Source organism: Pseudomonas sp. DW-iso3 (genome assembly GCF_058725305.1).
In genome coordinates this window covers 338,578-394,864 of sequence record NZ_JBZXDZ010000007.1, presented here as the reverse complement: position 1 = coordinate 394,864, position 56,287 = coordinate 338,578, and the positions used below count along the sequence as shown (strand labels likewise).

Genomic DNA, 56,287 nt, shown 5'->3' with positions numbered 1-56,287 from the left:
GTTTACCAAGGAGTTTTCCGTTTCGACTGCGCCGGAAGTGGGGCGAATTATAGACAGATACAATTCGCCGTCAACACCTAATTCCAGTTTTATTCGGATTTGAGCGTAATACGCGCAAATGCCTTCTTACCAGCCTGGCAAACATGGGTGGCACCCAGCTCGTATATAAAGGTGCGATCCACGACCTCACCATCAATACGCACACCACCGGAACCCAGAAGGTCACGCGCAACCGCCGAATTCTTGACCAGACCCGCTTTATTAAGGACAGCAGCAATCGGCATCGCCTCAGCCGCAGACAGCTCAATCTCCGGCAGATCATCCGGCAGCTCGCCATCCTTCATGCGATTGCCCGCTGCACGGTGAGCACTGGCCGCAGCCTCTTCACCATGGAAGCGCGCAACAATCTCTTCGGCCAGCTTGATCTTCACATCTCGCGGATTGGCGCCTGCCTCAACATCAGCACGCAGCGCATTGATTTCATCCATCGAGCGGAAACTCAGCAACTCGAAGTAACGCCACATCAGCGCATCAGGAATCGAAACCAGCTTGCCGTACATCACGCCCGGCGCTTCTTGGATACCGACATAGTTGCCCAGAGACTTGGACATCTTCTTGACGCCATCCAAGCCCTCCAGCAAAGGCATGGTCAGAATGCACTGGGCCTCTTGCCCGTATGCGCGCTGCAACTCACGCCCCATCAACAGGTTGAACTTCTGGTCGGTACCGCCCAGCTCAACATCCGCGCGCAAGGCTACCGAGTCGTACCCCTGAACCAGCGGGTAGAGGAACTCATGAATGGCGATCGGCTGATTGGTGGAGTAGCGCTTGTCGAAGTCATCACGCTCAAGCATGCGCGCAACGGTGTACTGGGAAGTCAGGCGGATGAAATCCGCCGGCCCCATCTGATCCATCCAAGTGGAGTTGAATGCCACTTCGGTCTTGGCCGGATCGAGAATCTTGAACACCTGAGTTTTGTAGGTCTCGGCATTATCGAGAACCTGCTCACGCGTCAGTGGCGGGCGCGTGGCGCTCTTGCCGCTCGGATCACCGATCATCCCGGTGAAGTCACCTATAAGGAAGATGACCTGATGCCCCAATTCCTGGAACTGGCGCAGCTTATTAATAAGCACGGTATGACCCAGGTGCAGATCCGGCGCAGTCGGATCAAAGCCAGCCTTAATACGCAGGGGCTGACCACGCTTGAGCTTTTCGATCAGCTCAGCTTCGACCAACAGTTCTTCCGCACCACGTTTTATCAGCGCTAGCTGCTCTTCAACCGACTTCATAACAGACCCGCAAGGCTCAGATTCAAAAGGGAACCAACCATACAAGATCAGGGACTAATTACAAGTTTTGCCCTGCGAACGGACACCGTTCAGCAAGCCCAGCGTTCGCGAGCTTGCGCCACAGATGATTTGGTTATATTTTATACAGTTATTTCATCTTCATCATGTCATTCATCTTTTCCATTTCATCTTCAAAGTCAAAATTACCTATGACCACTGAACCGTCTAAAGCGCCGCCGCTTTACCCGAAGACCCACCTGCTCGCCGCAAGTGGTATCGCCGCCCTTCTCAGCCTGGCACTCCTGGTATTCCCTTCCAGTGACGTAGAAGCCAAACGAACATCCCTGAGCCTTGACCTGGAAAGTCCAGTTGAACAACTGACACAAGATCAAGACGCTTCCGACGCGCAACAAGCCACAAATGCACCCACCGAATCACCGTTCGCGCAGATAGAAAGCGGCCCTGAAGATACCCAGCAAGCCGCCCAAGAGCCGCCCGCGCCGGCCGCCGAAGCCGCCAAAAATCCACAACACCGAGAAGTGGTCGTGGCCAGGGGCGACACATTGTCGACCCTGTTCGAGAAAGTCGGTCTCCCTGCAGCCACCGTCAATGAAGTGCTGGCCAGCGACAAGCAGGCCAAGCAATTCACCCAGCTCAAACACGGCCAGAAACTTGAGTTCGAACTGACGCCCGACGGCCAGTTGCACAACCTGCACAGCAATGTCAGCGATCTCGAGAGCATCACCCTGACCAAAGGCGCCAAGGGTTTTGCCTTCAACCGCATCACCACCAAACCCGTGATGCGCTCCGCCTATGTCCACGGCGTCATCAATAGCTCTCTGTCGCAGTCGGCTGCCCGCGCCGGCCTGTCCCACAGCTTGACCATGGACATGGCCAGCGTGTTTGGCTACGACATCGACTTCGCCCAGGACATCCGCCAAGGCGACGAATTCGACGTGATCTACGAGCAGAAAGTCGCCAACGGCAAGGTCGTCGGCACCGGCAACATTCTCTCTGCGCGCTTTACCAACCGCGGCAAGACCTACACCGCCGTGCGTTACACCAACAAACAAGGCAACAGCAGCTACTACACCGCCGATGGCAATAGCATGCGCAAGGCCTTCATCCGCACCCCGGTGGACTTCGCTCGTATTAGCTCGCGTTTCTCCATGGGTCGCAAGCATCCAATTCTGAACAAAATCCGCGCCCACAAAGGCGTGGACTATGCGGCTCCACGTGGCACACCGATCAAAGCGGCAGGTGACGGCAAAGTCTTACTGGCCGGGCGTCGTGGTGGCTACGGCAACACCGTGATCATCCAGCACGGCAACACCTACCGTACGCTATACGGCCACATGCAAGGCTTCGCCAAGGGCGTGAAAACCGGCGGCACTGTGAAGCAAGGCCAGGTGATTGGCTATATCGGCACTACCGGCCTGTCCACTGGCCCGCATTTGCACTATGAGTTCCAGGTCAATGGCGTGCACGTTGACCCGCTGGGTCAAAAGCTGCCAATGGCCGACCCGATCGCCAAGGCTGAACGCGCCCGCTTCATGCAACAGAGCCAGCCATTGATGGCACGCATGGATCAGGAACGCTCCACCTTGCTGGCTTCGGCGAAGCGTTAAGGCATGCCTCTCTATGTAGGTGTGATGTCCGGGACCAGCCTCGATGGCCTGGATATCGCCGTGATCGAGCAAGGCCCGGCGATCAAGTTGATCGCCTCGCACTACATCCCCATGCCAGATACCTTACGTGCCGAACTGCTTGCCTTGTGCGCCAGCGGGCCGGATGAAATCGCCCGCTCTGCCATGGCCCAGCAGAACTGGGTGAAGCTGGCCGCACACGGTATTCACACGCTGCTCGATCAGCAAAACCTCAAGCCCCAGGACATTCGTGCGATCGGCAGCCATGGCCAGACCATCCGCCATGAGCCCGCCCGCGGCTTTACCGTGCAAATCGGTAACCCGGCCTTGCTCACCGAGCTGACAAATATCACCGTGGTCAGCGATTTCCGCAGCCGTGATGTGGCCGCCGGTGGCCAGGGCGCGCCGCTGGTGCCCGCCTTCCACGAAGCGCTGTTTGGCGAGCACACCGGTAACCGTGCGGTATTGAATGTAGGAGGTTTCAGTAACCTCAGCCTGATTGAAACCGGCAAGCCTGTAGCCGGCTTCGATTGCGGCCCAGGCAACGTCCTATTGGATGCATGGATTCATCAACTACACGGCGAACGTTTTGATCGCGATGGTCAGTGGGCCGCCAGCGGAAAGGTCGAGCCCCAGTTGCTCAACGCCCTGCTCAGCGACCCCTTCTTCGTGACCAAAGGCCCCAAGAGCACTGGGCGCGAAGTGTTCAACCTGGAATGGCTGCACCAACACCTTGGCCTCTTGCCTGCATTTGAGCCCCAGAATGTGCAGGCAACGCTGCTTGAGCTGACCGCCCTGACGATCGTTGAGTCCTTACAGTCAGCCCAACCCCAGACAGAAACATTGCTGGTCTGCGGCGGCGGCGCTCACAATTCCACGCTCATGAGTCGTCTGGCCGCTCTGCTACCGTCAACCCACGTCAGCAGCACCGCCACCTACGGCGTGCACCCCGACTGGGTCGAAGCCATGGCCTTCGCCTGGCTGGCCCACTGCTGCCTTGAGGGCATTGCCGCCAACCGGCCGAGCGTCACCGGCGCACGTGGGCTTCGGGTACTGGGCGCCATCTACCCCGCCTGATTCGCCCCGCAATCAGCAGACAGCAAAACGCCGCTTGGCCTATCACAGCCAAGCGGCGTTTTTGTATGCTCTGCAGATCAGATCGAGAACGAAGACCCGCAACCACAGGTAGTGGTGGCATTAGGGTTCTTGATCACGAAACGCGACCCTTCCAAACCTTCCTGATAATCCACCTCGGCACCTGCCAGGTATTGGAAGCTCATCGGGTCCACGACCAGGCTCACGCCTTCGCGCTCAACGATGGTGTCATCATCGGCCACATCTTCATCGAAGGTAAAACCGTACTGAAACCCTGAACAACCGCCGCCCGTAACGAATACGCGCAGCTTCAAGCGATCATTACCCTCTTCATCGACCAGGCTCTTCACCTTGTGCGCAGCACCGTGGGTGAATTGCAAAGCCGTGGGGGTGAAGGATTCAACGCTCATGCTGATAATCTCCCGGCGTAACGCCGCCATATGCGTAATGGCCGGTATTATCCGCTTCTCCTAGAAAAGCGGTCAACTATTGTTACGGTATATCAATCTCCATAGCAGCCATTAAAAACACAAAAGGCCCGTTCAACGGGCCTTTTGCGCAACCACCTGAGCGTCTTAAGGCAGCATGCCCGCGTGGGACAAGCCCAGCTTCTCATCCAGGCCAAACAGGATGTTCATGTTCTGTACCGCCTGGCCCGACGCGCCCTTGACCAGGTTATCGATCACCGACAACACCACGACGAGGTCGCCATCCTGAGGGCGGTGCACGGCAATCCGGCACACATTGGCGCCGCGCACGCTGCGGGTTTCTGGATGGCTGCCGGCTGGCATCACGTCGACGAACGGTTCGTTGGCATAACGCTTTTCGAACAGCGCCTGCAGGTCAACCGAACGGTCAACCACAGTGGCGTAGAGCGTGGAGTGAATGCCGCGAATCATCGGGGTCAGGTGTGGTACGAAGGTCAGGCCCACGTCTTTACCGGCTGCACGACGCAGGCCCTGGCGGATTTCCGGCAAGTGACGATGCCCTTTTACCGCGTAGGCCTTCATGCTTTCCGATGTCTCGGAGTACAGCGAACCCACCGCCGCACCACGACCGGCGCCACTCACACCCGACTTGCAGTCTGCGATCAGGCGCGACGCATCAGCCAACCCGGCTTCCAGCAATGGCAGGAAACCCAGTTGTGTTGCCGTTGGATAGCAACCTGGCACCGCGATCAGGCGCGCTTGCTTGATCTGCTCACGATTGACTTCCGGCAGGCCGTACACCGCCTCCTCCAGCAACTCTGGCGCACCGTGCGGCTGGCCGTACCACTTGGCCCACTCATCGGCGTCTTGCAGACGGAAGTCCGCGGACAAGTCGATCACCTTGGTGCCAGCGGCCAGCAGCTCACCAGCCAATGCGTGGGCAACACCGTGAGGCGTGGCGAAGAACACCACATCGCACGCGCCCAGGGTCTTGATGTCCGGAACGCTGAACGCCAGGCCGTCATAGTGGCCTCGCAGGTTCGGGTACATATCGGCCACGGCCAGCCCGGCCTCGGATCGGGAAGTGATGACCACCACCTCAGCTTGCGGATGCTGTGCCAACAGACGCAGCAATTCGACACCGGTGTAACCCGTGCCGCCGACGATACCGACCTTGACCATAAACCTGCCCTCAACGAACCCACTGGAAAGCCGTCGATAATAGGGGCCGTATCGTCCTGCGACAACCGTCAACGTGACGTACGGGCGCATGAGCCACTACTATCTTCAGTTACCGTGAACCTGGGAATAACTAGAAATGCTCTATCTATGGATCAAAGCCTTCCACATCGTCAGCATCGTCTGCTGGTTTGCCGGGCTGTTCTACCTGCCACGCCTGTTCGTCTACCACGCCCAAAGCGAGGATACCGTCAGCAAGGAGCGTTTCAGCGTCATGGAGCGCAAGTTGTACCGCGGCATCATGGGGCCGGCGATGGTTGCCACGCTGATTTTCGGCGGCTGGCTGATCTACCTGAACCCAAGCATCTTTCATGCGGGCGCCTGGATTCACGCCAAACTGACCCTCGTCGTACTGCTCATCGGTTACCACCATATGTGCGGCGCGCAGGTAAAACGCTTCGCCCGTGGCGAAAACACCCGCAGCCATGTCTTTTATCGCTGGTTCAACGAAGTACCCGTTCTGATATTGCTGGCTATCGTAATTTTGGTCGTGGTCAAACCGTTCTAACTTCAATTACTCGGGGTACCTCCAATGTCACTGCCCGCTCTGCTTGAACAACGTCTGCGCCTGCCCGTCGTGGCGGCACCGATGTTCCTGATTTCCAACCCGCAACTGGTCCTGGCGTGCTGCCGCAATGGGGTCGTCGGAAGCTTCCCGGCGCTCAACCAACGCGAAAGCAGCGGGTTCAAGGCTTGGCTGGAGGAAATCGAAGCGGGCCTGGCGCAGTTGGACAACCCCGCGCCTTACGCCGTCAATCTGATCGTGCACAACAGCAACCCGCGGCTGGAGGCGGACCTGGCGATTTGCGTCGAACACAAAGTGCCGATCGTCATTACCAGCCTGGGCGCTGTGAAGGAATTGGTAGACGCCGTACACAGCTACGGCGGCCTGGTGTTCCATGACGTCACCACCCGACGTCATGCCGAGAAGGCTGCCGAAGCCGGCGTGGATGGCTTGATCGCCGTGGCGGCCGGCGCTGGCGGCCACGCCGGCACCTGGAGCCCGTTCTCGCTGATTGCCGAAATCCGCCAGTTCTTCGACAAAACCCTGCTGCTGGCCGGCTGCCTCAACCACGGGCACGAGATTCTCGCCGCCCAGTTGCTGGGGGCCGACCTGGCCTATTTCGGCACACGCTTTATTGCCACCACCGAAAGCCATGCCCCGGATGCGTATAAAGAGATGCTGCTCACATCGCGCGCCGCCGACATCGTGCACACTCCCGCTGTCTCCGGCGTGCCCGCCAGTTTTATGCGCCAGAGCCTGGAAAACGCCGGTTTCGACCTGGCCGCCCTGCAAGGCAAAGGCGAAGTGAACTTCGGTTCCAAGCTCAAGCCGTTGAGCGACGAGGCCAAGGCGTGGAAAACTGTATGGTCGGCCGGCCAAGGTGTCGGTGAAATTGATGATTTGCCCAGCGTCGATGAACTGGTTGCCCGTCTGGATGCCGAATATCGCAAAGCCCGCGAACAGGCAGCTCAGTTGCGCTGGCCGCACTGACCCCACCGCAAGGCCTGCCACTTGAGCCGGCCTGCACTACCTCCCTGAATCAAGTGACAAGGAAGCCCGCATGAGCGACAACCGTTTCAAGATTGTGTTTGATGGAGCCTTGCTCCCGGGTGTCGAAAGCACCACGGCCAAGCTGAACCTGGCCGAGCTGTTCAAGAGCGACGTCGAAGCCATCGAGAAGCTCTTCACCGGTCGCCCGGTCGCGCTCAAGCGTGACCTGTCGCGCCCGGATGCAGAAACCTACCTCACCGCACTGAAAAACGCCGGGGTCGATGCACGCATCGAAGCTGAACAGCCTGTCGCCTTCAGCCTCGCCGAGACGCACGAAACGGATTCCGGCAGCTTCTCGCGCACTGCGGCCTCACCTTACGCACCACCGCGCTCCGCTGTGGGTGATGACCTGCCGGAATACGCCACCCTCAAGGTGTTCACCATCCACGGGCGCATCGGGCGCTTGCGGTACCTCGCCTGGACCCTGGTGTTGACTCTGGCGCTGTTGGTGGCGGGTGGCATCATCAGCACCGTTAGCTTTGCCGTAGCGACCGCTTCGCCAACCGCGGGCACTATCCTCGGCGTATTGCTGGGCCTCGCGTTGTTTGTCGCGCTGGTCTGGGTCAGTGTACAAATCGGTGTGCAGCGCCTGCACGACCTGGGTTGGTCGGGCTGGTTGTACTTTCTCAACCTGGTGCCGCTGGTGAACAGCGTCTTCCCGATCCTGCTGCTGGTATTGCCGGGTAATGCAGGCGCCAACCAGTACGGTGCGCCACCACCACGCAACTCCACGGCGGTAAAAGTCCTGGCCACCCTGTGGCTGGCGTTTATCCCGGTCATGCTTGCCATCGTGGTGACCTTGGGTATGAACGGTTACCTGAACCAGCTCGAAGCCAACATGGACAGCGGCTACGAAAGCAGCTCCATCACCTCCGATGAAGATGCCGACCAAGCCGCGACCGTCGAAGAAGACGAAGCGCAGAGTGCTGACGAAGCGGACGAACCTGTAGACTCTCCAGAACAGTGAAGAAACGCCCCCGGCCTGTGATGCCTTTGTCACAGGCGCGGTGGCGTTGCGATGGAGAAAGGCATGACCCGTTACGCTCTGATCACCGGCGCCTCCAGCGGCATCGGCCTGGCCTTGGCCGAAGCGCTGGCCCGTCGCGGCCGCAGCTTGATTCTGGTGGCCCGCCAGCGTGACCAGTTGGAAAACATTGCAATCGAATTGACCCAACGCTTTGGCGTCGAGGTGCTGTTCCGGGCCTGCGATCTGGGCGAGCCGCTGCGCTTGTCCGGGTTCCTGCTGGAGCTTGAAGAAGGCGAACGGCAGATCGACCTGCTGGTGAACTGCGCCGGCATCGGCACCAGCGGGCCATTCCTGGCCCAGGACTGGATGACCGAACAAGACCTCATGGAGGTCAACATCCTCGCCCTGACCCGCATGTGCCACGCCCTTGGCAACACCATGGCGCTGCACGGCGGCGGCCAGATTCTCAATGTGGCCTCCGTCGCGGCATTCCAGCCTGGCCCGTGGATGAGCACCTATTACGCCAGCAAGGCCTATGTGCTGCACTTCTCCGAAGGCCTGCGCGAAGAACTGAAAACCTGCGGCATCAAGGTCTCGGTGCTCTGCCCCGGCCCGACACGTACCGCATTCTTCGGCACGGCACAAATGGACACCGCCAAACTCGACCGCAGCCAACAACTGATGAGCCCCGAAGAGGTGGCGCTCTATACCGTGCGCGCCCTGGAAAAGAACAAGGCCATCATCATTCCCGGCCGACGTAACCGCTGGCTCGCCTTCAGCCCGCGTTTCAGCCCACGCTGGCTGACCCGCAAGATCGCCGGCGCCATCAACAAGGCCTATTGCCCGCGCTGACTGGCTGAGTACACTCACCCTGCACATTCATAATGGAGAAACAGCTGTGGATACTCTGTTCACCAAGATCATCAACAGAGAAATACCTGCGGATATCATCTACGAAGATGATCAAGTCCTGGCGTTCAAGGACATCCATCCAGCGGCGCCAGTGCACTTCCTGGTCATTCCCAAGAAACACATCCCCACCCTCAACGACCTGACCGAAGAAGATAAAGCCCTGGCCGGTCATATTCTGTTCACCGCCCAGCGTTTGGCCGTGGAACAGGGGTGTGAAGAGGGTTTCCGGGTGGTCATGAACTGCAACCCGAAAGGTGGGCAGACCGTTTATCACATCCATATGCATGTGCTGGGTCAGCGCCAGATGAACTGGCCACCGGGCTGATCAGCCCTTAGGCACAGGGCGCGGCCCAGGCTGCGACCCCATGCCCTTGACGCAGCGCAAACGCTTCCCCCTCTCTTGCGGTAAACTGGCCGCCGAGATTCTTCCCGGAGGTCAGCATGACTACCCAACGTCACTACTCGCCGATTGACCGTCTGTTGCTGCAAGCCGACATGGCCATGCGCACGCTGCTGCCGTTCAGCGGCCAGCCGTATCGCCCCTCGCCCGCCATCGTGCAGCCCGACGCCCAGATGAGCGAGACCGAGACCCGTCACGTCGCCGGCCTGATGCGCATCAACCATACCGGCGAAGTTTGTGCCCAGGCGCTGTACCAGGGCCAGGCCTTGACCGCCAAGCTGCCCCAGGTACGCGCGGCCATGGAACATGCCGCCGAAGAAGAAATCGATCACCTGGCCTGGTGCGAGCAACGCATTCGCCAATTGGGCAGTCACCCAAGCGTGCTGAACCCGCTGTTTTATGGTTTGTCGTTCGGGATTGGCGCCGCTGCCGGCCTGATCAGCGATAAAGTCAGCCTGGGGTTTGTCGCGGCGACCGAACATCAGGTGTGCAAACACCTGGATGAACATTTGGAGCAACTGCCGGCCGAAGACGAAAAATCCCGGGCCATTCTGGAGCAGATGCGTGTTGATGAAGAGCATCACGCGGAAAGCGCACTGGATGCTGGCGGCTTCCGCTTCCCTGCGCCGGTAAGGTTTGGCATGAGCCTGTTGGCCAAGGTCATGACCAAAAGCACCTACCGTATCTGAAGCGTCACCCCGCAGGAGCGAGCTCGCGGTGGCGAGCTCACTCATGGGGGCTGCGGTCGATCAACCCAACTCGATGATTTCGTAATCGTGGGTGATGGCCACACCGGCCGCGCCGAGCATGATCGACGCCGAGCAGTACTTCTCAGCCGACAACTCAATCGCACGCTTGACCTGGGCTTCTTTAAGCGCCCGCCCCTTCACCACGAAATGCATGTGGATCTTGGTGAATACCTTGGGGTCTTCAGTGGCTCGCTCAGCCTCCAGAAAAGCTTCACAGCTTTCCACTGCCTGGCGGGATTTCTTGAGGATGCTGACCACGTCGAAATTGCTGCAACCGCCCACGCCCAGCAGGAGCATTTCCATCGGGCGTACGCCCAGGTTACGGCCACCCGCTTCCGGCGGACCGTCCATGACCACCACATGGCCACTGCCCGACTCACCGAGGAACATGGCTTCGCCCGCCCATTGGATGCGTGCCTTCATCGCCCAGACTCCACTGCTAAAAAAGGGTCGCCAGCTTAGCACAGGGCCCGCCTGCGTCAGTGTTTCCAACAAAAGCGATCAATAGCAGGGTTTGCGCAGAAAATTGGCTAATCGAGTCAGAATGTGTCTGTTAAGCTGACGCCAAATCGATGGCGTAATGCCACCCTTTATGCAGTGCGTATCAGTGCCGATACCCGATGAATACAACAACTCAAACTATTTAGCGCAGTCTTTTCGGGATACAACCATGGTTGCCCTTACTCCCATACCCAAAATCAAGAATCTCGACAAACTGTTGATGCATTGCCAGCGCCGTCGTCACCCGGCCAAGCACAACATCATCTGCGCCGGCGAACGCTCCGAAACGCTGTTCTTCATCATCAAAGGCTCGGTCACCATCCTGATCGAGGATGACGACGGTCGCGAAATGATCATTGCTTACCTGAACACCGGGGATTTCTTTGGGGAGTTGGGGCTGTTCGAACAAGCCGGCAAGGAACAGGAACGCAGCGCCTGGGTGCGCACCAAGGTCGAATGCGAAGTGGCCGAGATCAGCTACGCCAAGTTCCGCGAACTGTCCCAGCACGATCCCGACATTCTCTACGCCCTGAGCGGCCAGATTGCCCAGCGCCTGCGGGACACCACCCGCAAGGTCGGCGACCTCGCGTTCTTTGACGTCACCGGCCGAGTCGCGCGTTGCCTGCTGGACCTGTGCAAGCAGCCCGACGCCATGACGCACCCCGACGGCATGCAGATCAAGGTCACGCGCCAGGAAATCGGGCGCATTGTCGGCTGTTCACGGGAGATGGTCGGTCGCGTGCTCAAGGATCTGGAAGAGCGCAACCTGGTGCATGTCAAAGGCAAGACGATGGTGGTGTTCGGTACCCGTTAAACCGGCAGGAAGCTGGCCAACATTTGACGGTACAAGGTATCCAGCCGGCTGATCGCATCCGGCGCGGGGAAAGCTTCGTGCAAGGCGATATGGCTGTCTGCACGAACCCGCTGGTCGAGACCACACGCTTCATTGAACCGATTGACCGCCGCGATCAACGCCTCGCGATCGTTCTCCAGCAACAAGGCACCGTGCACCAACCCTACCGGGCGGCCACCACTTTGGCGCCAGCGCTGGGCAGTGCCGACCATTTTTCGACCGTTGAGGTTGACGTTGTAACGGCCATCGCAAAACGCCCCATCGATTTCACCAACCGAGGCATCACCGCCCAACTCGATCAGCAAATCGCAGATCGGTTGGCATAAGCGCAGGTAACCGGTTTCGATACGATTCTGGTCACCTTCACTGCGCGGTGGGGCGTAGACCAGGGCGATGTTGACCGTGGCATTCGACTGCGGCACCGGTTCTCCGCCGGTTTCACGCAGCAATACCGGCCAACCGGCGTCAGCCGAGACTTGGCTGGCGGTTTCGAACGCCGGCAGCCGACTCAAACGGCGGGGCATCACCAAGGCTTGATCGTTGGGTTGCCAGAACAGCAGGCCAAACGCCTGATCACCCGCGCAGACGGCTGCCAGCAAGGCTTGCTCGGCGGCCAGCCCAGCTTCAACCGTCATCGACACCGGCTTAGCCATCAAACACCTACCTATCTGAATAGACACAAACCCAGATGTGGGAGCGGGCTTGCTCGCGAATGCGGTCTGTCAGTAAAAAGCGCAATGACTGATACACCGCATTCGCGAGCAAGCCCGCTCTTACATTTAGACTGTATTTTAAATGTTGACCGGGTTTTACGTCAGTCTAGTGTCGAACCGCTGACCGCCACGCCCCGCTCCGGGAAGAACAGGCGCTGCAGTTCAGCCCCTGGGTTCTCGGCCCGCATGAAGGTCTCGCCCACCAGGAACGAATACACCCCACTGATCTCCATCAGCTCCACATCGGCACGGTTGACGATGCCGCTCTCGGTGATCACCAGACGGTCACGCGGAATGCGCGGCAGCAGGTCGAGGGTGTTTTCCAGGCTGACCTCGAAGGTGTGCAGGTTACGGTTGTTGACCCCCACCAGCGGTGTGTCGAGGGTTTTCAGTGCGCGTTCCAGCTCATCGCCGTCGTGCACTTCCACCAGCACGTCCAGACCGACGCTTTTGGCCACGGCTGCCAGCTCGGCCATCTTCACGTCATCCAGCGCGGAAACGATCAACAGCACACAGTCGGCGCCCAGGGCACGGGCTTCGACGATCTGATACGGATCGACCATGAAATCCTTGCGGATCACCGGCAACTTGCACGCGGCGCGGGCTTGCTGCAGGAACAGGTCGGAACCCTGGAAATAGTCGATATCGGTCAGCACGGACAGGCACGTGGCCCCGCCCTTCTCATAACTGACGGCGATTTCCGACGGCACGAAGTTCTCGCGGATCACACCCTTGCTAGGCGAGGCCTTCTTGATTTCCGCAATGACGGCAGGCTGCTTTTCCTTGGCCTGCTTGATCAGCGCATTGGCAAAGCCACGCGGTGCATCGGCGGTTTTCGCCTGGGCTTCCAGCTCAGCGAGACTGACGCGGGCACGGCGCTCAGCCACTTCTTCAGCCTTGCGAGCCAGGATCTTTTCCAGAACGGTCGGCACACTCATCCTTCATTCTCCATCTTGAACACCGCAGTAAAGGCACCCAGTTCTTCAAGCTTCTCGCGCGCGAGCCCGGTGTGCAACGCATCATGAGCAAGGGCTACGCCCTCTTTAAGACTGTAGGCGTGATCGGCGGCATACAGCGCCGCACCGGCATTCAGAACAATCATTTCTGCCGCTTTTTGACCATTCTCGGTCTTGCGACGCCCCAAGGCATCGCGAATCAGTTCCAGGGACGCCGCCGGGCTTTCCACCGCCAGGCCGTGCAGGCTCTGGCTCTTCATGCCCAAATCTTCCGGCTCGACCCAATATTCGGTGACCTGGTCGTTCTTCAGTTCCGCCACGAAGGTCGGAGCCGCCAGGCTGAATTCGTCCAGGCCGTCCTTGGAATGCACCACCAGCACATGCTTGCTGCCCAGACGCTGCAGCACTTCGGCTAATGGCCGGCACAGTGCCTGGCTGAATACGCCCACCACCTGGTGTTTCACACCGGCCGGATTCGTAAGCGGGCCGAGCATGTTGAACAGGGTGCGCAGGCCGAGGTCCTTGCGCGGACCCGCGGCGTGCTTCATCGCGCCATGGTGGGATTGGGCAAACATGAAGCCGATGCCGACGTTGTCGATGCAGCGCGCCACTTGTACCGGCGTCAGGTTCAGGTAGATCCCGGCCGCTTCCAGCAAATCGGCGCTGCCGCTCTTGCCGGACACCGCACGGTTACCGTGCTTGGCCACGGTGCAACCTGCAGCCGCGACCACAAACGAAGAAGCCGTCGACACGTTGAAGATGTTCGCACCGTCACCGCCGGTGCCGACCACATCCACCACGCCATCGAGGGTCTTGAGCTCGACCTTGTCCGCCAGCTCGCGCATCACCGATACGGCGCCGACGATCTCGTCAATGCTTTCGCTCTTCATGCGCATGGCCATCATGAACGCGCCGATCTGCGCGTCCGTGCATTGGCCGGTCATGATTTCGCGCATCACATCGCTCATTTCAGCGGTGCTCAGGTCCAGGTGGCCGACGATACGGCTCAGGGCAGTCTTGATATCCATGGAAAGTCCTTAGCGCGTGCCGCCGCTCTGCTTGAGAAAGTTGGCGAACAGCTCGTAGCCCTGCTCGGTCAGGATCGACTCGGGGTGAAATTGCACCCCTTCGATATTCAGTGTCTTGTGGCGCAGGCCCATGATCTCGTCGACCGAGCCGTCTTCCAGTTGGGTCCAGGCGGTCAGCTCCAGGCATTCCGGCAGGGTTTCGCGCTTGACCACCAGCGAGTGGTAGCGGGTCACCGTCACCGGAAGGTTGAGGCCATGAAACACGCCTACATCTTTATGGAACACCGGGCTGGTCTTGCCGTGCATCACCTGGCGCGCGCGCACTACGTCGCCGCCAAAAGCCTGGCCAATGGATTGGTGGCCCAGGCACACGCCCAGGATCGGCAGCTTGCCGGCGAAATACTGGATCGCTTCCAGGGAAATACCCGCCTCGGTCGGCGTGCACGGGCCTGGCGAAACCACGATGCGCTCCGGGTTCAGGGCTGCGATCTCGGCCACGGTCAGTTCGTCGTTGCGCACCACCTTGACCTCGGCACCCAACTCGCCCAGGTACTGCACAACGTTGTAGGTAAAGGAGTCGTAGTTATCAATCATCAGCAACATGGGGGAAACCTCAAGAATTAGGGGTCTGTTCAGCCAGCGCAACGGCGCGGAACATCGCGCGGCGCTTGTTCAGGGTTTCTTCCCACTCGAGGGCCGGCACCGAGTCGGCGACAATCCCGCCACCGGCCTGCACGTGCAGCTCCCCGTCCTTGATCACGGCCGTACGAATCGCAATGGCCGTGTCCATGTTGCCGTTCCAGGCGAAATAACCCACGGCGCCGCCGTAGACACCACGTTTCACCGGTTCCAGCTCGTCGATGATTTCCATCGCGCGGATCTTCGGCGCACCCGACAAGGTGCCCGCCGGCAGAATCGCGCGCAGTGCGTCCATCGCAGTCAAGCCGGCTTTCAGCTCGCCGGTGACGTTGGACACAATGTGCATCACATTCGAATAACGCTCGATCACCATCTTCTCGGTGAGTTTCACCGAACCGATTTCCGAGACACGCCCGGTGTCATTGCGACCCAAGTCAATCAGCATCAGGTGTTCGGCGATTTCCTTGTCGTCGCTCAGCAGGTCTTCTTCCAGCGCCAGGTCGGCCTCTTCGGTCGCACCACGCGGGCGCGTACCGGCGATCGGGCGCACGGTGATCAAGTTGTCTTCGACACGCACAAGCACTTCCGGCGAACTGCCCACCACGTGGAAGTCACCAAAGTTGAAGAAGTACATGTACGGCGTCGGATTGAAGCAGCGCAATGCGCGATACAGATCGATCGGCGCGGCCTTGAAGTCGATGGACATGCGTTGCGATGGCACCACCTGCATGCAGTCACCGGCGAGGATATATTCCTTGATGGTGTCGACGGCACGCTCGTAGTCATCCTGGGTAAAGCTGGAGCGGAACACCGGGTCGGCGGCCGGTGGACGGCTGAGGTCCAGGCCGCGACGCGGGGTGATCGGCTGACGCAGTTTTTCCAGCAGGGCTTCGAGGCTGGCCTGGCCTTGTTCGAAGGCGTCGGCCTGGGACGGGTCGGCGAGCACGATCGCGTGCATCTTGCCGGCCAGGTTGTCGAATACGACGACCGCATCGGAAACCATCAGCAGAATGTCCGGCACACCCAGCGGGTCCGGGTTCGGGCATTTGCCCAAGCGTTTTTCCACATAACGCACGCAGTCATAACCGAAGTAACCCACCAGACCGCCGTTGAAACGCGGCAGGCCGGCAATGGTCGGCACGTTGTAGCGCGCCTTGAACGCTTCGACGAACGCCAGCGGGTCGTCGACATCGTGGCTTTCGATCTCGACGCCATCCTGGGTAATGCTCACGTGATGGTCGTGTACCCGCAGTACCGTGCGGCACGGCAAGCCGATGATCGAGTAACGCCCCCACTTCTCGCCGCCCTGTACGGACTCAAGCAGGTAGGAGTTAGGCTCGTCGGCCAGTTTCAGGTAGATCGACAGCGGCGTGTCGAAGTCGGCCAGGGTTTCGCAGGCCAGGGGGATGCGGTTATAGCCGGCAGCAGCCAAACGCAGGAATTCTTCGCGGGTCATGATATGCCTCGTGGCTTGAGGGTCTAACAGTCAGGTATGCAAACGTGCCGCAGAGCGCGGCCAGGAACAGTCAGGCGCGCCAACGCCAGCGGGCCAGGGCCTTGATGACTTTCATCCAGAGTTTGCGAGTGACCACCACGATGGAATTTCCAGAAGGGGACGGATCGGTATCGGGCAACGTTATCTCAGCGCCAGCTCCCAAGCAACCGGGGATTAACAGGCGCAGGTCATCAATCACCAGTGAAGGCGACTCTTCGGCGATCGGCCGACCATGGTTATAGCCGTAACTGAGAGCTACGCACTGCACACCCGCCGCCTTTGCCGCCTGCACATCACTGCGCGAATCGCCGACAAACAACGACTGCGAGGCCGGGATATTGGCCATTTTCATCACGAAAAACAGCGCCGCCGGGTCGGGTTTTTTCTGCGGCAGGGTATCGCCACCGATGATCCAGCGGAAATACCGGCCGATTTTCATCTGGTCCAACAGCGGCGCGACGAAGCGCTCCGGCTTGTTGGTGATCAGGGCCATTTCCACGCCCTGCTTGCTCAGCCACTTGAGGGTGTCGCGCACGCCGGGGTAAACCACGGTCAACTCGTGGCCGTCTTCATAGGCGGCGTTGAACAATTCCAGGGCGTGCTCGGCTTCGACTTCATCGACACCTTCAGCATCGATGTTGTTGGCCAAGGCCCGGCGCACCAGCATCTGCACGCCGTTGCCGACCCATTCGCGCACCGACTCGATCCCGGCCGGCTTACGCCCTAGCTTGAGCAGCATTTCGTCCACCGCCGCCGCCAGGTCGGGCACCGAGTCGATCAAGGTGCCGTCCAGATCGAACATCACCAGCCGTGGCAATTTGCCGGGGAACAGCTGCTCAAAGCCGCTCATGGACGCGCCAGCGCCAGCTCGGCACGCATCTTATCGATGACTTCCTGGTAGTCCGGCGCGTTGAAGATCGCCGAGCCGGCCACAAAGGTGTCGGCGCCAGCGGCGGCGATTTCGCGGATGTTGTTGACGTTGACCCCACCGTCGATTTCCAGGCGGATATCGCGGCCGGACGCATCGATCAACGCACGGGCTTCGCGCAGCTTGTTCAGCGTGCCAGGGATGAACTTCTGGCCGCCGAAACCGGGGTTGACGCTCATCAACAGGATCATGTCGACCTTGTCCATCACGTACTCAAGCACGCTCAACGGAGTGGCCGGGTTGAACACCAGGCCCGCCTTGCAGCCACCTTCGTGGATCAGCTGCAGCGTGCGGTCGACGTGCAGCGAGGCTTCCGGGTGGAAGGTGATGTAGGTTGCGCCAGCTTCCACGAAGTCGCCAATGATGCGATCCACGGGGCTGACCATCAGGTGTGCATCGATCGGCGCAGTGATGCCGTACTTACGCAGCGCGGCGCAGACCATCGGGCCGATGGTCAGATTGGGTACGTAGTGGTTGTCCATGACATCGAAGTGCACGAAGTCGGCACCGGCGGCCAACACTTTGTCCACTTCCTCACCCAGGCGGGCGAAGTCGGCAGAGAGAATCGATGGAGCAATGACGAAGGGCTGCATGACGCACCTTTTTTGAGCTAAATCACGATGGCGCGCATTGTATACCTCATGCTTTGCCGCGCGCACCGTGACCTAACTCAACGGTTAGTAAGCGGCCCGGTAGATTTTCTCGATATCGGCCGCGCTGAGCTTGCGCGGGTTGTTGCGCATCAGCCGCTCAATGCCCGCCGCCTCCACCGCCATCGCGGGGATCGCGTCCTCGGGCACCCCGAAACTGTGCAGCCCTGCCGGGATCTCCACCGCAGCGCACAGTCGCGTCATCGCTTCCACCGCCTGGTCGGCGGCATCGTTGACGCTCAGGCCGGTGACATTCACCCCCATGGCCTGCGCAATGTCCTGCATGCGCTCAACGCAGGCCAATTTGTTCCAGTGCATCACATAGGGCAGCAACAGCGCATTGCTCACGCCATGGGCGATATTGAAACGCCCCCCCAGTGGATACGCCAACGCGTGCACCGCGCCGACTCCCGCATTCCCGAACGCCATGCCGGCCATCAGGCTGGCGGTGGCCATGTCGTCACGGGCCTGCAGGTTGGCTGGGTTGGCGTAGGCCTTGGGCAATGCATGGGCGATCAGCTTGATCGCGCCAATCGCCAGGGCGTCGGTGATCGGCGAGGCGTTCAGCGACAGGTAGGATTCGATAGCATGCACCAACGCATCCACGCCACTGGCGGCGGTGACGCTGCGCGGGCAGGTCAGGGTCATTTGCGGGCTGATCAGTGCGACGTCCGGCAGCAGGTAGTCGCTGACGATGCCTTTTTTCAGCTGCGCGGCCTTATCGGAGAGGATTGCCACATTGGTCACCTCCGAACCAGTACCCGCCGTGGTGGGAATGGCGATCAGCGGCGGGCCCTTGCGCGGCACCTGGTCGACGCCGAACAAGTCCGCCAGGGCGCCGTGGTAACCGGCATAGGCGGCAACGCTTTTGGCAATGTCGATGGCGCTGCCGCCGCCCAGGCCGATCAAACCGTCATGCCCACCCTCGCGGTAGACGCGCATGCAGTCTTCGACAATGGCGATTTCGGGGTCAGGCAGTACGCGGTCGAAAATTTCGTAGCTGCGTTCGCCCAGGTGTTCGAGGGCCAGCGCCACGGTACCGGACTTGACCAGCGCGGCGTCGGTGACGATCAGCGGGTTATCCACATCCAGGCGCGTCAGCTCGGCGGCCAGTTGTTCGATGGCGCCCGCGCCGGTCAGCAGTTTATGGGCGATCTTGAATGAGGAAGTACTCATGTGCGCGGCCTCTTATTCGGAGATGGGCTGGCACAAGAATAGCTGGGGAATCTGGGTTGCCTAGCATTCAGCGGCTGAATGGCAATTTCTGGTTCAACACAGGCCCCATGTGGGAGCGGGCTTGCTCGCGAAGGCGGTGGGTCAGCCAGTGCACGTGTTACTGATAGACCGCATTCGCGAGCAAGCCCGCTCCCACATTGTGATCTTCATCTGATAGTTAAACCTGTGCGGTGCGCAGTTTCTCGCTACGCCCGCGCAACCACTCCAGGGTCAGCAACAACAACACCGAGAAGGCAATCAGCAAGGTCGCGGCGGCGGCAATCGTCGGGCTGAGGTTTTCGCGGATGCCGCTGAACATCTGACGCGGCAGGGTCGCTTGCTCGGGGCCGGCGAGAAACAGCGTTACCACCACCTCATCAAACGACGTGGAGAAGGCAAACAGCGCCCCGGAAATCACGCCTGGTGCAATCAACGGCAAGGTCACCCGGCGAAACGCAGTGAGTGGCGAAGCACCCAGGCTGGCCGCCGCCCGCACCAGGTTGTGGTTGAAACCCTGCAACGTCGCCGACACGGTGATGATCACAAACGGCACGCCCAGCACCGCATGCACCACGATCAGCGAGAAAAAACTGTTGCCCAGGCCCAGTGGCGCGAAGAACAGATAACTGGCCACGCCAATGATCACCACCGGCACCACCATCGGCGAAATCACCAGCGCCATGACCAGCGCCTTGCCAGGGAAGTTGCCGCGAGTCAGACCAATCGCCGCCAAGGTACCGAACACCATGGCCAGCACCGTGGCCGCCGGGGCGACAATGACGCTGTTCTTGAGAGCACGCATCCATTCGGCGGAGGCGAAGAAATCCTGGTACCAGTGCAGCGAGAAACCCTGCAACGGGTACACCAGAAAACTGCCACTGTTGAATGACAGCGGGATGATCACCAGCACCGGCAGAATCAAAAACAACAGGATCAAGCCGCAGAGGATCCGCAAGCTGTAGAACCACACCCGCTCGACGGGCGACATATAAGGGCTCAGCATCGAAAGGTCTCCTCAGCTCAGGCGCAGGCGGCTGGCGCCTACCAGCCGGTTATAGATCAAATACAGCACCACGGTGGCCAGCAGCAGCAAGCCACCCAACGCCGTTGCCATGCCCCAGTTGATGCTGGTGTTGGTGTAGAACGCCACGAAGTAACTGACCATCTGGTCGTTCGGGCTGCCCAGCAATGCCGGGGTGATGTAGTAACCAATCGCCAGAATGAACACCAACAGGCAACCGGCGCCGACACCGGCGTAGGTCTGCGGGAAGTACACACGCCAGAAGCTGGTGAACGGATGGCAGCCCAGGGAAATGGCCGCACGCATATAGGTGGGCGAAATGCCCTTCATCACGCTGTAGATCGGCAGGATCATGAACGGCAGCAAGATGTGCACCATGGAGATGTAGACGCCGGTACGGTTGAACACCAGCTCCAACGGCTTATCGATCAGCCCCATGCCCATCAGTGCGCTGTTGATCAGGCCGCCGGACTGCAGCAGTACGATCCAGGCCGCCACGCGCACCAGGATCGAGGTCCAGAATGGCAGCAACACCAGGATCATCAACAAGTTGCTTTGGCGTGCAGGCAGATTGGCCAGCAGGTACGCCAGGGGATAAGCCAACAGCAGGCAGACCGCCGTGATCACCAGGCCCATCCAGAAAGTACGGGCGAAGATGTCCAGGTAAATCGCCTGGTCCGGCGTGGCCGGTGCCACTTCACCGAGGTCGTCGATGCGGTGATCGACAGCCGCCAGCAGATAGAACGGCGTCAGGCTGCTGGTATTGCGCCGGATCGCTTGCCAGTACGCCGGGTCACCCCAGCGTTCATCGAGGCTTTCCAGCGCTTCTTTATAGGAGGCCGGCGCTTCACTGAACGGCAGCGCCCGCGCGGTTTTGGTCAGCAGGCTGCGGTAGCCGGCCAGTTCCATGTTCAAGCGCTTGGACAGATCGCCCAACGTCTGGTTTTGGCGGGCTTCGCTCAAGTCCTCACTGAGGGCCTGGTACACCGGCTCGCCCGGCAGGCCCCGGCCATCCCAGGCCGTCACCGCCACCACGGTACGCGGCAAACCGCCTACCACTTCCGGGTTGCCGACGCTTTTGAACAACAGCGCCACAATCGGCACCAGGAACACCAGCAGCAAGAACAGCACCAGCGGCGCAATCAAGGCCTGGGCCTTCCAGCGGTTGAGCCGCTCGGCACGCGCCAGGCGCTGCTTGAGGGTGGGGCTGCTGACCTCGTTCGAGGGAACGGCGATGGCCATGGCTGACTCCGAATCTTGAAAATGAATGCAACCTTTCACACACAAGAAATCCCTTGTGGGAAGGGGCTTGCCCCCGATGGCAGACTTTCAGTCAACACATATATCGACTGGACCGCCGTCATCGGGGGCAAGCCCCCTCCCACAGGGTTATGCAGTGTTACTTGGCAGCCCAGGAATTGAAGCGCTGCTCCAGCTGCTCGCCGTTATCCGCCCAGAAGCTCACATCGATCTGCACCTGGTTGGCGATGTTTTCCGGAGTGGTCGGCATGTCCTTCAGCACGTCCTTGGCCAGCAACGGTACGGCTTGGGTATTGGCCGGGCCGTAGGCGATGTTTTCCGAGTAGGTCTTCTGTTGCTGTGGCTGCACCGAGAAGGCGATGAATTTTTTCGCCGCTTCGGCACGATCCTTGGCCAGGCCTTTAGGGATGGCCCAGGCGTCGAAGTCGTAGATGCCGCCGTTCCACACCACTTTCAGGTTGCTTTCTTTCTGCACGGCGGCAATGCGGCCGTTGTACGCCGAGCTCATCACCACGTCACCCGAGGCCAGGTACTGCGGCGGTTGTGCGCCGGCTTCCCACCACTGGATCGACGGCTTGAGCTCGTCGAGCTTCTTGAACGCGCGGTCCTGGCCGTCTTTGCCGGCCAGCACTTTGTACACGTCTTTCGGTGCAACGCCGTCAGCCATCAAGGCGAATTCCAGGGTGTACTTGGCGCCTTTGCGCAGGCCACGCTTGCCAGGGAATTTCTTGGTGTCCCAGAAATCCGCCCAGCTGGTTGGCGCGGATGCCAGCTTGTCGGCGTTGTAGGCGAGCACCGTCGACCACACGAAGAAGCCCACGCCACACGGCTGGATCGCACCCTTCACGTAGTCAGCCGTGTTGCCGAACAGTTTCGGATCCAGGGGCTCGAACATGTCTTCATCGCAGCCGCGGGACAGTTCCGGCGACTCCACTTCCACCAGGTCCCAGGACACGCTCTTGGTGTCGACCATGGCTTTGACCTTGGCCATTTCACCGTTGTACTCGCCGGCGACGATCTTGCCGTTTCCCGCGCTTTCCCACGGTGCATAGAAGGCCTTGACCTGGGCCGCCTTGTTCGCGCCGCCAAAGGACACGACCGTCAGATCCGGGCCTGCCATGGCCTGTGTCGCACCCATCAAGCTCAATGCCAAAACGGAATACTTCAAGGAACTCAACATTGTTGTTCTCTCCACGTGCAGGGTTGGTGAAGCCAGGGGGCGATCAATTCGCCTCTAAAAGTGGGTCGAGTGCGCGAACGTGCTCGACTTGCCAGCCAATCGGTACCACGTCGCCGACCGCCAGGGCTGGATCCAGCTCGGCAATCGGTTGTTTCACAAAAAAATCGGCCTTGCCGCAGACTTCCAGGCGCACACGTACGTGGTCGCCCAGGTAGATGAATTCCGCCACCCGCCCGGAAAAGCGGTTGACGCAAGATTCGCTGGAGCCATTGAGGCTGACGCGTTCAGGGCGTACCGACAGCGTCACCGGGCCACCCACCTGGCCGACGTTGACCGCCAGCGCCTCGACCTTCTCGCCACGCGCCAGCTCCACCACGCAGCGCTCGCCGCTATGGCTGTGCAGGCGGCCATTGAGGCGGTTGTTCTCGCCGATAAAGTTGGCGACAAAGGTGTTCTTCGGTTCTTCATACAAGGTGCGCGGTGCAGCGATCTGCTGGATCTCGCCCTGGTGGAACACGGCCACCCGATCAGACATGGTCAAGGCTTCGCCCTGGTCGTGGGTCACGTACACCACCGTCACGCCGAGGCGCTGGTGCAGGTGCTTGATCTCCATCTGCATGTGTTCGCGCAGTTGCTTGTCGAGGGCGCCGAGGGGTTCGTCCATCAGCACCAATTGCGGTTCGAACACCAGCGCTCGGGCCAAGGCCACGCGCTGTTGCTGGCCACCGGAGAGTTGCGCGGGATAGCGCTGGGCGAACGCGTCGAGTTGGACCATGCTCAGCACGCGTTTGACCCGCTCGCTGATATCGGTCTTGCTTAAAGCTCGCACCGACAGCGGGAACGCCAGGTTCTCGGCGACCGTCATGTGCGGAAACAGCGCGTAGTTCTGAAACACCATGCCGATGTCGCGCTTATGCGGCGGCACATTGTTGATGGAGCGCCCGGCCAGCTGGATTTCGCCGGCGGTCGGCGTTTCAAAGCCGGCGAGCATCATCAGGCTGGTGGTCTTGCCCGAACCGGAAGGCCCGAGCAGGGTGAGGAACTCGCCCTTGCGAATCTCCAGGTTGAGGTCTTTGACGATCAGGTTCTCGCCGTCGTAGCTCTTCTGCACGCCACGAAAGCTGACCAGCACATCATTTGAATCCACCTCGCTCATACCAACACCTTTTTGTTTTGGACTGCTGTGAGACAAGCGTAGTCCAGGCGCGAGACCCCGAAAATCGGGGGCCAGGAGAGAATCACATCAGCCGGATGGAAGGTTGGGGGTAGGGATCGCCCTACACGGATGGCGGGGATGGGACAGTGCCACGCTGCCGTGCACCGGGAATGGGATCAGCGCGGCTTACAGGTGGTCGTAAACAGGCATGTTGTTACAGCAACTTGTGTTCCATGGCGTACTTCACCAGTTCCGCCAGGGAGGTGATATTGAGCTTTTGCATCAGCCGCGCCTTGTGGGTGCTGATGGTCTTGCTGCTCAACGCCAGTTGTTGGGCGATGTCGTTGACGTTCGCGCCCTGGGCCAGGCGCTCGAACACCGAGAACTCACGCTCCGACAGGAGTGAATGCAACGGGCGGGCATCGGTGAGGCCGACTTCGAAGACCATCCGGTCGGCCAGGTCCGGGTCGATATAACGCCCACCCGCCGCCACCTTGCGAATCGCCGTGAGCAACAGCGCCGGGTCGCTGTCCTTGGTGGCGTAACCGGCCGCGCCCACCTTCAAGGCGCGGGCGGCCATTTGCGCTTCGTCGTGCATCGACAGCACCAGGATTGCCGGCGGATTGTTCAGCGCACGGATGCGCGCAATCGCTTCCAGGCCATTGACGCCGGGCATCGAGATGTCCAGCAACACCACCTCGCAGGGCACGTGGCGCAGCGCCTCCAGCAATTGCTCGCCATTGCTGGCTTCTCCAACCACCAACAGGTCTTTGGCCAGGCCGATCAATTGCTTGATGCCTTCACGAACGATGGTGTGGTCTTCGGCTACCAATACGCGGATCACAAGGGCTTCCTCTTGGTGTTATGCATCCAACGGCACCGTGACGCTCAGGGTGGTGCCCTCCCCCAACTCGCTGTCCAGGCTCAATTGCCCACCCATGATCAGCACGCGCTCGCGCATGCCCACCAGGCCAAACGACACCGGGCGGCCCTGGGCCTGGACGAAACCGACGCCATCGTCGCTGATGGTCAAGCGCAAATCCGTGCCCTCCAGGGCCAGGGTCAGTTCAACAGTATGCGCCTGGGCATGGCGCATCACATTGGTCAGCGCCTCCTGCAGGATCCGAAACAAGCCAATGGCCTTGGCATCACTGAGTGTCGGCAGGTTATCCGGCACCTGCACCAAACAGGGAATTTGCGTACGCGCTTCAAAGCGCCGCGCCTGCCACTCGATGGCTGACGCGATACCCGCATCCAGAATCGGCGGACGCAGCGCCGTCGCTACGTCCCGCACCAACTGGAATAGCTGGGCGATCAAGCGCTTCATGCTGTTCAAGCGCTCGTGCAAACCGGGGTCAAGTTGCGCGTAGGCCAACTCACACATTGAGGTCTCGAGCTTGAGCACCGTGAGCATTTGCCCGAGTTCGTCGTGCACCTCACGGGCGATGCGTGCCTTCTCTTCTTCGCGAACGGTTTCCAGGTGAGCGGACAGTTCGCGCAGCTGTGCTTCACTTTGCAGCAATGCCGCCAGGGTGCGGCGCAACTCGGTGACGTCATTGAGGTAAACCACCAGGTATTCGGCCTCGGCAAACCGCAGAAAGCTCAAGGACACATTGGTCGGCAGGATGCTGCCGTCTGCGCGCCGGCAATCGGTGGCGAAGTTCTGCGGCCCGTCTTCGCTGGCCCGCGCGCGTTTCCATAGGTTGAGCCAGCGGTCCATGTCCAGGCTCGGATCAAGGTCGACCAGTGGCCGCTCGATCAGTGCGCCGGGGCCGTAGCCGAGCATGCTTTCGGCCGCACGGTTGGCGTAGCGCACGTGGCTGTCCCAGTTGACCCAAAGGATGCCGACGGTGCTTTGGTCGATGGAAAACTGAGTCAGCCGCAAGGCTTCGGCACCGGCGGCGCGGGCGGCGCTTTCTTCGCGCGCAGCCAAAAGGTTGTGCTCCAGCACCCGTTGTTGGCGGCGCAGCCAGAATACGGTGGCCAGGCTGGCGAGCAGCAACAGGCCGAGCAACAGGCTGAGGTTTTGCCACAGGCCCGGGGATTCCGTCAGGCGTGGGTATTTGGGTTGCAGCCAGCGGCTGTGCAGTTGGTCCAGGTCGCGGGCGGGAATGGCGCGCAGGGCGCTTTCCATGATGCTGGCCAGTTCCGGCCATTCCCGGCGCGTGGCCACCCGCAGCAATTGCGGCAGGCCGATATCGCCCACCACCGCCAGCCCGGCGAACTCCGCCTCGCCGGACAAACGGCTCAATTGCGCTTCATCCACCACCGCATAACGCGCTTGCTGGCTTACCAGTAATTGCAGGGCCTGTCGCTCCATGGGCACGCCTTGCAGGTTCAGGCCGGGATAGGTGCTGCGCAGGTAATCGGCCACGGCGCTGGGCATGCGCACGGCGACGCGGGATTGCTCATCGAGTTTCTCCAACTCCACCGCCCCGCCGCCATCACGGATGCCAACGATGTGTTGCGGCACGCGCATATAGGGGTCGCTGAACAACCAGAGGCGCAAACCGGCCGGCGTTTGTTGCAGGCCGGGAGCGATATCCACCTCGCCGTCGCTCAGGGCCGCTTCCAACTGCTCCTGGTTTGGGAAGTTGCGCCAGGTCAATTCGATGTTCAACGCTTTGGCCAACCACTGCATCAGCTCGACGTTGGCCCCGGACAGCCGCTGCAAACGCCGGTCGTATTGCGCGAACGGCGCCTGTAACACCAGGCCCACCCGCAGTTCCGGGTGCTGGGCCAGCCATTCGAGTTGTTGCGCATTGAGTTGCGCCTGGGGCGCGACGGGCGCAGGGGCGGCATTTGCCATCAAGGCAAGGCACAAACAGCCGATAACCAGCAGACAGCGAAAACCCATGATCCACGTCTCACATCACTGACAAATACTGACCAACCCATTAGGCTGCTGGAATCACTTCTGGCCGGGAATTTACGATGCCCTTTTTTCACCGTTCAGCACTGCCAGCATTGTGCCTGTCGCTGCTTTTTACCAGCGCCTTTTCTGTACGAGCCGCAGACGCGCCCGAACCTGCCGCGGAAAAACCGGTCGAGCGCCAACCCTTGCCCGAGCGCAGCCAGGCAGAAGCCAGCGCCCTGGAGCGCAAGATCCCGCAGCAGGAACAGCAACAATTGCAGGCCGGCAGCGATTCCTTCCTCGCCCTGTGGAAACCGGCCAACAGCGCCGAGCCCGAAGGCGTGGTGATTATCGTACCGGGTGCCGGCGAAAATGCTGACTGGCCGCAAGCAATCAGCCCGTTGCGGCACAAATTCCCGGACGCCAATTGGGGCAGCCTCAGCCTGTCGTTGCCGGACGTGAGCGTGGATACGCTGCCACCGCGTGTAATGGAAGCGCCCAAGGCGACTGTCGACACCAGCAGCAAGGAAGCGAGCACCGCCGACAAACCCATCGAGCAAGCCGCCAGCGCCGAAGCCGAAGGCACCGACCCGGCGGTGGTGCCCGGTGCCGATGAGCAGGACAAGTCCGACGCCTCGCGCATCTTCGACCGCATCGACGCCGCCGTGGCGTTCGCCCAAACACAAAGCGCGCGCAGCGTGGTACTGCTCGGCCATGGCACCGGTGCCTGGTGGGCCGCACGTTATTTGAGCGAGAAACAACCGTCCCAAGTGCAGAAGTTTGTGATGGTGGCGGCACAGACGCCCAGCGGACGTCATCCGGATGTACAACAACTGGCCCCTGGCCTGAAGTTGCCGACCGCCGATGTCTTCTATCAAGACAACGCCCAATCACGCAAAAACGCCCTGGCCCGCGCGCAGGCGGCCAAGCGTTTGAAAAATGAAGGTTACAAACAGGTGTCCTTGACAGCCTTGCCCGGCAACAGCGCTGCCGAGCAGGAGCAGTTGTATCGCAGGATCCGCGGCTGGTTGAGCCCGCAGGCGACGGCTGACTGATCGCTGACTGTGAACCCGATCAAACTGTAGGCGCTGGCTTGCCAGCTCCTACAGAGGGGGGTTGGGCACACTAACGGAAATCCCGACGCTCGCGAATCAACGCATAGGCGTTATGCAACTCGCGAGTACGCTCGGTTGCCTCACGCACTTGTGCGGGGCTGGCGCCGGTGCCGGCGATCTTGTCCGGGTGGTGGCGGCTGAGCAGTCGACGATAAGCCCGCTTGATCACAGATGGCTCGGTGGTGGCCGTCACACCCAGCAAGCGCAACGCGTCCTGATAGGTAACACCGCGACTGACCAGCGGCTTGCGCTCCGGCTTGTAGTCGGCTGCCAGCGCCTGCAGCTGCTGCGGCGTCCACCCCAGCCATTTGCCCCACAGGTCAATCAAGTCACGTTCGGCGTCATCCGCCCGTCCGTCCGCCCAGACCATGCGCCAGCATGCGCGCAATAAGCCTTCCGCGGCATGGGGTTGGGCCTTGAGCACACGTAGATAACTGCGCACCCGGTCGGAGCCGGACTTGCCGCGATTGAAGGCCGCAATCGCGCGACGTTGGGCCGAGTCGGTCATCTCCAGCGAGCGCATTTCCTGGCGCGCTTGTTGGATATGACCATCGGCGACCCGACCGTTGCTCTTGGCCAAACGCCCCAGCAACACGAATAACAGCTCGTCATTGCGCAACGCCGGGCGCCCGCCCAGGCGCTCGCGCAACTGCGCCCAACTGTGCAGTTGCAGGCGGCGGTCGAGTGCCTGCCCCAACAGTGCGCCCAGCATGGCCCCCGGAATACTGGCAATGGCAAAGCCAGCCCCGGCGCCGATCAGCGTCCCTGGCCACAGCATGTTACTGCCCCGCTGTCAGCAGGGTTTCGACCTGCGCCAGGCGCTCCAGCGTACCGACATCAATCCAGCGTCCTATCATGTGCTCCCCCGTCACCAGTCCCTTGGCCATCGCCGCCCGCAGCAGCGGTGCCAGCTTGAAGGCACCCGCGCTGCACCCCTCGAACAACTTGGGGTCGAGCACGGAAATGCCACTGAAGGTCAGGTTATCGGCACCGGGCGCGGCATCATGAAGCAAACCTTGATCAAGGTAGAAATCACCGCCCGAAGGGTGATGGGCCGGGTTATCGACCATCACCAGATGAGCCAGGCCCTTGAGCGGCCGTTTGAGTTGGGTGAAGTCGTAGTCGGTCCAGATATCGCCATTGACCACCAGGAAAGGTTCATCCCCCAGCAAGGGCAATGCCTGGAAGATCCCGCCGCCGGTTTCCAGCGGCTCGCCCTCGGGGGAGTAACGGATGCGCAAGCCAAATTGCGCGCCATCCCCCAGGTAGTTTTCGATCTGCTGGCCGAGCCAGGCATGGTTGATCACGATATCGGTGAAGCCGGCCTTGGTCAGCGCTTCCAGGTGATACTCGATCAGACGCTTGCCGCCGGCCTGCACCAGTGGCTTGGGCGTGTGCAAGGTGAGTGGGCGCATCCGCTCGCCCTTGCCGGCGGCCAGGATCATCGCCTTCATACATTGGCCTCGGCGGGTTGGCGCAGGCTGGCGAGCAATTCACCCAACGCGCTCAACTCCGGACGGTCGGCCAGCACAGCTTCTATATAAGCAAAGAAGCGCGGCACGTCGGCCAGATAGCGTGGCTTGCCGTCACGATGGCAAATGCGCGCGAAGATACCGATGACCTTGAGGTGGCGCTGCACGCCCATCAGGTCGCTGGCGCGCAGGAAATCGTCGAAATCCGCCTGCACCGGAATGTTCAGTTGCCGCGCACGCTCCCAATACCCACGCAGCCATTCCTGCACGCGGGCCTTGGGCCAGCTGAGGAAGGCGTCCTTGAACAGGCAGGTTATGTCATAGGTAACCGGCCCGTAGACCGCATCCTGGAAATCCAGCACGCCAGGGTTGGGTTCGCTGATCATCAGGTTGCGCGGCATATAGTCGCGATGCACCAGCACTTTCGGCTGCGCCAGGGCACTGTCGATCAGGTGATCACTGACGCGCTGCCATAGCGCTTGCTGCTGCGCATCCAGTTCGATACCCAGGTGACGGCGCACGTACCACTCCGGAAACAATTCCAGCTCGCGGCGCAGCAAGGCGAGGTCATAGCTGGGCAGCGGCGCGTCCATCGGCAATTGCTGGAAAGCCAGCAAGGTGTCGATGGCATCGGCAAACAATGGGTCGGCATTTTTGTCGTCAATCACGTCCAGATAGGTTTTTCTGCCCAGGTCATTGAGCAAAAGAAAGCCGCGCGGCAAATCTTCTGCGTAAATTTTTGGAACATTTATCCCTGACTTCGCCAGCAAATGCGCGATATCGACGAATGGTTTGCAGTTTTCCTGGGGGGGGGGAGCGTCCATGACCACGAAGGTACGGCCACCGCCTTCCCAACGGAAATAGCGCCTGAAACTCGCGTCGCTGCTGGCCGCGGTCAATGTGGCCGGGGGTACGACACCCCAGCCTTGAGCGTTGAAAAGGATCGGCAACTGCTCATCCAGCCAGACTTCCAGCTGTTGTAAACGTAGATCTTGCTCGGGCATTACAAGGGTCTCCGACGGCGCTAGCCGTCAAGCGGGGCATGCTTTATTATCACGCATCTTTTTCAGACCATCGAGAGGCGTGCGGCCCAAACCGCGGGCAGATGGCACGCAGGAAGCCCGGACTAATAAGATGGCATTGAAATCCCCCGCGTTTCGTAGAAAATTTCCGTTGCTGGTAACCGGCAGTCTGCTGGCCTTGCAACCCTTCGCCACCTCATTCGTGGTCGCCGCGGAACAGTATGACTGCTCAGTCTCTGCTTCGGGTGCCTGGGATTGCGCGCCGAAAACCGCCGCAGCCCCTCTACCACCGCGCCCGGTGCATGATGGCGCAGCCATCAGCTCCGCCAACAGCACGGCGCAGACCGATGCTGGCGGCAAAGCCGAGGCCGAGCCCAAGACCGCACTGGTCACCGAATCCAAAGGCCGTGGCCTGCGCTCGCGCAGCGCCGACTACAGCCACCTGGACTGGGTACCACGCGAGAAGCTGACCGCCGCGCAGTTGGCCGAAACCGGCCCGTACTGCGGGGGTGCGTACATCGAGCCGACTCGTCCTGGCATGAACGACAAGACGAACAAGAGCGATGCGCCCACCTTCATCGGCGCCAAGGCTTCGCGTTACGAGCAGGAACAACAAGTCGCTACCCTGGCCGGTGACGTCGTCATGCGCCAGGGCAGCATGCAGTTGGAATCTGAAGAAGCCAGCCTGTACCAGGCCGAGAACCGTGGCGAGCTGAACGGCAAAGTCCGTCTGCGCGACAACGGTGCACTGATCGTGGGCGACCATGCCGAAGTGCAACTCGATACCGGCGCGGCCCAGATCGACAACGCCGAATACGTGCTGCACAAGTCGCGCATCCGCGGTAACGCGCTGTACGCCAAGCGTGCTGAAAACGCGATCATCCGTCTCAAGGACGGTACGTACACCACCTGCGAGCCAGACAGCAACGCCTGGCAGCTCAGGGGCAACAACATCACGTTGAACCCGGCTACCGGTTTCGGTACGGCGACCAACGCGACGTTGCGGATCAAGAACATCCCGATCCTCTATACCCCTTACATCTATTTCCCGATCGACGACCGTCGTCAATCCGGCTTCCTGCCGCCGAGCTTCAGCACCGGCAGCGAAACCGGCTTCACCCTGGTTACGCCGTACTATTTCAACCTGGCGCCCAACTACGACGCCACGTTGTACCCGCAATACATGACCAAGCGCGGTTTGTTGATGGAAGGCGAATTCCGCTACCTCACCAAATCCAGCGAAGGCCAGTTCGGCGGCGCGTACCTGAACGACGACAACGACGAGCGCAGCAAGCAGACCGACTACGAAAAAACCCGTTACATGCTCAATTGGCAGCATCGCGGCGGGTTGGATTCGCGTCTGGCGACCCAGGTGGATTACACCCGGATCAGCGATCCTTACTACTTCCAGGATCTGAAGTCGTTCCAGGAAGGCGTTGAAAGTCGGGATGCCCTCAATCAACAGGGTTCCGTGACCTACCGGGGCGACTCTTACCAGGCGCGCCTGAACGTCCAGGCTTACCAGTTGGCGACGATCTCCCAGATCACGCCGTATGACCGGTTGCCGCAAATCACCTTCAATGGTGCGCTGCCGTACCATCCGGGCGGGCTGAACTTTACCTATGAGACCGAAGCTGTTCGCTTTGAACGCAGCCTTGAAAAAGGCACGTTCACCGATCAGGACGGACTTGTATCGCCTCGCCTGGACACCTACGTCACCGGCCTCACCCGCGCCAACGGCACACGTTTGAACGTTGCGCCAGCCGTCGACTACCCGATGAACTGGACCTACGGGTTTATCACACCGAAGCTCAAGTACGTTTACACCAAGTACGATCTTGACCTCGACAGCATCGGCAAGAACCAGATCATCGCCCAGCAAGCGGCGGCCACTGCGGCCAACCCGTACGCCGGTGGCGATTTCAAGAGCTCGCAAGACCGCGCTGTGCCAGTCGCCAGCGTCGACAGCGGCCTCTATTTCGACCGCAACACCAACTGGTTCGGCAAAGACTATCGCCAGACTCTCGAGCCGCGTGCGTTCTACCTGTATGTGCCAAACAAGGACCAGAGCGACATCCCGGTCTTTGATACCAGCGAATACTCGTTCAGCTACGCCTCGCTGTTCCGCGACAACCGCTTCAGCGGCTCTGACCGGATCGGCGACGAGAACAAACTGTCCCTGGGCTTGACCAGCCGCTGGATCGAAGAAAACGGCTTCGAGCGTCAGCGCGTATCCGTGGGCCAGGCGGTGTACTTCAAGGATCGTGAAGTGCAACTGCCAGGCATCCTCGCGGCTGACCGTGCCGATGCACAGTCCGATGTTTCGCCGGTAGCTCTGGACTACGAGTTCCGCTTCAACCGTGACTGGCGCGCCACTGCCGACTACAACTGGGACACCGAGGAACACAGCCCTCGTTCCGGCAGCGCGATGCTTCACTACCAGCCGGAAGACAACCCGAACAAGATCATCAACGTCGGCTATCGCTATCGTAACGACCAGGTCGTCTACAACCAGCTGACCGGCAAATGGCAGTTCGGTGGCGACTACGGTCAGCCAGGCGATCCGAATTTCGTGAAGGATTACTACAAAATCCAACAACACGACTTCTCGATGATGTGGCCGATCATTCCACAGTGGAACCTGATCACCCGCTGGCAGTATGACTACGCTCGCAACCGTACCCTGGAAGCCTTCGGTGGTTTCGAGTACGACAACTGCTGCTGGAAACTGCGCGTCATCAACCGTTACTGGGTTTCCAACGACGAATACAGCCAGATCGCCCCGCTTAACGAAAAGGGTGACCACGGGCTCTTCTTCCAGATCGTCCTCAAAGGACTCGGCGGCCTGACTGGCGCCAAGGTAGAGAGCTTCCTCGACAAAGGCATTGAAGGTTATCGTGAACGTGAAGACCAAGCTTTCTGATTGTCTGCGCCCGCTAGTGCTGGGCGCGCTGTTCCTGGGTACCGCATCGGCGCACGCTGCGGTTCAAGAACTGGATAAGGTCGTGGCCATCGTCGATAACGACGTGATCATGCAGAGCCAACTGGACCAGCGCGTCAAGGAAGTCCAGCAAACCATCGCCAAGCGTGGCGGTGGCGTGCCACCGACCAGCGTTCTGGACCAGCAGGTACTGGAGCGTTTGATCGTCGAGAACCTGCAACTGCAGATCGGCGATCGCTCCGGCATCCGTATTTCTGACGAGGAACTGAACCAGGCCGTGGGCACCATTGCCCAGCGCAACAACATGAGCATCGACCAGTTCCGTGCAGCCCTGGCCCACGACGGTTTGTCCTATGAGGACGCCCGTGACCAGATCCGCCGTGAAATGATCATCAGCCGTGTACGTCAGCGCCGTGTGGCCGAGCGGGTTCAGGTGTCCGAGCAGGAAGTGAAGAATTTCCTGGCGTCGGACCTGGGCAAGATGCAGCTTTCCGAAGAGCTGCACCTGGCCAACATCCTGATCCCGACACCGGACAGCGCCAACTCCGAGCAGCTCAATGCAGCCGCCGCCAAGACCCAGGCTATCTACGAGCGCCTGAAGGCAGGTGCCGACTTCGCGCAAATGGCGATCGCCCAGTCCGGCAGCGACAACGCACTGGAAGGCGGCGACATGGGCTGGCGTAAAGCGGCTCAATTGCCTCCGCCGTTCGACCGCGAGCTGAGCGCAATGGAAGTGGGTGGCATCACCCAACCTGCGCGTACACCGGGTGGTTTCATCATCCTGAAGCTCCTGGAAAAACGCGGCGGCGAAACGTCGCTCAAGGATGAGGTGCACGTTCGCCACATCCTGGTCAAACCAAGCGAAATCCGCACCGAAGCCCAGACCAAGGAACTGGCCCAGAAGATCTATGACCGCATCGAAAGCGGTGAAGACTTCGCCACCTTGGCCAAGAGCTTCTCGGAAGACCCGGGATCGGCCCTCAACGGCGGCGACCTGAACTGGATCGACCCGAAAGCCTTGGTGCCGGAGTTCCAGCAAGTCATGGCCGACACCCCGCAAGGCGTACTGTCCAAGCCATTCAAGACCCAATATGGCTGGCATGTGCTGGAAGTCCTTGGCCGTCGCGCCACCGACAACACCAATCAAGCCCGCGAGCAACAAGCACTGAACGTACTGCGTAACCGCAAATACGACGAAGAGCTGCAAACCTGGCTGCGTCAGATCCGCGACGAAGCCTACGTTGAGAACAAGCTGCCAGGCGCCCAGACAGGCACCGACCAGGCAGTTCAGTGAAACCCCAGCGTTTCGCGGTGACACCCGGCGAGCCGGCCGGCATTGGTCCTGACCTGTGCCTGCTGCTCGCCTCGCAACCCCAGCCACACCCCCTGATTGCCATTACCAGCCGCGACCTGCTCCTTGAGCGGGCCGCGCAGCTGGGTGTGGCTGTCAACTTGCTGGAGGTGGAGCCAGGCAACTGGCCCGACCTGCCCGCCCCTGCCGGCAGCCTGTACGTGTGGGACACCCCGCTGCAGGCCAAGGTGGTTGCCGGCCAACTGGACAAGGCCAACGCCGCGTTCGTGCTGGAAACCCTGACGCGCGCCGGGCAAGGCTGCATCGACGGTGACTTCGCCGGCATGATCACCGCGCCAGTACACAAAGGCGTGATCAACGAATCCGGCATCGCCTTTTCCGGCCACACCGAATTTCTCGCCGAGCTGACCCACACCGAACAAGTGGTGATGATGCTGGCGACGCGCGGCCTGCGGGTCGCGCTGGTGACCACGCACCTACCGCTGCGTGAGATTGCCGACGCCATCACCGTCGAGCGACTGGAGCGCGTGACGCGCATCCTGCATGCCGACCTGCAACAGAAGTTCGGCATCGCCCGACCGCGCATCCTGGTCTGTGGGCTCAACCCCCACGCCGGCGAAGGCGGCCACTTGGGCCATGAAGAAATCGACATCATCGAACCCACCCTGGAGCGTCTGCGCCAAGAAGGCATGGACCTGCGCGGCCCACTGCCTGCGGACACTCTGTTTACCCCCAAATATCTGGAGCACTGCGACGCAGTGCTGGCGATGTACCACGACCAGGGGCTGCCGGTGCTTAAATACAAAGGCTTCGGCGCCGCCGTCAACGTGACACTGGGCCTGCCGATCATCCGCACCTCCGTCGACCATGGCACCGCCCTGGACCTGGCGGGCAGCGGCAAGATCGATACCGGCAGCCTGCACGTGGCCCTGGAAACCGCCTATCAGATGGCCGAGACCCGTATATGACCGAGCATTACCAACACCGGGCGCGCAAGCGCTTCGGGCAAAACTTCCTGCATGACGCTGGCGTGATCGACCGCATCCTGCGCTCCATCCATGCCAAGCCTGAAGACCGCCTGCTGGAAATCGGCCCGGGCCAGGGCGCATTGACCCAAGGCCTGCTGGCCAGTGGCGGCCAACTGGACGTGGTTGAGTTGGACAAGGACCTGATCCCGATCCTCAACCAGCAGTTCGCCGGCAAGCCCAACTTCAACCTGCATCAGGGCGATGCACTGAAGTTCGACTTCAACACCCTCAACGCCGCGCCCAACAGCCTGCGCGTGGTGGGCAACCTGCCGTACAACATCTCCACGCCGCTGATTTTCCACCTGCTGAACAACGCCGGGATCATCCGCGACATGCACTTCATGCTGCAAAAAGAAGTGGTAGAACGTCTGGCCGCAGGTCCTGGTGGTGGTGATTGGGGCCGCCTGTCGATCATGGTTCAGTACCACTGCCGCGTCGAACACCTGTTCAACGTGGGCCCTGGCGCGTTCAATCCGCCGCCAAAGGTCGACTCGGCCATCGTACGCCTGGTGCCCCACGCCGTGTTGCCACACCCGGCCAAGGACCACAAACTGCTGGAGCGTGTCGTACGCGAAGCGTTCAACCAACGTCGCAAGACCCTGCGCAACACGCTCAAGGCACTGTTGAGCAATGCCGAGATCGAAGCTGCCGGCGTCGATGGCGGCCTGCGTCCGGAGCAACTGGACCTGGCCGCATTCGTGCGCCTGGCCGACCAACTGGCCATTCAGCCTGCACCAGCCGCGGACTGACAGCACCGAGCTAGGCTAGACACATGTCTGGCCTAGTGCCCTCCTCTTGGCCTAGACTGAACCGCATCTGCTGTCTTCCGCTTTTAAGGCCTCTTGCATGTCCGATCCTCGCTACCAGATCGACGTCAGCGTCGTCACCCGCTTCCTGGCGGACCAATCCCAACCTGAACAGAACCGCTTTGCCTTTGCCTACACCATCACGGTGAAAAACAACGGGCTGGTGCCGGCCAAGCTGCTGTCGCGCCACTGGGTGATCACCGACGGTGACGGTCAGGTCGAAGAAGTTCGCGGCGCCGGCGTGGTTGGCCAGCAACCGTTGATCGACAGCGGCGCCAGCCATACCTATAGCAGCGGCACGGTGATGACCTCCAAAGTCGGCACCATGCAGGGCTCCTATCAGATGAAAGCCACCGACGGCCAATTGTTCGACGCCATCATCGCGCCTTTCCGCCTCGCCGTGCCGGGAGCCCTGCACTGATGGCGACGTATGCGGTCGGTGATCTGCAAGGCTGCCTGGAACCCCTCAAATGCCTGCTTGAGCGCGTAGCCTTCGACCCAGCCAACGATCGCCTGTGGCTGGTCGGTGATCTGGTCAACCGCGGCCCGCAATCCCTGGAGACGCTGCGCTATTTATATCGCCTGCGCGACTCCCTGGTGTGCGTATTGGGTAATCACGACCTGCATCTGCTGGCAGCCGGCAATAACATTGAGCGCCTGAAAAAGGGCGACACCCTGCGGGAAATCCTCGAAGCACCGGATCGCGCCGAACTACTCGACTGGCTGCGCCGGCAAAAAATCATGCATTACGACGAAGGCCGCAACATGGCCCTTGTCCATGCTGGCATCCCGCCCCAGTGGACGCTGAAGAAAGCCCTCAAGTGCGCCGCCGAAGTCGAAAGCGCCCTGGCCGATGACACCCTCTATACCGCCTACCTTGACGGCATGTACGGCAACGAGCCAGTGAAGTGGGACAACGACCTCACCGGCGTCACGCGCCTGCGGGTCATCACCAACTACTTCACGCGCATGCGCTTCTGTACTGCCGAGGGCAAGCTCGACCTCAAGAGCAAGGAAGGCGCGGACACCGCGCTGCCGGGCTACAAGCCCTGGTTTGCTCACAAGGACCGCAAGACCCGCGACACCCCGATCATTTTCGGCCACTGGGCGGCCCTTGAGGGCAAGTGCAATGAGCCCGGCGTATTCGCCCTCGACACCGGCTGCGTGTGGGGCGGCGCCATGACCCTGATGAACATCGACACCGGCGAGCGTCATAGCTGCCAGTGCGAATCCCCTCTTCCCGTTACACTGCCGGCTACTGCCAAGCCATAGGAGCCCGCCATGAGCGAATTCAAACGTATCCCCCCCGAACAAGCCCAGGCGCTGCGCGAGCAAGGTGCCGTGGTGGTCGACATCCGTGACCAGCCAACGTATGCGGCTGGCCACATCACTGGCGCCCAGCACCTGGACAACGTCAACATCGCCGATTTCATCCGCGCCGCCGACCTCGATGCACCTGTGATCGTGGCCTGCTATCACGGCAATTCCAGCCAGAGTGCAGCGGCTTATCTGATCAGCCAGGGTTTCTCCGACGTCTATAGCCTGGATGGCGGCTTTGAACTGTGGCGTACGACTTATCCTGCGGAAATTTCTTCCGGCAATTCGCAATAATTTTTTTCACACCCCGCTACCCCGCGTGACGCTTGGGCTCGCGCCGTTTCTGACGAACGGCGCAGCCAAACTAATTGCGCATCGCGCCTTGACCTCTCCGATTCCGAACTATCCTTAAGCGCAGGCCATCCGAATCAGGGGAGAGCCGGTACACCGGCGTGCGGGTCATCGGTAGCGTTTCAGGGTGTTTGGGGGGAAAACAGCCATTGGCGTCTGCCAATGTCTGCCAGCATCGACTGATTGATCCGGCGTCGGCTCCACGTATCGAGCGAGGTGACGACGTCATGAGTATCTTTAGCCACTTCCAACAACGCTTCGCATCCACACAGCAGGAAGAACTCACGCTGCAAGAGTATCTCGAGCTGTGCAAACAGGATCGCAGCACCTACGCGTCTGCCGCCGAACGTCTGCTGCTGGCGATTGGCGAGCCGGAGCTGATAGACACCTCGAACAATTCGCGGCTGTCGCGAATATTCTCCAACAAGGTGATCCGTCGTTATCCGGCCTTTGAAGACTTCCACGGCATGGAAGAATGCATTGACCAGATCGTCTCCTACTTCCGCCATGCCGCCCAAGGCCTGGAAGAGAAGAAACAGATCCTCTACCTGCTCGGCCCCGTCGGTGGCGGTAAATCGTCGCTGGCCGAAAAGCTCAAACAACTGATCGAAAAAGTGCCCTTCTACGCCATCAAGGGCTCACCGGTCTTCGAGTCGCCCCTGGGCCTGTTCAACGCCACAGAAGATGGCGCGATCCTCGAAGAAGACTTCGGCATCCCGCGCCGCTACCTCAACACCATCATGTCGCCCTGGGCCACCAAGCGCCTGGCCGAGTTCGGCGGTGACATCAGCCAGTTCCGCGTGGTGAAGCTCTACCCGTCCATCCTCAACCAGATCGGCGTGGCCAAGACCGAACCAGGCGACGAGAACAACCAGGACATCTCGGCGCTGGTGGGCAAGGTCGATATTCGCAAGCTTGAAGAATTCCCACAGAACGACGCCGACGCCTACAGCTACTCGGGCGCGCTGTGCCGGGCCAACCAGGGCCTGATGGAGTTCGTGGAAATGTTCAAGGCACCGATCAAGGTGCTGCACCCACTGCTCACCGCGACCCAGGAAGGCAACTACAACAGTACCGAAGGCCTGGGCGCGATTCCGTTCACCGGGATCCTGCTGGCCCACTCCAACGAATCGGAGTGGCACACCTTCCGCAACAACAAGAACAACGAAGCCTTCATCGACCGGATCTACATCGTCAAGGTGCCGTACTGCCTGCGGGTCAGTGATGAGATCAAGATCTACGACAAGCTGCTGTTCAACAGCTCGCTGTCCAAGGCTCATTGCGCACCCGACACCCTGAAGATGCTCGCCCAGTTCACCGTGCTGTCGCGCCTCAAAGAGCCGGAAAACTCGAACATCTATTCGAAGATGCGCGTGTACGACGGCGAAAACCTCAAGGACACCGACCCCAAGGCCAAGTCAATCCAGGAGTACCGCGACACCGCTGGTGTGGATGAAGGCATGAACGGCCTCTCGACGCGCTTCGCGTTCAAGATCCTGTCCAAGGTCTTCAACTTCGACCCGCACGAAATTGCGGCCAACCCGGTGCACCTGCTCTACGTGCTGGAGCAACAGATCGAACAGGAGCAGTTCCAGGCGGAAACCCGCGAACGCTACCTGCGTTTCCTCAAGGAATACCTGGCGCCGCGCTACATCGAATTCATCGGCAAGGAAATCCAGACCGCGTACCTCGAGTCCTACAGCGAGTACGGCCAGAACATCTTCGACCGCTACGTGCTGTACGCCGACTTCTGGATCCAGGACCAGGAGTACCGCGACCCGGAAACCGGCGAGATCCTCAACCGCGTGGCCCTCAACGAGGAGCTGGAAAAAATCGAGAAACCGGCCGGCATCAGCAATCCGAAGGATTTCCGCAACGAAATCGTCAACTTCGTGCTGCGCGCCCGCGCCAACAACAACGGCAAGAACCCTACCTGGCTCAGCTACGAGAAGCTGCGGGTGGTCATCGAGAAGAAAATGTTCTCCAACACCGAGGACCTGCTGCCCGTCATCAGCTTCAACGCCAAGGCCAGCAAGGAGGATCAGCAAAAACACAACGACTTCGTCACACGAATGGTCGAGCGCGGCTACACCGACAAACAGGTACGGCTGCTCTCCGAGTGGTATCTGCGGGTTCGTAAATCGCAGTAAGGCAGCGACAGGCGTGAACTGCCGGGCCACTGGCCTGGCAGCTGACCGCTTGTCTCTAAGCTTCCAGCTCGCGGCTTGAAGCTTGTAACGTGAAGCTGCCCGGAGGGCTCCCCATGAGCTATGTGATCGACCGACGCCTCAATGGCAAGAACAAGAGCACGGTAAACCGTCAGCGTTTCCTGCGGCGTTACCGTGACCACATCAAAAAGGCCGTCGAAGAGGCCGTCAGCCGCCGTTCCATCACGGACATGGAACATGGCGAGCAAATCAGCATTCCCGGACGGGACATCGACGAGCCGGTGCTGCACCACGGCCGCGGCGGCAAACAGACTGTTGTGCACCCCGGCAACAAGGAATTCACGACCGGCGAACATATCCAACGCCCCCAAGGGGGTGGCGGCGGTAGAGGGCCGGGCAAGGCGGGCAATTCCGGCGAAGGCATGGATGAGTTCGTATTCCAGATCACCCAGGAAGAATTCCTCGAATTCATGTTCGAAGACCTGGAGCTGCCCAACCTGGTCAAGCGTAACCTGACCGGCACCGACACCTTCAAGACGGTGCGCGCCGGGATCAGCAACGAGGGCAACCCGTCCCGTATCAACATCATCCGCACCCTGCGCTCGGCCCATGCCCGACGTATTGCCCTGTCGGGCAGCAGTCGCGCCAAGTTGAGGGAAGCCAAGGAAGAGTTGGCGCGCCTGAAGCGTGAAGAGCCGGACAACTTCGGCGATATCCAGGAAATGGAGGCGGAAATCGAGAAACTCAGCGCGCGAATCCACCGCGTACCCTTTCTCGATACCTTTGACTTGAAATACAACCTGCTGGTCAAACAACCCAACCCCAGCTCCAAGGCGGTGATGTTCTGCCTGATGGACGTGTCGGGCTCCATGACCCAAGCGACCAAGGACATCGCCAAGCGCTTCTTCATCCTCTTGTACCTGTTCCTGAAGCGGAACTACGACAAGATTGACGTCGTCTTCATCCGCCATCACACCAGCGCTCGCGAAGTCGACGAAGAGGAATTCTTCTACTCGCGGGAAACCGGCGGCACCATCGTTTCCAGCGCCTTGAAGCTGATGCAGGAGATCATGGCCGAGCGTTACCCGGCCAACGAATGGAACATCTACGCCGCCCAGGCCTCGGACGGCGACAACTGGAACGATGACTCGCCGATCTGCCGCGACATCCTCATCAACCAGATCATGCCTTTCGTGCAGTACTACACTTACGTTGAAATCACCCCCCGTGAGCACCAAGCCCTGTGGTTCGAATACGAGCGCATCGGCGAAGCCTTTGCCGACACGTTCGCACAGCAGCAACTGGTCTCGGCCGGCGATATTTACCCGGTCTTCCGTGAACTCTTCCAGCGCAGGTTAGTGACATGACCGCCAAAAAAGAGCAAAAACGCCAACCGATTTCCACGGGTTCCGAGTGGACCTTTGAACTGATCCAGGCCTATGACCGGGAAATCAGCCGCATTGCGGCGGGTTATGCCCTGGACACCTATCCCAACCAGATCGAAGTGATCACCGCCGAACAAATGATGGACGCCTACGCCTCGGTGGGCATGCCGCTGGGTTATCACCATTGGTCCTACGGCAAACACTTCCTTAGCACCGAAAAGTCCTACACCCGAGGTCAGATGGGCCTGGCCTACGAAATCGTGATCAACTCCGACCCGTGCATCGCCTACCTGATGGAAGAGAACACCATCTGCATGCAGGCGTTGGTGGTGGCGCATGCCTGCTATGGGCATAACAGTTTCTTCAAGGGCAACTACCTGTTCCGCACGTGGACCGACGCCAGTTCGATCATCGATTACCTGGTGTTCGCCAAGCAGTACATCATGCAATGCGAGGAGCGCCACGGCATCGATGCGGTGGAAGACCTGCTCGACTCCTGCCATGCGCTGATGAACTATGGCGTCGACCGCTACAAACGCCCGTATCCGATTTCCGCCGAGGAAGAACGCCTGCGCCAGAAGGAACGTGAGGAGCACCTGCAGAAACAGATCAACGACCTATGGCGCACCATCCCCAAACGCGCCGGCAAGAACAGCGACAAGGACAATGCACGCTTCCCCGCCGAACCGCAGGAAAACATCCTCTATTTCCTGGAAAAACACGCGCCGCTGCTGGAACCCTGGCAACGGGAAATCGTGCGTATCGTGCGCAAGATCGCCCAGTACTTTTATCCACAGCGCCAGACCCAGGTCATGAACGAAGGCTGGGCCACGTTCTGGCACTACACCCTGATGAACGACCTGTACGACGAGGGCCTGGTCACCGACGGTTTCATGATGGAATTCCTCACCTCCCACACCAGCGTGGTGTTCCAGCCAGGCTTCGACAGCCCGTACTACAACGGCATCAACCCCTATGCGCTGGGTTTTGCCATGTACCGCGACATCCGGCGCATGTGTGAACACCCCACCGAGGAGGACCGCCGCTGGTTCCCGGAAATCGCCGGCAGCGATTGGCTGTCCACCATCAAGTTCGCCATGAGCAGCTTCAAGGATGAGAGTTTTATCCTGCAGTACCTGTCGCCGCAGGTCATTCGGGACCTGAAACTGTTCAGCATTCTCGATGACGATCTCAAGGATGACCTGGTGGTGCCGGCCATCCACGATGAGCCCGGCTACCGCACCATCCGCGAAACACTGGCAGCGCAGTACAACCTGGGCAACCGCGAGCCCAACGTGCAGATCTACAGTATCGATGTGCGCGGCGACCGCTCCCTGACCTTGCGTCACCAGCAACACGACCGCAAACCCCTGGGTGAATCCACCGAGGAAGTGCTCAAGCACCTGCATCGGCTGTGGGGCTTCGATATTCACCTCGAAACCCTGCAGGGCGACCAGGTGATGAAAACCCACCACGTGCCACCGCGCACTGATCACAACGACAACGACTACGGCCGCCTGGACCTGGCCGTCGTGCATCTCTGAAACAGCAAAGCCTCCATTGGCCAGGCACAGGCGGTATCCTGTGCCGCTAATGGAGGCTTTTTCATGAAAATCTACAAAGTCGGCGGTGCGGTGCGGGATCGCCTCTTGGGTATCCCGGTCACCGATATCGACCGCGTTGTCGTGGGCGCGTCTGCCGAAGAGATGCTCACCAAGGGCTACAAGCCGGTGGGTGCTGACTTCCCAGTGTTCCTCGACCCCAGGAACGGCGACGAGTACGCCCTGGCCCGTACGGAACGCAAAAGCGGTCGGGGTTATGGCGGCTTTGTGTTTCACGCCAGCCCCGAGGTGACGCTGGAAGAAGACCTGATCCGCCGTGACCTGACGATCAACGCCATGGCGGAAGACGATGACGGCAACTTGACCGACCCTTACCACGGTCAGCGTGATCTTGAAGGTCGCATTCTACGCCATGTTTCTCTGGCGTTCGCCGAAGATCCTCTGCGAGTGCTGCGCGTTGCGCGCTTTGCTGCACGTTATGCGCACCTGGGTTTTACCGTTGCGCCAGAAACACTTGAACTGATGCGCCAACTCAGCGAATCCGGCGAACTGGAGGCCCTGACACCTGAGCGCAGCTGGAAAGAAATTTCCCGCGCGCTGATGGAAGACCAACCCCAAGTGTTTATTCAGGTACTGCGCGAATGCGATGCGCTGAAAACCTTGATGCCTGAGGTCGATGCACTCTTCGGCGTGCCGCAACCCGCAGCCCATCACCCGGAAATCGACACCGGCGTGCACACCTTGAGCGTGTTGGAGCAGGCCGCTCTGCACCAGCAGCCGCTGACTGTGCGCTGGGCCTGCCTGCTTCATGACCTGGGCAAGGGCACGACGCCTGTGGATAAGTTGCCGCAGCACATCGCCCATGAACACCGGGGTTTGAAACTGATCAAGGCCGTCAATGAACGCTTCAAGGTACCCAGGGATTGCCAGGAGCTTGCGTTGCTGGTGGGCGAATATCACACCCACGGTCATCGTGCGCTGGAGTTGAAAGCCTCGACATTGCTGGAGTTGCTGCACAATTTCGACGTTTACCGTCGACCGCAGCGCTTTGAAGAGTTCGTGGTTGCCTGCGAGATGGATGCACGGGGCCGCAAGGGCCTGGAGCAGAGAAGTTACCCACAGGCGGCCTACTTGCGCGGCGCAGCGAAGGCCGCGCGCGAAGTCGCCGTTGCGCCACTGCTGGAGAAAGGCTTCAAAGGCCCGGAGCTGGGCGAGGCACTTAAGCGCGAACGGCTCAAGGCATTAAAAATCTACAAGGAACATCACGTCCTCTAGGCGTCCGGCTTGTCGAGCTGTCGCCTACAGGAGATGGTTCGGCGTGAGTTGCTGGCCCTGCCACTCGAACGCGACAGGCGCCAGAAGCTGGTCAATCTGCGCGTCGCGCCACAGCTCGGCCAGGGTCTTGCCCACTTCAGGGTGGACCCGCGCCGGCGCCATCAACGACAGTGGCCACAGCACAAACGCGTTCTTCAGGATTTCCGCTCGCGGCAGAACCAATCCATCGAAATTGCCCACCAGGTCGCCATACAGCAGCACGTCGATGTCCAACGGCAGCCCCTTGCGATCCGGCGCGTAGCGACCATTGTCGGCCTCGATGAGCTTCAATCGGCGATCCAGCTCCATCAACGGCAGATCGGTGTAAGCCGACACCACCAGGTTGAAGAACGGCCCGCTCTTGATACCCACCGGCTGGCTTTCAAACACCGCCGAGCAACGCACATCCGTCAGGAAACTCGCCAACGCGTCCAGACCGGCGCGTAGATGCCGCTCGCGCTCGATATTGCTGCCTAGGCCTAGGTAAACCTGAGTTAGCGGCATCCGCGCTCGATCTCCACACCCACACCCTTGGCAGCCGGAACGGCGCCTGGCTTGGTCAATTTGAGGTGCAACCAGGGAATCTGGAATTCACTCATCAGCACTTCGGCCAGGCGTTCGGCAAAGGTTTCCACCAACTGGTACTGGGATTTTTCGGCAAAGGCCTGGATACGCGCGGACACACTGGCGTAATCCAGCGCCAATGTCAGGTCGTCACCGGCCGCAGCCGGGCGGTTATCCCAGGCAAAGCTCAGGTCCAAGCGCAGGCACTGACGGATTCCGCGCTCCCAGTCGTAGGCCCCGATAACGGTGTCGACTTCCAGGCCTTCGATAAACACTCTGTCCAAGCACTTTTCTCCGCAGCACGACAAGGGCGCGATGCCCCGTTAGAATCAGGGCGTCCTCGCCCGGAATAGTTAGCATGTTTTGGTCACTGGCGATTTTCGCCTACCTGCTCGGCTCACTGTCCTTCGCCATTTTGCTCAGCCGCCTGACGGGAAATCCCGACCCGCGAATGAGTGGCTCAGGCAATGCCGGCGCCACCAATATGTTGCGCCTGGCCGGCAAGAAACTCGCCGTACTGACGCTGCTGGGCGACCTGTGCAAGGGTTTATTGCCCGTGCTGATCGCCAGCCTCGCCGGCCTGACCCTGCAACAGCAGGCCTGGATCGGCGTATGTGCCGTTCTCGGCCATCTGTTTCCCCTGTACTTCCGCTTTCGCGGCGGCAAAGGCGTCGCCACGGCAGCCGGAATGTTGCTGGGGATCTACCCGCCGGCGGCTTTGCTGGCCGTGCTCGCCTGGCTGCTGACGTTCTACCTGACTCGCACCAGCTCACTCGCCGCGCTGATCGCCACCCCACTCACCCTGCCGCTACTGGCCTGGCAAGAACCGGCGGCACTGCTGCCGATGAGCGTGCTGACACTGCTGATCGTCTGGCGCCACCGGGGCAATTTACGCGACCTGTTTGCCGGGCGCGAACGGCATTTTTAAATACCGTCGATGAGCCCGGCCCACCTGCGTCGTTACAGCGGCGACAACTGCTCCATCGGCCAGCGCGCCTGCACGCTGATAGCCAGGCTTTCGTGCTGCCCCGCCTGCAAGCGCTGGCAACCGGCATAGGCGATCATCGCGCCGTTGTCGGTGCAGAACTCGGGGCGCGCGTAGAACACGTCGCCTTTCATGTCGCCGAGCATTTTTTCCAGCGAACTGCGCAAGGCCTTGTTGGCGCTGACGCCGCCTGCGATCACCAGGCGCTTCATGCCCGCCTGTTTCAAGGCGCGCTTGCACTTGATGGTCAAAGTCTCCACCACGGCCTGCTGGAACGCCAGAGCGATGTCGCAACGGGCTTGCTCACTGTCGTCTCCGGCGCTGACGCTTTGCTGCCAGGTGTTCAGCGCAGAGGTTTTCAAGCCGCTGAAGCTGAACATCAGGCCCGGGCGATCGCACATCGGCCGCGGGAAGGTGTAGCGACCGGCAACGCCTTTTTCGGCGAGACGGGCGATTTCCGGGCCACCGGGATAATTGAGGCCCATCATCTTCGCGGTCTTGTCGAAGGCTTCACCGGCAGCGTCGTCCAGGGATTCACCCAAAAGGGTGTATTGGCCGATTCCGTCCACCTGAACCAACTGCGTATGACCACCGGAAACCAACAATGCGACGAACGGGAACTCTGGCGGTGTTTTTTCCAGCATCGGCGCCAATAAATGGCCTTCCATATGGTGCACGCCGAGGGCTGGAATGCCCCAGGCAAACGCCAGCGCCTGGGCGCAAGAGGCCCCAACCAGCAGGGCTCCAACCAATCCGGGGCCAGCGGTGTAGGCGATGGCGTCGATCTCGGTCGGCACGCAGCCTGCCTCATCCAACACCTGACGGATCAGGGGTAGCATGCGTTTGACGTGATCACGGCTGGCCAGCTCCGGCACCACGCCACCGTAGGCGCGGTGCAGGTCGATCTGACTGAACAGCGCATCGGCCAAGAGCCCGCGTTCACTGTCGTAAAGTGCGACACCGGTTTCGTCGCAGGAGGTTTCAAGTCCCAGTACTAGCATGGGTTTGCGCCTTGTAGAGGCTGAATTCGAAGGCGCGCATAATAGTCGCCACTCCCCCTCCCGACTAGCGGTTTTCGATCAGAGGCTTTGCATTCCGGGCAATGAGGGGTTAACATCCGCAACCCTTAAAAACCGACGACCTCAGCCGCGAATTTTTTGCGACGAGAACGTTGATCCCGGTAATGAAAGAAGGTAGCTCTGGATGCCAGCCGTCAAAGTTAAAGAGAACGAACCCTTCGACGTAGCTCTGCGTCGTTTCAAGCGCTCCTGCGAAAAAGCCGGTGTACTGGCTGAAGTTCGTAGCCGCGAATTTTACGAGAAGCCAACTTCTGAGCGTAAGCGTAAAGCAGCAGCCGCTGTTAAGCGTCACGCCAAGAAAGTTCAGCGCGAACAGCGCCGCGCCGTTCGTCTGTACTAATACACAGACGTTCGTAGCAAGCTTCTGCCAAGCCCGGCCCTCAGCCGGGCTAATGGCATTTGCGGATATCGCTTGATGCTTCACTGTTGACGTCGCACACGCGACCGATACAACTGCTTCACACGTCAGGACTGGCTCTTTTGCCAGCGGTGCACGTCTCTTCTGACGAGCCTATCAAGGCTACTGACGAGCACACTTATTTTTCAAGCAGACGATCAACTGTATCGACTGTGCCCGACAATGAGCTTCCGAGGCCGCCATTGGCCAAGACCGGATGCCGGGGCAACATTTCCATGCCAAAAACCTGATTGAAACTAACGTCAGTGAATGAACGGCAGATACACTTCCTGAATGCCCAAGCAGACACCTGATGATCGAGCCGCGCAATGCGTGCGCTTGAACAATCAATGGGCCCTCATTGACACGCAGTGATGACGAGAACGCCATGGCCGGGCTGATTCCCCAGAGCTTTATTGACGACCTTCTGAACCGCACCGACATCGTCGATGTTGTCAGCTCGCGCGTGCAACTGAAAAAAGCTGGCAAGAACTACACCGCCTGCTGCCCGTTCCATAAAGAGAAGACCCCGTCGTTCAGTGTCAGCCCCGACAAGCAGTTCTATTACTGCTTCGGCTGCGGCGCAGGCGGCAACGCCTTGGGTTTTCTCATGGACCACGACAACCTGGACTTCCCCCAGGCTATCGAGGACCTGGCCAAAGCCGCTGGCATGGAAGTCCCACGCGAGGAAAGCGGCCGTCCGCACAAGCCGCGCCAACCCACCGATTCGCCGCTGTACCCGCTGCTGACGGCCGCTGCCGACTTTTACCGTCAGGCGCTTAAAAGCCATCCGCAGCGCAAGGCCGCCGTCGACTACCTGAAAGGTCGCGGCCTCACGGGTGAGATCGCCCGCGACTTCGGCCTGGGGTTCGCGCCGCCCGGCTGGGACAACCTGTACAAGCACTTGAGCAGCGACACTCTCCAACAAAAGGCCATGATCGACGCCGGCCTGCTGGTGGAGAACGCCGAGACCGGCAAACGCTATGACCGCTTCCGCGATCGCGTCATGTTCCCGATCCGCGACAGCCGGGGTCGGATCATCGCCTTTGGTGGCCGCGTGCTGGGGGACGACAAGCCCAAGTACCTGAACTCCCCGGAAACCCCGGTTTTTCATAAGGGCCAGGAACTCTATGGCCTGTTCGAAGCGCGCAAGCACAACCGCAACCTCGATGAGATTATCGTGGTTGAAGGTTATATGGACGTCATCGCGCTCGCCCAACAAGGCTTGCGCAACGCGGTCGCCACCCTGGGCACCGCCACCAGCGAAGAACACATGAAACGCCTGTTTCGCGTGGTGCCCAGCGTGTTGTTCTGCTTCGACGGCGACCAGGCCGGCCGCAATGCAGCCTGGCGCGCACTCGAAGCCACGCTGTCGAGCCTGCAGGACGGGCGTCGCGCACGCTTCCTGTTCCTGCCCGAAGGCGAAGACCCGGACACCCTGGTGCGCTCCGAAGGCACCGACGCGTTCCGCGCGCGCATCAACCAGCATGCACAGCCGCTGGCGGACTACTTCTTCCAGCAACTGACCGAGGAAGCCGACCCACGCTCCCTCGAAGGCAAGGCCCACATGGCCACCCTTGCGGCGCCGCTGATCGACAAAGTCCCCGGCGCCAACCTGAAGTCATTGATGCGCATGCGCCTGCAGGAAATCACCGGGTTAAGCGGCGAAGCCGTCAGCCAGCTGGTGCACAACACGCCGCATGATGCGCCGCCACCGGCCTATGACCCGGGCATGGATTACGACGCCATGCCGGACTATTCCGACTTCCATCAACCTCAGGAGGCCTACGCCCCCCAGCAGGAGTGGACACCGAAAAAGTCCGGCAACGACGGCAAGAAATGGGAAAAGAAACCCTGGAGCAAGAACGGCAAGCGCGGTGATCGCGATGAGGCGTATGCCCCGCGGACGCCTGTCGCCGTAGAAGCGCCAACGCTCATTGCCCTGCGCACGCTCATCCACCATCCGCAACTGGCGGAAAAGGTCGAGAGCGCCGATCACTTTGCCAACGCGAGCAACACTTACGCCCAGGTACTGATCGCCTTGATCGAGGCGGTACAGAAAAATCCTAAGCTAAACTCAATTCAGTTGATGGCGCGCTGGCACGGCACCGAACAGGGCCGACTGTTGAAAGCCCTTGCGGAAAAGGAGTGGCTAATTGACGGCGATAACCTTGAACAACAGTTTTTAGACACCATTACTAGGTTATCCGCGGGCCAGCATACGCAGACCCTCGATGAACTGATCAAGAAAGCAAAGCAGCCGGGATTATCGGCTGAAGAGCAAATTCAGATAGCAAAACAGATGCGCGACCTCTTAAAACAGAATGTTTCCGCATCAAACCCGACCTCAGCTGGCGTGTGAGGTCATAGCTCGGGTATAATCCTCGGCTTGTTTTTTGCCCGCCAAGACCTTCAGTGGATAGGGTGTTATGTCCGGAAAAGCGCAACAGCAGTCTCGTATCAAAGAGTTGATCGTTCTCGGTCGTGAGCAGGGTTACCTGACTTACGCGGAGGTCAACGACCACCTGCCTGAGGATATTTCAGATCCAGAGCAGGTGGAAGACATCATCCGCATGATTAACGACATGGGGATCAACGTATTCGAAGCTGCGCCAGATAAGGATTCCCTTATGCTGGCGGACGCCGATACCGACGAGGCTGCCGCTGAAGAAGCTGCTGCCGCGCTGGCCGCTGTGGAGACCGATATCGGTCGTACCACCGACCCTGTGCGCATGTATATGCGTGAAATGGGTACCGTCGAGCTGCTGACACGCGAAGGCGAAATCGAAATCGCCAAGCGTATCGAAGAGGGTATCCGTGAAGTGATGGGCGCAATTGCGCACTTCCCTGGCACGGTTGACCACATTCTCTCCGAGTACACCCGCGTCACCACCGAAGGTGGCCGCCTGTCTGACGTCCTGAGTGGCTACATCGATCCGGACGACGGCATCGCGCCGCCTGCCGCCGAAGTGCCGCCGCCTGTTGATGCCAAGGCTGCGAAAGCGGACGACGACACCGAAGACGACGACGCTGAAGCCAGCGGCGACGACGAAGATGAAGTTGAAAGCGGTCCAGACCCGATCATCGCTGCCCAGCGTTTCGGCGCGGTTTCCGATCAAATGGAAATCACCCGCAAGGCCCTGAAAAAGCACGGTCGCGCCAACAAGCAGGCGATTGCCGAGCTGGTGGCCCTGGCTGAGCTGTTCATGCCGATCAAGCTGGTGCCGAAGCAATTCGAAGGCCTGGTTGAGCGTGTCCGCAGCGCCCTGGAGCGTCTGCGTGCCCAAGAACGCGCAATCATGCAGCTGTGTGTGCGTGATGCCCGTATGCCGCGTGCCGACTTCCTGCGCCAGTTCCCGGGCAACGAAGTAGATGAAAGCTGGACCGACGCACTGGCCAAGGGCAAGGCGAAATACGCCGAAGCCATTGGTCGCCTGCAACCGGACATCATCCGTTGCCAGCAGAAGCTGACCGCGCTTGAGACCGAAACCGGTCTGACGATTGCCGAGATCAAGGACATCAACCGTCGCATGTCGATCGGTGAGGCCAAGGCCCGCCGCGCGAAGAAAGAGATGGTTGAAGCGAACTTGCGTCTGGTGATCTCCATCGCCAAGAAGTACACCAACCGTGGCCTGCAATTCCTCGACCTGATCCAGGAAGGCAACATCGGCTTGATGAAGGCTGTGGACAAGTTCGAATACCGTCGCGGCTACAAGTTCTCGACTTATGCCACCTGGTGGATCCGTCAGGCGATCACTCGCTCGATCGCCGACCAGGCCCGCACCATCCGTATTCCGGTGCACATGATCGAGACGATCAACAAGCTCAACCGTATTTCCCGGCAGATGTTGCAGGAAATGGGTCGCGAACCGACCCCGGAAGAGCTGGGCGAACGCATGGAAATGCCTGAGGATAAAATCCGCAAGGTGTTGAAGATCGCTAAAGAGCCGATCTCCATGGAAACCCCGATTGGTGATGACGAAGACTCCCATCTGGGTGACTTCATCGAAGACTCGACCATGCAGTCGCCAATCGATGTCGCCACCGTTGAGAGCTTGAAAGAAGCGACTCGCGACGTACTGTCCGGCCTCACTGCCCGTGAAGCCAAGGTACTGCGCATGCGTTTCGGCATCGACATGAATACCGACCACACCCTTGAGGAAGTCGGTAAGCAGTTTGACGTGACGCGTGAGCGGATCCGTCAGATCGAAGCCAAGGCGTTGCGCAAGTTGCGCCACCCGACGCGAAGCGAGCATCTGCGCTCCTTCCTCGACGAGTGATACCAGAACCCCCGGCCCAGGCCGGGGGTTTTGCTTTCTACAGATAAAATCCCAAGCAACACCCCTCCCTCGCAATGCCCGTCTACACTCGAAATATTCCCCGTGCCATAACGAGACCGTTATGCCCAGACTGCCGGCCGTGTTACTGCTGTCGCTGCTGACCTGGACCGCAACGGCTGGCGCGTTGACTCTTAGCGATGATGAGCGTGGCTGGCTGGCGGACCATCAGGAGTTGCGCTTGGGGGTGGATGCGTCGTGGCCACCCTTTGAATACCGTGACGACGAGGGCCGCTACCAAGGTTTGGCGGCCGACTACGTGCGCCTGATCCAGGACCGCCTGGGCGTGCGCGTCAAGCTGATCGAGCCGGAGAACTGGAGCGCCGTGCTGGAGCAGGCCCGCAACAACCAGCTCGACCTGCTGCCCGGCATCATGTCCACACCCGAGCGCCAGGGCTACATGGCATTCACTCGCCCGTACCTGGACTTCCCCATCGTCATCCTGGCCCATGAAGGCGGCGCCAAACCGCGCACCCTGAAGGACCTCTACGGCTTGAAGATTGCCGTGGTAGAAAACTACGCCCCTCATGAACTGCTGCGCACCCATCATCCCGACCTCAACCTGGTGGCCATGCCGAACGTCAGCTCGACGCTGCAGGCCCTGGCCACCGATGAAGTGGATGCGGTGGTCGGCGACCTCGCCTCAAGCGTCTGGAGCCTTCGCCAACTCAAGCTCGACGGCTTGTACGTCAGCGGCGAAACCCCCTACCGTTACCAATTGGCGATGGGCGTACCGCGCGACAACAAAATGCTCGTGGGCATCCTCGACAAGGTGCTGGCTGACCTCAGCCCGGAAGAAACCGACGCGATCCAGCAACATTGGGTCGGCAGCGTTACCGACCATCGCACGTTCTGGAAGGACCTGCTGATCTATGGCCTGCCCGCCGTGCTGTTATTGAGCACCGTATTGGCCGTGGTGATCCGGATCAATCGCCGGCTCAGTTCGGAAATTGCCCGCCGCGTCGCCCTCGAACAGGAACTGCGCAGCAGCGAATACCACTATCGCGGCCTGGTGGAGAGCCTGTCCGCCATCGCCTGGGAAGCCAGTGTCACCGACTTCACCTACAGCTACGTGTCACCGCATGCCGAGGAATTACTCGGTTATCCCCGCGCACACTGGCTGATTCCGGGCTTCTGGCGCAACATCATTCACCCCGCTGACCTGACGCGCGCCGAAGCCTATTGCTACCGTGAAACCCGCGCTAACCGCGATCACAGCATCGATTACCGCGTGATCACCGCCGACGGCCGTTGCCTGTGGGTGCGTGACATCGTCAGCCTGATAGAACACGGGCATGAGCCGGTACTGCGCGGCCTGATGATCGATATCAGCGAGGCCAAGCGCACCGAGGAAGCCTTGCAGCTGTCCGAGCAGAAATTCGCCTCGGTGTTCCAGCAATGCCCGGACATGTTGGTGATTGCTCGTCTCTCCGATGGCTGCCTGCTGGAGGTCAACAAGGCATTCGAAGACCAAATAGGCCTGAAGGCCGAACACGTGGTGGGTAAAACCGCCACCGAACTGAATATCTGGGGCATTCAGGGCGTGGGGCCGGACCTGCTGCAACGGGTGCAGACCACCAGCATTCGCAACCTGGAAATGCCCTTTCTGCGCAGCAATGGCCAAGCCTTCACCGGGTTGATCTCCGCCGAACCGTTTCAACTCGACACCATTGAAGCCATTGTGGTGGTGGTGCGCGACATCACCCAGCTCAAGGAAACCCAGCAACAACTGCAGACCTCCGAAGAGAAATTCGCCAAGGCCTTTCACGCCTCCCCTGACGGTTTGCTGCTGAGCCGACAGCGCGATGGTCTGCTGATTGAAGTGAACGACGGTTTCAGCCGAATCACTGGTTTCACCAGCGCCACGTCCCTCGACCAATCGACCTTGGACCTGGGCATCTGGGTCGACCTCAACGAACGCAAACACATGCTGGAGCTGATGCAGCGCGATGGCTTTGTGCGCGACTTCATCTGCCATATACGCCGCAGCGATGGCCAGATCCGCCTGTGCGAGTTATCCAGCCGCCCGCTGCCTATCGGCGACGACGATTGCATGCTGACCATCGCGCGAGACATCACCGAACGCCAACTGATGCAGGAAAAACTGCAACAAGCTGCCACCGTGTTCGAGAGCACGGCCGAAGGAGTATTGATCACCGACACCCGGCAGAACATCAGTGCCGTCAACCGTGCCTTCAGTGAAATCACCGGCTACAGCGAGGCCGAAGCCCTCGGCAACACCCCCCGCTTACTCGCTTCCGGGCTGCATGACAGCGCATTTTATGCGGCGATGTGGCACCAATTGACCGCCCAAGGGCACTGGCAGGGCGAGATCTCCAACCGTCGCAAGAACGGTGAGCTTTACCCCAGTTGGCTGACCATCAGCGCCGTGCGCAACCGCGAGCAGTTGATCACACACTTCGTCGCGGTGTTTGCCGACATCTCCAGCCTCAAACTTGCCCAGGCGCGCCTCGACTACCAGGCGCATCACGACCCCTTGACCGGCCTGCCCAACCGCACACTCTTCGAAAGCCGGCTGCAAGCGGCCCTCAACGGCCATCAGGAAACCGGTCAACAAGGCGCCGTACTGTTTCTCGACCTGGACCGCTTCAAACACATCAACGACAGCCTCGGCCACCCGATCGGCGACCTGCTGCTCAAAGACATCGCCGTGCGCCTCAAGGAGCAGTTGCGAGACATCGACACCGTCGCCCGCCTGGGCGGCGACGAGTTCATCATCCTGCTCCCCGGCTTGCAGCACGCCAGCGACGCCCAGTACCTGGCCAACAAACTGCTGGCCTGCTTCACACCACCGTTCCAGGCGGGTGAGCATGAGTTCTTTATCAGCGCGAGCATCGGCACCAGCCTATACCCGGAGGACGGCACCGACGTCGCCACGCTGGTCAAGAACGCCGACGCCGCGATGTACCGCTCCAAGGCCAAGGGGCGCAACCGGGTTGAAAGCTATACTCGCGACCTCACCGCCCAGGCCAACGAACGCGTGGCACTCGAACACGAACTGCGCCGCGCCATCGAGCGCGATGAGCTGAGCCTCTACTACCAGCCCAAACTGAGCCTCGCGACCCATGAACTGATCGGTGCCGAAGCGCTGATCCGCTGGCATCACCCCACGTTTGGCGACGTACCGCCCGAACACTTTATTGCCCTCGCCGAAGAGAATGGCATGATCCTGCAGATTGGCGACTGGGTGCTGGAACAGGCCTGCCGGCAAATGCACGCCTGGCAAGGCCACTTCGACGATTTCGGCCCGCTGTCGGTCAACCTGGCCGGCGCACAATTGCGCCACCCCGGCTTATTGGGCCGTATCAAACAGCTGCTGCATGACTACCAGCTCGATCCCGGCCGCCTGCAACTGGAAATCACCGAAAACTTCATCATGAGCCAGGCCGAAGAAGCGCTGGATGTCCTGCACCAGCTCAAAGACCTCGGCGTACAGCTCGCCATTGACGACTTTGGCACCGGCTATTCATCCCTCAGCTACCTCAAACGCCTGCCGCTGGACTTCCTCAAGATCGACCAATCCTTCGTCCGCGGCCTGCCCGACGACCCCCACGACGCCGCCATCGTGCGCGCCATCATCGCCTTGGGCCACAGCATGCAATTCACCATCATCGCCGAAGGCGTGGAGAACCCCGCACAGCAAGCCTTCCTGGCTGCCGAAGGCTGCGAACAGATGCAAGGCTACATCGTCAGCCTGCCGCTACCGCCGGCGCTTTTTGCCGCGACGTTTCTTCGTATGAGGATTGAGGACTTTTCGGATGGCACAGCGGAGAAACCATCGTTATAATCCGCGACCTGTTACAGGGCCTATAGCTCAGTTGGTCAGAGCAGAGGACTCATAATCCTTTGGTCCACGGTTCAAGTCCGTGTGGGCCCACCAAACAAGAAAGCCGCGCATTGCGCGGCTTTTGTGTGTCTGGCAGCCTCACTTCGCAAACAACTGCCCGATGTCCTTGAATGCCTTGAACTCCAGTGCGTTACCGCAGGGGTCAAACAGAAACAACGTCGCCTGCTCCCCCACTTGGCCCTTGAAACGAATGTGCGGTTCCAGCACGAACCGGGTTTGCTGCGCCTGCAGGCGCTCCGCCAACGCATGCCACTCTTCCCAGCCCAGTACCACGCCGAAATGCGGCACGGGCACGTTGTGGCCGTCGACTGCGTTGGTGTGGGCGGATTCCTGTGAGGCGGTTTTCGGGTGTTCGTGAATGACCAACTGATGCCCGAAGAAGTTGAAGTCGACCCAGTGTTCGCTGGAACGCCCCTCTTCAAGGCCAAAGACTTGACCGTAGAAATGCCGCGCAGCGGCGAGGTCATAGACCGGAATTGCCAGGTGAAAAGGTGCGAGTGTCATCAGGTCAAACCTCTGTGGGTATTAAGTGCCC

Annotated in this window: 51 protein-coding genes and 1 tRNA gene; 27 read left to right on the top strand and 25 right to left on the bottom strand. The window is 60.3% G+C overall.

Going from position 1 to position 56,287, the window contains the following annotated elements; all coding sequences use genetic code 11:
- Positions 1–89: 89 nt before the first annotated feature.
- Entirely contained in the window at positions 90–1,289 is a 1,200-nt protein-coding gene (gene tyrS, locus AC4PS7_RS22505) for a tyrosine--tRNA ligase (RefSeq protein ID WP_010206932.1), read from the bottom strand.
- Positions 1,290–1,498: 209 nt separating this feature from the next.
- Here tyrS and AC4PS7_RS22500 point away from each other — a divergent pair, with 209 nt between their 5' ends.
- Both AC4PS7_RS22500 and AC4PS7_RS22495 read left to right on the top strand, forming a co-directional pair.
- On the top strand, positions 1,499–2,917 hold the full coding sequence (locus AC4PS7_RS22500; RefSeq protein WP_010206933.1) for a peptidoglycan DD-metalloendopeptidase family protein: 1,419 nt from the start codon (positions 1,499–1,501) through the stop codon (positions 2,915–2,917).
- 3 nt (positions 2,918–2,920) lie between these two features.
- Positions 2,921–4,012 carry an anhydro-N-acetylmuramic acid kinase gene (locus tag AC4PS7_RS22495; RefSeq protein ID WP_010206934.1) on the top strand — a complete coding sequence of 364 codons (1,092 nt, stop codon included), beginning with the start codon at positions 2,921–2,923 and terminating at the stop codon, positions 4,010–4,012.
- A 77-nt stretch (positions 4,013–4,089) separates the two neighbouring features.
- Here AC4PS7_RS22495 and erpA read toward each other — a convergent pair whose 3' ends face one another.
- Positions 4,090–4,440: an iron-sulfur cluster insertion protein ErpA gene (gene erpA / locus AC4PS7_RS22490; protein WP_003176443.1), complete on the bottom strand. Its 351-nt coding sequence runs from the start codon at positions 4,438–4,440 to the stop codon at positions 4,090–4,092.
- Between the two features lie 165 nt (positions 4,441–4,605).
- Positions 4,606–5,640, bottom strand: a complete 1,035-nt coding sequence (argC, locus tag AC4PS7_RS22485) for an N-acetyl-gamma-glutamyl-phosphate reductase (RefSeq protein ID WP_010206935.1) — start codon at positions 5,638–5,640, stop codon at positions 4,606–4,608.
- A 136-nt stretch (positions 5,641–5,776) separates the two neighbouring features.
- Between argC and hemJ the strand changes: the two genes are divergently transcribed.
- From hemJ to coq7, 6 genes are all read left to right on the top strand, one after another.
- The gene (gene hemJ / locus AC4PS7_RS22480; RefSeq protein WP_010206936.1) at positions 5,777–6,205 is read left to right on the top strand and encodes a protoporphyrinogen oxidase HemJ; all 429 of its coding nucleotides are present in this window, start codon (positions 5,777–5,779) and stop codon (positions 6,203–6,205) included.
- 24 nt (positions 6,206–6,229) lie between these two features.
- Complete coding sequence (locus AC4PS7_RS22475; protein WP_021491382.1) at positions 6,230–7,192, top strand: NAD(P)H-dependent flavin oxidoreductase; 963 nt, start codon at positions 6,230–6,232, stop codon at positions 7,190–7,192.
- Between the two features lie 70 nt (positions 7,193–7,262).
- Positions 7,263–8,219 (top strand): DUF805 domain-containing protein, encoded by a 957-nt coding sequence (locus tag AC4PS7_RS22470; RefSeq protein ID WP_021491381.1) that lies wholly within the window; start codon positions 7,263–7,265, stop codon positions 8,217–8,219.
- A gap of 63 nt (positions 8,220–8,282) precedes the next feature.
- Positions 8,283–9,071, top strand: a complete 789-nt coding sequence (locus tag AC4PS7_RS22465) for an SDR family NAD(P)-dependent oxidoreductase (protein WP_010206939.1) — start codon at positions 8,283–8,285, stop codon at positions 9,069–9,071.
- A 46-nt stretch (positions 9,072–9,117) separates the two neighbouring features.
- A complete protein-coding gene (locus tag AC4PS7_RS22460) occupies positions 9,118–9,456 on the top strand; it encodes a histidine triad nucleotide-binding protein (RefSeq protein ID WP_010206940.1) in 339 nt (112 codons plus the stop codon).
- Positions 9,457–9,572: 116 nt separating this feature from the next.
- Positions 9,573–10,220 (top strand): 2-polyprenyl-3-methyl-6-methoxy-1,4-benzoquinone monooxygenase, encoded by a 648-nt coding sequence (gene coq7 / locus AC4PS7_RS22455; protein WP_021491380.1) that lies wholly within the window; start codon positions 9,573–9,575, stop codon positions 10,218–10,220.
- A gap of 60 nt (positions 10,221–10,280) precedes the next feature.
- Here the strand turns inward: coq7 and AC4PS7_RS22450 are convergent, their stop codons facing one another.
- On the bottom strand, positions 10,281–10,703 hold the full coding sequence (locus AC4PS7_RS22450) for an OsmC family protein (protein ID WP_005792019.1): 423 nt from the start codon (positions 10,701–10,703) through the stop codon (positions 10,281–10,283).
- A gap of 247 nt (positions 10,704–10,950) precedes the next feature.
- On the opposite strand from AC4PS7_RS22450, the gene crp reads away from it, so the two are divergent.
- On the top strand, positions 10,951–11,595 hold the full coding sequence (gene crp / locus AC4PS7_RS22445; RefSeq protein WP_010206944.1) for a cAMP-activated global transcriptional regulator CRP: 645 nt from the start codon (positions 10,951–10,953) through the stop codon (positions 11,593–11,595).
- Here crp and AC4PS7_RS22440 read toward each other — a convergent pair.
- From AC4PS7_RS22440 to AC4PS7_RS22375, 14 genes are all read right to left on the bottom strand, one after another.
- The gene (locus AC4PS7_RS22440; RefSeq protein WP_010206946.1) at positions 11,592–12,287 is read right to left on the bottom strand and encodes a lipoate--protein ligase family protein; all 696 of its coding nucleotides are present in this window, start codon (positions 12,285–12,287) and stop codon (positions 11,592–11,594) included. The genes crp and AC4PS7_RS22440 overlap by 4 nt on opposite strands.
- 161 nt (positions 12,288–12,448) lie before the next feature.
- Positions 12,449–13,285 (bottom strand): indole-3-glycerol phosphate synthase TrpC, encoded by an 837-nt coding sequence (trpC, locus tag AC4PS7_RS22435; protein ID WP_010206947.1) that lies wholly within the window; start codon positions 13,283–13,285, stop codon positions 12,449–12,451.
- Complete coding sequence (gene trpD / locus AC4PS7_RS22430; RefSeq protein WP_029296763.1) at positions 13,282–14,331, bottom strand: anthranilate phosphoribosyltransferase; 1,050 nt, start codon at positions 14,329–14,331, stop codon at positions 13,282–13,284. The genes trpC and trpD overlap by 4 nt, the downstream gene beginning before the upstream one ends.
- Before the next feature lie 9 nt (positions 14,332–14,340).
- On the bottom strand, positions 14,341–14,934 hold the full coding sequence (locus AC4PS7_RS22425; protein ID WP_010206949.1) for an aminodeoxychorismate/anthranilate synthase component II: 594 nt from the start codon (positions 14,932–14,934) through the stop codon (positions 14,341–14,343).
- Between the two features lie 10 nt (positions 14,935–14,944).
- On the bottom strand, positions 14,945–16,426 hold the full coding sequence (trpE, locus tag AC4PS7_RS22420; protein WP_010206950.1) for an anthranilate synthase component I: 1,482 nt from the start codon (positions 16,424–16,426) through the stop codon (positions 14,945–14,947).
- 70 nt (positions 16,427–16,496) lie between these two features.
- Positions 16,497–17,315: a phosphoglycolate phosphatase gene (locus tag AC4PS7_RS22415; protein ID WP_042571474.1), complete on the bottom strand. Its 819-nt coding sequence runs from the start codon at positions 17,313–17,315 to the stop codon at positions 16,497–16,499.
- Positions 17,312–17,986, bottom strand: a complete 675-nt coding sequence (rpe, locus tag AC4PS7_RS22410) for a ribulose-phosphate 3-epimerase (RefSeq protein WP_010206952.1) — start codon at positions 17,984–17,986, stop codon at positions 17,312–17,314. Before rpe ends, AC4PS7_RS22415 begins: the two co-directional genes overlap by 4 nt.
- 84 nt (positions 17,987–18,070) lie before the next feature.
- A complete protein-coding gene (locus AC4PS7_RS22405; RefSeq protein ID WP_021491377.1) occupies positions 18,071–19,219 on the bottom strand; it encodes an iron-containing alcohol dehydrogenase in 1,149 nt (382 codons plus the stop codon).
- Positions 19,220–19,436: 217 nt separating this feature from the next.
- Positions 19,437–20,261 carry an ABC transporter permease gene (locus tag AC4PS7_RS22400; protein WP_010206955.1) on the bottom strand — a complete coding sequence of 275 codons (825 nt, stop codon included), beginning with the start codon at positions 20,259–20,261 and terminating at the stop codon, positions 19,437–19,439.
- Between the two features lie 12 nt (positions 20,262–20,273).
- Entirely contained in the window at positions 20,274–21,521 is a 1,248-nt protein-coding gene (locus AC4PS7_RS22395; RefSeq protein WP_010206956.1) for an ABC transporter permease, read from the bottom strand.
- Positions 21,522–21,678: 157 nt separating this feature from the next.
- Entirely contained in the window at positions 21,679–22,719 is a 1,041-nt protein-coding gene (locus tag AC4PS7_RS22390; protein ID WP_010206957.1) for an ABC transporter substrate-binding protein, read from the bottom strand.
- 43 nt (positions 22,720–22,762) lie between these two features.
- A complete protein-coding gene (locus AC4PS7_RS22385; protein WP_010206958.1) occupies positions 22,763–23,875 on the bottom strand; it encodes an ABC transporter ATP-binding protein in 1,113 nt (370 codons plus the stop codon).
- A gap of 214 nt (positions 23,876–24,089) precedes the next feature.
- Complete coding sequence (locus AC4PS7_RS22380) at positions 24,090–24,719, bottom strand: response regulator (RefSeq protein ID WP_010206959.1); 630 nt, start codon at positions 24,717–24,719, stop codon at positions 24,090–24,092.
- Between the two features lie 18 nt (positions 24,720–24,737).
- Complete coding sequence (locus tag AC4PS7_RS22375; protein WP_047542629.1) at positions 24,738–26,732, bottom strand: PAS domain-containing sensor histidine kinase; 1,995 nt, start codon at positions 26,730–26,732, stop codon at positions 24,738–24,740.
- 77 nt (positions 26,733–26,809) lie between these two features.
- On the opposite strand from AC4PS7_RS22375, the gene AC4PS7_RS22370 reads away from it, so the two are divergent.
- Positions 26,810–27,784, top strand: coding sequence for an alpha/beta hydrolase family protein (locus tag AC4PS7_RS22370; protein WP_021491375.1), 975 nt, complete (start codon positions 26,810–26,812; stop codon positions 27,782–27,784).
- A 70-nt stretch (positions 27,785–27,854) separates the two neighbouring features.
- Here AC4PS7_RS22370 and AC4PS7_RS22365 read toward each other — a convergent pair whose 3' ends face one another.
- From AC4PS7_RS22365 to AC4PS7_RS22355, 3 genes are read right to left on the bottom strand one after another with little or no spacing between them, the layout of a single operon-like run.
- Positions 27,855–28,622 carry a TerB family tellurite resistance protein gene (locus AC4PS7_RS22365; RefSeq protein ID WP_010206963.1) on the bottom strand — a complete coding sequence of 256 codons (768 nt, stop codon included), beginning with the start codon at positions 28,620–28,622 and terminating at the stop codon, positions 27,855–27,857.
- Between the two features lies 1 nt (position 28,623).
- On the bottom strand, positions 28,624–29,298 hold the full coding sequence (gene murU, locus AC4PS7_RS22360) for an N-acetylmuramate alpha-1-phosphate uridylyltransferase MurU (protein ID WP_137205758.1): 675 nt from the start codon (positions 29,296–29,298) through the stop codon (positions 28,624–28,626).
- Positions 29,295–30,320 (bottom strand): aminoglycoside phosphotransferase family protein, encoded by a 1,026-nt coding sequence (locus tag AC4PS7_RS22355; RefSeq protein WP_010206966.1) that lies wholly within the window; start codon positions 30,318–30,320, stop codon positions 29,295–29,297. Before AC4PS7_RS22355 ends, murU begins: the two co-directional genes overlap by 4 nt.
- Before the next feature lie 130 nt (positions 30,321–30,450).
- Here AC4PS7_RS22355 and AC4PS7_RS22350 point away from each other — a divergent pair, with 130 nt between their 5' ends.
- The 11 genes from AC4PS7_RS22350 (at position 30,451) to AC4PS7_RS22300 (ending at position 44,483) form a co-directional block, all read left to right on the top strand.
- Complete coding sequence (locus tag AC4PS7_RS22350) at positions 30,451–33,261, top strand: LPS-assembly protein LptD (RefSeq protein ID WP_010206967.1); 2,811 nt, start codon at positions 30,451–30,453, stop codon at positions 33,259–33,261.
- Positions 33,236–34,573 carry a peptidylprolyl isomerase gene (locus tag AC4PS7_RS22345; RefSeq protein ID WP_021491372.1) on the top strand — a complete coding sequence of 446 codons (1,338 nt, stop codon included), beginning with the start codon at positions 33,236–33,238 and terminating at the stop codon, positions 34,571–34,573. The genes AC4PS7_RS22350 and AC4PS7_RS22345 overlap by 26 nt, the downstream gene beginning before the upstream one ends.
- A complete protein-coding gene (gene pdxA, locus AC4PS7_RS22340) occupies positions 34,570–35,559 on the top strand; it encodes a 4-hydroxythreonine-4-phosphate dehydrogenase PdxA (protein WP_010206969.1) in 990 nt (329 codons plus the stop codon). The genes AC4PS7_RS22345 and pdxA overlap by 4 nt, the downstream gene beginning before the upstream one ends.
- Positions 35,556–36,368 (top strand): 16S rRNA (adenine(1518)-N(6)/adenine(1519)-N(6))-dimethyltransferase RsmA, encoded by an 813-nt coding sequence (gene rsmA, locus AC4PS7_RS22335; RefSeq protein WP_016977876.1) that lies wholly within the window; start codon positions 35,556–35,558, stop codon positions 36,366–36,368. Before pdxA ends, rsmA begins: the two co-directional genes overlap by 4 nt.
- Before the next feature lie 97 nt (positions 36,369–36,465).
- Positions 36,466–36,846 (top strand): Co2+/Mg2+ efflux protein ApaG, encoded by a 381-nt coding sequence (apaG, locus tag AC4PS7_RS22330; protein WP_010206973.1) that lies wholly within the window; start codon positions 36,466–36,468, stop codon positions 36,844–36,846.
- A complete protein-coding gene (locus AC4PS7_RS22325; RefSeq protein WP_010206974.1) occupies positions 36,846–37,697 on the top strand; it encodes a symmetrical bis(5'-nucleosyl)-tetraphosphatase in 852 nt (283 codons plus the stop codon). The genes apaG and AC4PS7_RS22325 overlap by 1 nt, the downstream gene beginning before the upstream one ends.
- A gap of 9 nt (positions 37,698–37,706) precedes the next feature.
- Positions 37,707–38,036 carry a thiosulfate sulfurtransferase GlpE gene (glpE, locus tag AC4PS7_RS22320; protein WP_010206975.1) on the top strand — a complete coding sequence of 110 codons (330 nt, stop codon included), beginning with the start codon at positions 37,707–37,709 and terminating at the stop codon, positions 38,034–38,036.
- Positions 38,037–38,320: 284 nt separating this feature from the next.
- Positions 38,321–40,243 (top strand): PrkA family serine protein kinase, encoded by a 1,923-nt coding sequence (locus tag AC4PS7_RS22315; protein WP_010206976.1) that lies wholly within the window; start codon positions 38,321–38,323, stop codon positions 40,241–40,243.
- Positions 40,244–40,356: 113 nt separating this feature from the next.
- Positions 40,357–41,628 (top strand): YeaH/YhbH family protein, encoded by a 1,272-nt coding sequence (locus AC4PS7_RS22310; RefSeq protein WP_021491368.1) that lies wholly within the window; start codon positions 40,357–40,359, stop codon positions 41,626–41,628.
- Entirely contained in the window at positions 41,625–43,190 is a 1,566-nt protein-coding gene (locus AC4PS7_RS22305; RefSeq protein WP_010206982.1) for a SpoVR family protein, read from the top strand. Before AC4PS7_RS22310 ends, AC4PS7_RS22305 begins: the two co-directional genes overlap by 4 nt.
- Before the next feature lie 63 nt (positions 43,191–43,253).
- Complete coding sequence (locus AC4PS7_RS22300) at positions 43,254–44,483, top strand: multifunctional CCA addition/repair protein (RefSeq protein ID WP_044287977.1); 1,230 nt, start codon at positions 43,254–43,256, stop codon at positions 44,481–44,483.
- 24 nt (positions 44,484–44,507) lie between these two features.
- Here the strand turns inward: AC4PS7_RS22300 and folK are convergent, their stop codons facing one another.
- Both folK and folB read right to left on the bottom strand, forming a co-directional pair.
- Positions 44,508–45,026 (bottom strand): 2-amino-4-hydroxy-6-hydroxymethyldihydropteridine diphosphokinase, encoded by a 519-nt coding sequence (gene folK / locus AC4PS7_RS22295; RefSeq protein ID WP_010206986.1) that lies wholly within the window; start codon positions 45,024–45,026, stop codon positions 44,508–44,510.
- On the bottom strand, positions 45,017–45,370 hold the full coding sequence (folB, locus tag AC4PS7_RS22290) for a dihydroneopterin aldolase (protein WP_010206987.1): 354 nt from the start codon (positions 45,368–45,370) through the stop codon (positions 45,017–45,019). Before folB ends, folK begins: the two co-directional genes overlap by 10 nt.
- 74 nt (positions 45,371–45,444) lie before the next feature.
- On the opposite strand from folB, the gene plsY reads away from it, so the two are divergent.
- Entirely contained in the window at positions 45,445–46,014 is a 570-nt protein-coding gene (gene plsY, locus AC4PS7_RS22285; protein WP_010206988.1) for a glycerol-3-phosphate 1-O-acyltransferase PlsY, read from the top strand.
- Positions 46,015–46,046: 32 nt separating this feature from the next.
- Here the strand turns inward: plsY and tsaD are convergent, their stop codons facing one another.
- On the bottom strand, positions 46,047–47,072 hold the full coding sequence (gene tsaD / locus AC4PS7_RS22280; protein ID WP_010206989.1) for a tRNA (adenosine(37)-N6)-threonylcarbamoyltransferase complex transferase subunit TsaD: 1,026 nt from the start codon (positions 47,070–47,072) through the stop codon (positions 46,047–46,049).
- Between the two features lie 202 nt (positions 47,073–47,274).
- Here tsaD and rpsU point away from each other — a divergent pair, with 202 nt between their 5' ends.
- The 5 genes from rpsU (at position 47,275) to AC4PS7_RS22255 (ending at position 55,785) form a co-directional block, all read left to right on the top strand.
- Positions 47,275–47,490, top strand: coding sequence for a 30S ribosomal protein S21 (gene rpsU, locus AC4PS7_RS22275; protein ID WP_002551877.1), 216 nt, complete (start codon positions 47,275–47,277; stop codon positions 47,488–47,490).
- A gap of 445 nt (positions 47,491–47,935) precedes the next feature.
- The gene (gene dnaG / locus AC4PS7_RS22270; RefSeq protein ID WP_183704215.1) at positions 47,936–49,909 is read left to right on the top strand and encodes a DNA primase; all 1,974 of its coding nucleotides are present in this window, start codon (positions 47,936–47,938) and stop codon (positions 49,907–49,909) included.
- 67 nt (positions 49,910–49,976) lie between these two features.
- Positions 49,977–51,827, top strand: a complete 1,851-nt coding sequence (gene rpoD, locus AC4PS7_RS22265) for an RNA polymerase sigma factor RpoD (RefSeq protein WP_010206992.1) — start codon at positions 49,977–49,979, stop codon at positions 51,825–51,827.
- A gap of 121 nt (positions 51,828–51,948) precedes the next feature.
- On the top strand, positions 51,949–55,692 hold the full coding sequence (locus AC4PS7_RS22260) for an EAL domain-containing protein (RefSeq protein ID WP_137205764.1): 3,744 nt from the start codon (positions 51,949–51,951) through the stop codon (positions 55,690–55,692).
- A 16-nt stretch (positions 55,693–55,708) separates the two neighbouring features.
- Positions 55,709–55,785: transfer RNA gene (locus AC4PS7_RS22255), tRNA-Ile, on the top strand.
- A 45-nt stretch (positions 55,786–55,830) separates the two neighbouring features.
- On the opposite strand, the gene AC4PS7_RS22250 is transcribed toward AC4PS7_RS22255, so the two are convergent.
- The gene (locus AC4PS7_RS22250) at positions 55,831–56,256 is read right to left on the bottom strand and encodes a VOC family protein (protein WP_021491324.1); all 426 of its coding nucleotides are present in this window, start codon (positions 56,254–56,256) and stop codon (positions 55,831–55,833) included.
- Positions 56,257–56,287 lie beyond the last annotated feature (31 nt).

Coding starts and splice junctions, on each gene's coding strand:
- hemJ (WP_010206936.1), top strand. CDS start 5,777: ATGCTCTATCTATGGATCAAAGCCTTCCACATCGTCAGCATCGTCTGC.
- coq7 (WP_021491380.1), top strand. CDS start 9,573: ATGACTACCCAACGTCACTACTCGCCGATTGACCGTCTGTTGCTGCAA.
- AC4PS7_RS22375 (WP_047542629.1), bottom strand. CDS start 26,732: ATGGGTTTTCGCTGTCTGCTGGTTATCGGCTGTTTGTGCCTTGCCTTG.
- crp (WP_010206944.1), top strand. CDS start 10,951: ATGGTTGCCCTTACTCCCATACCCAAAATCAAGAATCTCGACAAACTG.
- AC4PS7_RS22425 (WP_010206949.1), bottom strand. CDS start 14,934: ATGTTGCTGATGATTGATAACTACGACTCCTTTACCTACAACGTTGTG.
- dnaG (WP_183704215.1), top strand. CDS start 47,936: ATGGCCGGGCTGATTCCCCAGAGCTTTATTGACGACCTTCTGAACCGC.
- AC4PS7_RS22260 (WP_137205764.1), top strand. CDS start 51,949: ATGCCCAGACTGCCGGCCGTGTTACTGCTGTCGCTGCTGACCTGGACC.
- AC4PS7_RS22315 (WP_010206976.1), top strand. CDS start 38,321: ATGAGTATCTTTAGCCACTTCCAACAACGCTTCGCATCCACACAGCAG.
- glpE (WP_010206975.1), top strand. CDS start 37,707: ATGAGCGAATTCAAACGTATCCCCCCCGAACAAGCCCAGGCGCTGCGC.
- trpE (WP_010206950.1), bottom strand. CDS start 16,426: ATGACCCGCGAAGAATTCCTGCGTTTGGCTGCTGCCGGCTATAACCGC.
- apaG (WP_010206973.1), top strand. CDS start 36,466: ATGTCCGATCCTCGCTACCAGATCGACGTCAGCGTCGTCACCCGCTTC.
- AC4PS7_RS22250 (WP_021491324.1), bottom strand. CDS start 56,256: ATGACACTCGCACCTTTTCACCTGGCAATTCCGGTCTATGACCTCGCC.
- AC4PS7_RS22400 (WP_010206955.1), bottom strand. CDS start 20,261: ATGCTGAGCCCTTATATGTCGCCCGTCGAGCGGGTGTGGTTCTACAGC.
- rsmA (WP_016977876.1), top strand. CDS start 35,556: ATGACCGAGCATTACCAACACCGGGCGCGCAAGCGCTTCGGGCAAAAC.
- AC4PS7_RS22415 (WP_042571474.1), bottom strand. CDS start 17,315: ATGAGCGGCTTTGAGCAGCTGTTCCCCGGCAAATTGCCACGGCTGGTG.
- AC4PS7_RS22405 (WP_021491377.1), bottom strand. CDS start 19,219: ATGAGTACTTCCTCATTCAAGATCGCCCATAAACTGCTGACCGGCGCG.
- rpoD (WP_010206992.1), top strand. CDS start 49,977: ATGTCCGGAAAAGCGCAACAGCAGTCTCGTATCAAAGAGTTGATCGTT.
- folK (WP_010206986.1), bottom strand. CDS start 45,026: ATGCCGCTAACTCAGGTTTACCTAGGCCTAGGCAGCAATATCGAGCGC.
- AC4PS7_RS22350 (WP_010206967.1), top strand. CDS start 30,451: ATGGCATTGAAATCCCCCGCGTTTCGTAGAAAATTTCCGTTGCTGGTA.
- murU (WP_137205758.1), bottom strand. CDS start 29,298: ATGAAGGCGATGATCCTGGCCGCCGGCAAGGGCGAGCGGATGCGCCCA.
- AC4PS7_RS22500 (WP_010206933.1), top strand. CDS start 1,499: ATGACCACTGAACCGTCTAAAGCGCCGCCGCTTTACCCGAAGACCCAC.
- trpC (WP_010206947.1), bottom strand. CDS start 13,285: ATGAGTGTGCCGACCGTTCTGGAAAAGATCCTGGCTCGCAAGGCTGAA.
- rpe (WP_010206952.1), bottom strand. CDS start 17,986: ATGCAGCCCTTCGTCATTGCTCCATCGATTCTCTCTGCCGACTTCGCC.
- AC4PS7_RS22465 (WP_010206939.1), top strand. CDS start 8,283: ATGACCCGTTACGCTCTGATCACCGGCGCCTCCAGCGGCATCGGCCTG.
- rpsU (WP_002551877.1), top strand. CDS start 47,275: ATGCCAGCCGTCAAAGTTAAAGAGAACGAACCCTTCGACGTAGCTCTG.
- AC4PS7_RS22395 (WP_010206956.1), bottom strand. CDS start 21,521: ATGGCCATCGCCGTTCCCTCGAACGAGGTCAGCAGCCCCACCCTCAAG.
- AC4PS7_RS22310 (WP_021491368.1), top strand. CDS start 40,357: ATGAGCTATGTGATCGACCGACGCCTCAATGGCAAGAACAAGAGCACG.
- AC4PS7_RS22300 (WP_044287977.1), top strand. CDS start 43,254: ATGAAAATCTACAAAGTCGGCGGTGCGGTGCGGGATCGCCTCTTGGGT.
- AC4PS7_RS22440 (WP_010206946.1), bottom strand. CDS start 12,287: ATGGCTAAGCCGGTGTCGATGACGGTTGAAGCTGGGCTGGCCGCCGAG.
- AC4PS7_RS22325 (WP_010206974.1), top strand. CDS start 36,846: ATGGCGACGTATGCGGTCGGTGATCTGCAAGGCTGCCTGGAACCCCTC.
- AC4PS7_RS22370 (WP_021491375.1), top strand. CDS start 26,810: ATGCCCTTTTTTCACCGTTCAGCACTGCCAGCATTGTGCCTGTCGCTG.
- AC4PS7_RS22475 (WP_021491382.1), top strand. CDS start 6,230: ATGTCACTGCCCGCTCTGCTTGAACAACGTCTGCGCCTGCCCGTCGTG.
- AC4PS7_RS22305 (WP_010206982.1), top strand. CDS start 41,625: ATGACCGCCAAAAAAGAGCAAAAACGCCAACCGATTTCCACGGGTTCC.
- tsaD (WP_010206989.1), bottom strand. CDS start 47,072: ATGCTAGTACTGGGACTTGAAACCTCCTGCGACGAAACCGGTGTCGCA.
- trpD (WP_029296763.1), bottom strand. CDS start 14,331: ATGGATATCAAGACTGCCCTGAGCCGTATCGTCGGCCACCTGGACCTG.
- AC4PS7_RS22385 (WP_010206958.1), bottom strand. CDS start 23,875: ATGAGCGAGGTGGATTCAAATGATGTGCTGGTCAGCTTTCGTGGCGTG.
- AC4PS7_RS22355 (WP_010206966.1), bottom strand. CDS start 30,320: ATGCCCGAGCAAGATCTACGTTTACAACAGCTGGAAGTCTGGCTGGAT.
- AC4PS7_RS22365 (WP_010206963.1), bottom strand. CDS start 28,622: ATGCTGTGGCCAGGGACGCTGATCGGCGCCGGGGCTGGCTTTGCCATT.
- AC4PS7_RS22450 (WP_005792019.1), bottom strand. CDS start 10,703: ATGAAGGCACGCATCCAATGGGCGGGCGAAGCCATGTTCCTCGGTGAG.
- erpA (WP_003176443.1), bottom strand. CDS start 4,440: ATGAGCGTTGAATCCTTCACCCCCACGGCTTTGCAATTCACCCACGGT.
- AC4PS7_RS22495 (WP_010206934.1), top strand. CDS start 2,921: ATGCCTCTCTATGTAGGTGTGATGTCCGGGACCAGCCTCGATGGCCTG.
- tyrS (WP_010206932.1), bottom strand. CDS start 1,289: ATGAAGTCGGTTGAAGAGCAGCTAGCGCTGATAAAACGTGGTGCGGAA.
- plsY (WP_010206988.1), top strand. CDS start 45,445: ATGTTTTGGTCACTGGCGATTTTCGCCTACCTGCTCGGCTCACTGTCC.
- argC (WP_010206935.1), bottom strand. CDS start 5,640: ATGGTCAAGGTCGGTATCGTCGGCGGCACGGGTTACACCGGTGTCGAA.
- AC4PS7_RS22470 (WP_021491381.1), top strand. CDS start 7,263: ATGAGCGACAACCGTTTCAAGATTGTGTTTGATGGAGCCTTGCTCCCG.
- AC4PS7_RS22390 (WP_010206957.1), bottom strand. CDS start 22,719: ATGTTGAGTTCCTTGAAGTATTCCGTTTTGGCATTGAGCTTGATGGGT.